Annotated in this window: 37 protein-coding genes and 5 pseudogenes (1 of these 42 running past the window's edge); 24 read left to right on the forward strand and 18 right to left on the reverse strand. The window is 69.1% G+C overall.

Annotated features, from left to right (window positions below; genetic code table 11):
* Together ABT063_RS30325 and ABT063_RS30330 are read right to left on the reverse strand one after the other, a co-directional pair.
* Positions 1-1198, reverse strand: a 1198-nt coding sequence (locus ABT063_RS30325) for a hypothetical protein (RefSeq protein ID WP_351062662.1), incomplete at its 3' end; no start/stop codon positions are given.
* Positions 1199-1244: 46 nt separating this feature from the next.
* Positions 1245-2066: a hypothetical protein gene (locus ABT063_RS30330; RefSeq protein WP_351062664.1), complete on the reverse strand. Its 822-nt coding sequence runs from the start codon at positions 2064-2066 to the stop codon at positions 1245-1247.
* 126 nt (positions 2067-2192) lie between these two features.
* Between ABT063_RS30330 and ABT063_RS30335 the strand changes: the two genes are divergently transcribed.
* From ABT063_RS30335 to ABT063_RS30355, 5 genes are all read left to right on the forward strand, one after another.
* A complete protein-coding gene (locus ABT063_RS30335; protein ID WP_351062665.1) occupies positions 2193-3431 on the forward strand; it encodes a metallophosphoesterase family protein in 1239 nt (412 codons plus the stop codon).
* Positions 3428-6637 carry an AAA family ATPase gene (locus ABT063_RS30340; protein WP_351062666.1) on the forward strand — a complete coding sequence of 1070 codons (3210 nt, stop codon included), beginning with the start codon at positions 3428-3430 and terminating at the stop codon, positions 6635-6637. The genes ABT063_RS30335 and ABT063_RS30340 overlap by 4 nt, the downstream gene beginning before the upstream one ends.
* Positions 6638-7206: 569 nt before the next feature.
* On the forward strand, positions 7207-8727 hold the full coding sequence (locus ABT063_RS30345) for a TnsB C-terminal domain-containing protein (protein ID WP_502990918.1): 1521 nt from the start codon (positions 7207-7209) through the stop codon (positions 8725-8727).
* Positions 8724-9497 (forward strand): AAA family ATPase, encoded by a 774-nt coding sequence (locus tag ABT063_RS30350; protein WP_351062668.1) that lies wholly within the window; start codon positions 8724-8726, stop codon positions 9495-9497. The genes ABT063_RS30345 and ABT063_RS30350 overlap by 4 nt, the downstream gene beginning before the upstream one ends.
* Positions 9498-9628: 131 nt before the next feature.
* On the forward strand, positions 9629-10657 hold the full coding sequence (locus ABT063_RS30355; RefSeq protein WP_351062670.1) for a hypothetical protein: 1029 nt from the start codon (positions 9629-9631) through the stop codon (positions 10655-10657).
* 140 nt (positions 10658-10797) lie between these two features.
* On the opposite strand, the gene ABT063_RS30360 is transcribed toward ABT063_RS30355, so the two are convergent.
* The gene (locus ABT063_RS30360; protein ID WP_351062672.1) at positions 10798-11355 is read right to left on the reverse strand and encodes a putative phosphothreonine lyase domain-containing protein; all 558 of its coding nucleotides are present in this window, start codon (positions 11353-11355) and stop codon (positions 10798-10800) included.
* 60 nt (positions 11356-11415) lie between these two features.
* Here ABT063_RS30360 and ABT063_RS30365 point away from each other — a divergent pair, with 60 nt between their 5' ends.
* Genes ABT063_RS30365 through ABT063_RS30375 form a run of 3 tightly spaced genes read left to right on the forward strand, consistent with a single transcriptional unit; the run spans position 11416 to position 18646 of the window.
* On the forward strand, positions 11416-12585 hold the full coding sequence (locus ABT063_RS30365) for a restriction endonuclease-related protein (RefSeq protein WP_351062673.1): 1170 nt from the start codon (positions 11416-11418) through the stop codon (positions 12583-12585).
* Positions 12582-15875, forward strand: a complete 3294-nt coding sequence (locus ABT063_RS30370) for a hypothetical protein (RefSeq protein ID WP_351062675.1) — start codon at positions 12582-12584, stop codon at positions 15873-15875. Before ABT063_RS30365 ends, ABT063_RS30370 begins: the two co-directional genes overlap by 4 nt.
* Entirely contained in the window at positions 15875-18646 is a 2772-nt protein-coding gene (locus ABT063_RS30375) for an RNaseH domain-containing protein (protein WP_351062676.1), read from the forward strand. Before ABT063_RS30370 ends, ABT063_RS30375 begins: the two co-directional genes overlap by 1 nt.
* 116 nt (positions 18647-18762) lie before the next feature.
* Here the strand turns inward: ABT063_RS30375 and ABT063_RS30380 are convergent, their stop codons facing one another.
* The gene (locus tag ABT063_RS30380; protein ID WP_351062677.1) at positions 18763-20154 is read right to left on the reverse strand and encodes a hypothetical protein; all 1392 of its coding nucleotides are present in this window, start codon (positions 20152-20154) and stop codon (positions 18763-18765) included.
* 522 nt (positions 20155-20676) lie between these two features.
* On the opposite strand from ABT063_RS30380, the gene ABT063_RS30385 reads away from it, so the two are divergent.
* Complete coding sequence (locus ABT063_RS30385; protein ID WP_076968813.1) at positions 20677-21159, forward strand: hypothetical protein; 483 nt, start codon at positions 20677-20679, stop codon at positions 21157-21159.
* 458 nt (positions 21160-21617) lie between these two features.
* On the opposite strand, the gene ABT063_RS30390 is transcribed toward ABT063_RS30385, so the two are convergent.
* From ABT063_RS30390 to ABT063_RS30410, 5 genes are all read right to left on the reverse strand, one after another.
* On the reverse strand, positions 21618-22319 hold the full coding sequence (locus ABT063_RS30390; protein ID WP_351062678.1) for a restriction endonuclease: 702 nt from the start codon (positions 22317-22319) through the stop codon (positions 21618-21620).
* Positions 22316-22666: a hypothetical protein gene (locus ABT063_RS30395; protein WP_351062680.1), complete on the reverse strand. Its 351-nt coding sequence runs from the start codon at positions 22664-22666 to the stop codon at positions 22316-22318. The genes ABT063_RS30390 and ABT063_RS30395 overlap by 4 nt, the downstream gene beginning before the upstream one ends.
* Before the next feature lie 693 nt (positions 22667-23359).
* The gene (locus tag ABT063_RS30400) at positions 23360-25264 is read right to left on the reverse strand and encodes a UvrD-helicase domain-containing protein (RefSeq protein WP_351062682.1); all 1905 of its coding nucleotides are present in this window, start codon (positions 25262-25264) and stop codon (positions 23360-23362) included.
* A complete protein-coding gene (locus tag ABT063_RS30405; protein WP_351062684.1) occupies positions 25242-27221 on the reverse strand; it encodes an ATP-dependent nuclease in 1980 nt (659 codons plus the stop codon). Before ABT063_RS30405 ends, ABT063_RS30400 begins: the two co-directional genes overlap by 23 nt.
* Before the next feature lie 299 nt (positions 27222-27520).
* Positions 27521-28186 (reverse strand): hypothetical protein, encoded by a 666-nt coding sequence (locus ABT063_RS30410; RefSeq protein ID WP_351062686.1) that lies wholly within the window; start codon positions 28184-28186, stop codon positions 27521-27523.
* Positions 28187-28803: 617 nt separating this feature from the next.
* On the opposite strand from ABT063_RS30410, the gene ABT063_RS30415 reads away from it, so the two are divergent.
* The 6 genes from ABT063_RS30415 (at position 28804) to ABT063_RS30440 (ending at position 38720) form a co-directional block, all read left to right on the forward strand.
* Positions 28804-29067: a helix-turn-helix transcriptional regulator gene (locus ABT063_RS30415; RefSeq protein WP_076968817.1), complete on the forward strand. Its 264-nt coding sequence runs from the start codon at positions 28804-28806 to the stop codon at positions 29065-29067.
* 159 nt (positions 29068-29226) lie between these two features.
* On the forward strand, positions 29227-30114 hold the full coding sequence (locus ABT063_RS30420; protein ID WP_351062688.1) for a DUF6083 domain-containing protein: 888 nt from the start codon (positions 29227-29229) through the stop codon (positions 30112-30114).
* A gap of 112 nt (positions 30115-30226) precedes the next feature.
* Positions 30227-30601: a hypothetical protein gene (locus ABT063_RS30425; RefSeq protein WP_351062690.1), complete on the forward strand. Its 375-nt coding sequence runs from the start codon at positions 30227-30229 to the stop codon at positions 30599-30601.
* A 76-nt stretch (positions 30602-30677) separates the two neighbouring features.
* Positions 30678-32147 (forward strand): UvrD-helicase domain-containing protein, encoded by a 1470-nt coding sequence (locus ABT063_RS30430; RefSeq protein WP_351062692.1) that lies wholly within the window; start codon positions 30678-30680, stop codon positions 32145-32147.
* 99 nt (positions 32148-32246) lie between these two features.
* The gene (locus tag ABT063_RS30435) at positions 32247-35549 is read left to right on the forward strand and encodes a hypothetical protein (protein WP_351062693.1); all 3303 of its coding nucleotides are present in this window, start codon (positions 32247-32249) and stop codon (positions 35547-35549) included.
* 387 nt (positions 35550-35936) lie between these two features.
* Entirely contained in the window at positions 35937-38720 is a 2784-nt protein-coding gene (locus ABT063_RS30440) for an NACHT domain-containing protein (protein WP_351062695.1), read from the forward strand.
* 345 nt (positions 38721-39065) lie between these two features.
* Here the strand turns inward: ABT063_RS30440 and ABT063_RS30445 are convergent.
* Positions 39066-39398, reverse strand: a pseudogene (locus ABT063_RS30445) (metallophosphoesterase family protein); the annotation flags it as partial.
* Between the two features lie 436 nt (positions 39399-39834).
* Between ABT063_RS30445 and ABT063_RS30450 the strand changes: the two are divergent.
* Positions 39835-40329 (forward strand): annotated as a pseudogene (locus tag ABT063_RS30450) (zinc-binding dehydrogenase); the annotation flags it as partial.
* A gap of 1369 nt (positions 40330-41698) precedes the next feature.
* On the opposite strand, the gene ABT063_RS30455 reads toward ABT063_RS30450, so the two are convergent.
* Positions 41699-42052 carry an ArsR/SmtB family transcription factor gene (locus tag ABT063_RS30455; RefSeq protein WP_351062696.1) on the reverse strand — a complete coding sequence of 118 codons (354 nt, stop codon included), beginning with the start codon at positions 42050-42052 and terminating at the stop codon, positions 41699-41701.
* 173 nt (positions 42053-42225) lie between these two features.
* On the opposite strand from ABT063_RS30455, the gene ABT063_RS30460 reads away from it, so the two are divergent.
* The gene (locus ABT063_RS30460; protein WP_351062698.1) at positions 42226-43572 is read left to right on the forward strand and encodes an aldehyde dehydrogenase family protein; all 1347 of its coding nucleotides are present in this window, start codon (positions 42226-42228) and stop codon (positions 43570-43572) included.
* A gap of 123 nt (positions 43573-43695) precedes the next feature.
* On the opposite strand, the gene ABT063_RS30465 is transcribed toward ABT063_RS30460, so the two are convergent.
* On the reverse strand, positions 43696-43995 hold the full coding sequence (locus tag ABT063_RS30465) for a group II intron maturase-specific domain-containing protein (protein WP_351062845.1): 300 nt from the start codon (positions 43993-43995) through the stop codon (positions 43696-43698).
* 323 nt (positions 43996-44318) lie between these two features.
* The gene (locus ABT063_RS30470) at positions 44319-44942 is read right to left on the reverse strand and encodes a TetR family transcriptional regulator (protein ID WP_351062700.1); all 624 of its coding nucleotides are present in this window, start codon (positions 44940-44942) and stop codon (positions 44319-44321) included.
* Between the two features lie 224 nt (positions 44943-45166).
* Here ABT063_RS30470 and ABT063_RS30475 point away from each other — a divergent pair.
* The 6 genes and pseudogenes from ABT063_RS30475 (at position 45167) to ABT063_RS30500 (ending at position 52472) form a co-directional block, all read left to right on the forward strand.
* Positions 45167-46255: pseudogene (locus ABT063_RS30475) on the forward strand (alkene reductase).
* A 150-nt stretch (positions 46256-46405) separates the two neighbouring features.
* A complete protein-coding gene (locus ABT063_RS30480) occupies positions 46406-46891 on the forward strand; it encodes a (2Fe-2S)-binding protein (RefSeq protein ID WP_351062702.1) in 486 nt (161 codons plus the stop codon).
* On the forward strand, positions 46888-47883 hold the full coding sequence (locus ABT063_RS30485; protein WP_351062704.1) for an FAD binding domain-containing protein: 996 nt from the start codon (positions 46888-46890) through the stop codon (positions 47881-47883). Before ABT063_RS30480 ends, ABT063_RS30485 begins: the two co-directional genes overlap by 4 nt.
* Before the next feature lie 175 nt (positions 47884-48058).
* Positions 48059-50242, forward strand: coding sequence for a xanthine dehydrogenase family protein molybdopterin-binding subunit (locus ABT063_RS30490; protein ID WP_351062706.1), 2184 nt, complete (start codon positions 48059-48061; stop codon positions 50240-50242).
* Positions 50243-50416: 174 nt separating this feature from the next.
* Positions 50417-51613: an XdhC family protein gene (locus tag ABT063_RS30495; RefSeq protein ID WP_351062708.1), complete on the forward strand. Its 1197-nt coding sequence runs from the start codon at positions 50417-50419 to the stop codon at positions 51611-51613.
* A gap of 142 nt (positions 51614-51755) precedes the next feature.
* Positions 51756-52472 (forward strand): SDR family NAD(P)-dependent oxidoreductase, encoded by a 717-nt coding sequence (locus tag ABT063_RS30500; protein ID WP_351062847.1) that lies wholly within the window; start codon positions 51756-51758, stop codon positions 52470-52472.
* Positions 52473-52932: 460 nt separating this feature from the next.
* Here the strand turns inward: ABT063_RS30500 and ABT063_RS30505 are convergent.
* The 3 genes and pseudogenes from ABT063_RS30505 to ABT063_RS30515 all read right to left on the reverse strand — a co-directional run.
* A pseudogene (locus tag ABT063_RS30505) lies at positions 52933-53172 on the reverse strand (alcohol dehydrogenase); the annotation flags it as partial.
* Positions 53173-53431: 259 nt separating this feature from the next.
* Entirely contained in the window at positions 53432-54268 is an 837-nt protein-coding gene (locus ABT063_RS30510) for an alpha/beta hydrolase (protein WP_351062849.1), read from the reverse strand.
* A gap of 121 nt (positions 54269-54389) precedes the next feature.
* A complete protein-coding gene (locus tag ABT063_RS30515) occupies positions 54390-54794 on the reverse strand; it encodes a nitronate monooxygenase (RefSeq protein WP_351062710.1) in 405 nt (134 codons plus the stop codon).
* Between the two features lie 112 nt (positions 54795-54906).
* Here ABT063_RS30515 and ABT063_RS52355 point away from each other — a divergent pair.
* Positions 54907-55766 (forward strand): annotated as a pseudogene (locus tag ABT063_RS52355) (IS630 family transposase).
* A gap of 298 nt (positions 55767-56064) precedes the next feature.
* Here the strand turns inward: ABT063_RS52355 and ABT063_RS30535 are convergent.
* Complete coding sequence (locus tag ABT063_RS30535; RefSeq protein WP_351062717.1) at positions 56065-56637, reverse strand: transcriptional regulator; 573 nt, start codon at positions 56635-56637, stop codon at positions 56065-56067.
* A 20-nt stretch (positions 56638-56657) separates the two neighbouring features.
* Positions 56658-57671, reverse strand: the 3' portion of a protein-coding gene (locus ABT063_RS30540; protein ID WP_351062719.1) for a helix-turn-helix domain-containing protein. The gene runs 558 nt beyond the window's last position; only the last 1014 of its 1572 coding nucleotides appear in the window; its start codon lies off the right edge, out of view; the stop codon is at positions 56658-56660.

Consider the following 57671-nt stretch of genomic DNA (forward strand, 5'->3'; position numbering starts at 1 on the left):
CCGAACCGCCGGCCATCAACGCCCGGACGGCGTAGGCATCCGCATCCCCAGTCATCAAGTCACGCGACGACATCCACAGGAATTGACAATTACTCTGGCGCAATGCGTGGGTGATGTCTTTCTGGTCCCGTGCCGGGTGCAGTTGGCCGTCGGTGAGGGCCAGAGCTGTAGTGATGGTGTCGATTCCTGCCAGGTCGTCGCGGACTGCGGTGCCGAGGGCTGCGATCCGGCCCTGGTTGCGGGCTTCGTTGCGGCAGTGGAAGGCCAGGTCGCAGTGGTGGCGGCATCCGGGGTTATAGCTGGCCTGCGTGGTGGCGAGTGCGGCGACGAGTTCATTGCGGGGTCGGGTGGGTTGGTTGTCCGGGCCGGGGGCTAGGTCGAGGGTGGTTAAGGGGGGAATCTTGTCCAGCAGCTCGGGCACGCGCCGGAGTCTGTGCAGGTGACGGCTCAGGGTCTTGATCGGCTGGCAGGCGTTGTAGGGCGTGGCGGTGGGGTGCTGGGTGAAGTTGCGGGGGTTGACCAGGATCACGGTGTCGGAGACGCGCTCTGGCGGGAGACCGTTGTCGGCGAGGAGTTCACGCATGGCCAGGACGTAGGCTGCGGCCTGGTTCAGCGCTGCTGCGGCCTTGGTGGGGTCGGGCTGTCCGTGGATGGCGGGAAAGGACTTGATCTCGACGATGTAGAAGTCGCCGTCGTGCTGAAAGGCGATGATGTCGGGCTCGAGGTCGACCTGGTGACCGGCGACGGTCAGGCGCAGTACGGGGTGGTCGAGGAGTGTGCGGGGCTGGCCGGGCTTGTGGCGTGCTGCGCTGAGGATGTGGGTCCGGGTGCGGGAATGGCGTCGCCCCAGGGGAGATTTGTCCTCGGCGCTGCCGACGCTGTTGATGTCGTCGTAGGACACCTCGGACAGGGTGAGGCCAAGGGCTTGGCGTAGCAGAGGCACCAGTGGTGCTCCGCCCTGGGCGGTGACTTTGCGTTCGAAGGCGAGGCCGTAGTCGAGGGCGAGCCGGGATCTTGTCAGCTGCTGGGGCAGGCCCAAGTGGGCGGCTAGGGCGGCTTTGTCGATGCCGGCCGCATCTATGAGGGTGCGGCGGTCGCAGCTTGGGTTGGCGTTCAGCGCTGCCAGGGTTCGTGCATTGTGCGGAGTGGGCGGTGCGTTTCCGCGTAATACGCCCAGTCGTGCGTCGAGCGAGCTCACTGTTTTCCTTGATGGACAGGCACAGCCGTGCGGATTGTGGGCCTGGTTACGCGGTCCGGCGTCGGCTGGCGACGTTGCGCAGGGTGTTGCCGAAGAGCTGCTCCGCGTCGCCGAGTTTCTGCCGTGCTCGGCGGGCGGCTTCGGCCCGGGCGTCGGCGTCGTCATCGGCATGGATTTCCAGCTCGGCTGCGGCTGCCCGGCGCAGCGCGGTGAGATCGAGCGGGCCGCGCGTGCTGTAGCCGTGGATGTTGCGGCTGTAGTGCTGGAGGAGTTGCCGGACGTGCTGCGGCAGTTCGGTCTCGCCGGTGAGGTTCTCGGCGGCATCGGCAAGGCGCAGGGCCGCGGTGAGGAAGTGGACGCGCTGGGTGAGCGGTCCCACCAAACGCTGTTCCAGCGGCCAGGTACTCAGGGCGAGCAGGGCTCGGGCTGGCGAGAGCAGGTCGGAAGTCACAGCGGCGCAGATGTAGTAGGGACGCGCGTAGGGAGCGGAGCGGAAGGAGCGTTCCTCATCGCGGCGCAGGGTGCTCAGGCGTGCCGTGTTCAGGGGGCCGGAGAAGAACGCCTGGTGGACCTGGCTGAGCAGTCGGGGTGGGGCGGGGACGGTGAGGAGAGTCAGCGCTTGGTGGATCTGGTCACGCACCGGCAGGACGTCGCCATCGTCTTCTGACGGTGTTGGCGCCGCAGGTTCGGACTGGGTCTTGTTCGGGCCGTCGTCCAGTCCGCACAGCACGTCCCAGGCTCGCTGCGTGCGCGTCAACTCCTCCTTCAGGGTGCCTGCTTGGGCCTTGTCGTGCTCCGCGAGCGCCTGCCGGATCGCCTCCTGCAGCTGCTGCATGCGTTTCTCGAGAGCGACCAGATGCTCGTCCATGCTCGCATGCTAGCAGTGACCCATGGCGACCAGATTTCTTCCTGTGTTTTTGGTGTAGTGTCCCGGGCTCGTAAGGCACCACCGGTGCCCTCCTACGCCTCGCTTCCCAGAAGGGCGCATGAAGGCATGAGACTGCTCCACACCTCCGACTGGCATTTAGGCCACGTCTTTCACGGGCACCCACGCGAAGATGACTTCGACGCCGTCCTGTCCGAGATCGTGGCCATCGCCCAGGAAAGCCAACCGGATCTGATCGTCCACAGTGGCGATCTGTTCCACCACTCACGTCCCACCGTCCGGGCTATGACGCGTGCCATGCGCACCCTCAGCGAACTCGCCGCCATCGCCCCCACGGTGGTGCTGGCGGGCAACCACGACTCCCCCGCCTACTTCGAGTTCTTCGGCTCCCTGACTGGCCCTTCGTGGGGCCGGGGCCTGTTCTTCGCCGACCGGTTCCGCCCAGCGCACGAGGGCGGCGTCCTCACCTTCGACGCCTGCGGCGGTGAGCAGCGAATCCGCCTGGCGGTCCTGCCGTTCGTGCATCCGAACCGGTTCTGGCAGCGCTCGGCGACCGGCACGTCGTACGCCGACTACGCCGAGGGAATGCGCGGGCTGCAGGCGGAGCTGATGAGGGCCATGCACGAGGGGTACGACCCCGACCGGGACATTCTACTGTTCGCGGCTCATGTGTATGTCACGGGCGCCAAACGCTCCCCGAGCGAACGGGCCGTGGACGACGACTTCGAAATCGGCCCCGCGAACCTTCCGGAGGTCTCGTACACCGCTCTCGGGCACATCCATCGTCCGCAAACGGTGCGGGGCCCGAAGTTCACTGCCCGGTACGCCGGCAGTCCGCTCGCTATCGACTTCGGCGAAGCCGACCAGTCCAAGAGTGTCGTGATCGTCGACGCCGAGCCCGGACGACAGGCCCGGGCCTTGCCTCGCCGGCTCTCGAGCGGACGACGCCTGACGCACTTCACAGGAACCCTTGACGAGCTCAGGGCCTCAGCTGCCCAGTACGACGGGACCTTCCTCAAACCGGTGATCACCGGCGAGGAACCCGACGCACTCCTCAGCCACAAGATCGCCGAGATCGTCCCTCACGCAACCCTCATCAACCCCGCGCTGGCATGCGAAGCGGCCGCCGACGCAGTCATGGACGGTGACCCCGGTGAGGAGCCTGAGCTCCCCGACGCCTTCCGCGCCTACCTGGCACGCGAGGGACTGAGCGGGGCCGCCGCGGAATCCACCGTCACCGCATTCACCCACCTGCTCAACGAGCTCGACGACGAGACGCTACCCCCGGTCCCCGCCGAGGAAATGCTCCGTGCTGCGCTGGAAAACCCCTGGACGGAGGCATCGTGAAGCCCGATCGGCTCATTGTCAGCGGAATGCGCAGCTACCCCGGCGCCTGCACCATCGATTTCACAGGGAAGCGCCTGCTCGCCATCCTGGGGCCTACCGGCGTAGGCAAGTCCAGTCTCCTCGAGGCGATCGTCTTCGCCCTGTACGGGGCGAGCTCGTGGTCGAACGACCCCAAGGAAGCCTACGAGCTGATCAGCAACGGCTGCCCCAGTATGCACGTGACGTTCGAGTTCTCGGCGAACGGCCGTCAATGGCGGGTGCGGCGAACCCTGTACGCAAACCGTAGGAAGCCACAGGCCTTTCTGGAGTGCATGGCCGAATCCAGCACCGACCTGCGAGTCGACAACACGCGTGCGGTGACAGAAGCCGTCACCCAGCTCATCGGGCTGGACTGGAAGGGCTTCACCAGTACGGTCCTGTTGCCTCAGGGGAAGTTCGACACCCTACTCAAGGCGAACAGGGGCGACCGTGGCGACATCCTGCGGCACATCTTCGGTATCAACGAACTGGAACGTGTCCGCAAGCACGCCAGCGTTCGACTGGATCGGCTGAGCGCGGGCATCCTCGACGCCCGGAGCGCCCGAGCGGAACTCCTACGAGATCCCCATGCTGTCGCCACACAGGCTGCCCTGGATGTGGAGCGTACGACGGCCCTCGCCGCCAGTCGGCGCGAGCGGCTGACCGCTCTGCGCGCGGCACAAGGGCGGGCCGTCGGGCACAAGCACCGCAAGGCCGGTCTGGACAAGGCGGCGCGGCTGCTGCGTGAGCGGAGCGTTCTCGATGCGGCTGTCACGCTGGCCACGCTGGCCAAGGTGAAGACGGAGCTCGATGCCGAAGCCGCAACCCAGGAAGCGAGCGCACGCGATCTGAGCCTGAGACTGGAGGCGGCACAGGCCGCTCTGGACACAGCCGCGCAGGCCGGTGACACGATCCGGTCCCTGTCCGGTGCGGTGACTGTGCTGTCCGGCCTGCCGGGCCGTGCAGCCGGGTTGAACGCCATGGTGCAGCGGCTTGAACAGGAGCAGCTACAGCACAGCGAACATGGGCAGAAGCACACGCAAGCACAGCGGGAGCTGGCCGAACACGAGCAGCGCCTGGCGGTCCTCGTCAAGGATGCCGAACTGGCGCAGCACGCCGTTACCCGCGCCCGCACGCACACCGACCAGGTTCAGGAGACCGTCCGGGCCGCGCTGCAGGATGCCACTGCCGCAGCGACACATCTGCAGTCGGCCCACACGGCACTCGAGACAATCGAAGAGCAGCGCGGGCGCGTCGACAGGCTGGAAGCCGAACTGCGCGAACTGCGCGAGGCCCGGCAAGCGGCCGAGAACGCTCTTGCTGCGGTACTGCGCGGCGAGGCCGCCCACATGGCGGGGTCCGCTCTGGCTCCGGGAGACGACTGCCCGGTCTGCATCCGTCCCCTCCCGAGCGACTTCACTCCCCCGTCTCCGGTGGACAGCAAGGCCGTCGGGAAAGCCAAAATCAAGGTCACCGAATCCTCGAAGTCCGTGAACCCGGCTGTGACCGCCGCAGCGGAGGCAACGGCTCAACTGAACACGGCCAAGCAAGCGGCTCAGAAGCATCAGCACGCACACCTGGCCGCCCTTGAGCGCATGGACACTTCACTGCTCCAGCTGCAGGAGCTGGTGGACACGATGCGGCCGAGCCTCGAGCCTGGCGTGGCCACCACGCTGGACACGCTGAGCCGGCAGACGGCCGCGCAGGCCCGTGCTCTCACAGGCAGCACCCCCAAGGGCCGGGCCCAGATCACGCGTGCGGTCAAGGCACTCGTCCAGCCGCTGCGCGACGCGGAAGCCGAAGCGCTAGCGGCCCACACAAGCGCTCAAGCAGAGCTGGCGACGGCGCAGGCCGAGAAGGAGGCGGCCCAGGCCGACCTCAAACGCCAGCGTGGCCGCTTGCAGCGTGAACGCAAACGGCTGGAGAAGACCCGACTGCAGTATGAGAGCGATCTGCAGACGCTGCTGACCGCGGTCACCGACCTTCCGGCCTCGATACGGCCCGCCCAGGACACACCGCAGGACCTCCCCTCCCCGAAGGACATCGCATCGTCGCTGGAGACAGCCAGCCAGCGCCTCGCACGGCTCGAGCAGACGGCACAGGCTCGTGACGAGGCACAGCAGGCCCTCACCGAGCACGCAGCGCACCAGACGGACCTGGGCGGACGCCGCCAGCGCAACGTGGAAACTCCCACCCGGAATCTCATCAAGAAGCTGGAGCGCTGGGCAGACGCCGCCACGGATGCCGAGAGCCTCCTCGGTGGCGAGACGCCCAAGGAACTGCCGCCTTCCCCGGACGGATCCGACCTGGCTGTTGTCGACTCCTACTATCTGGCCCTCGCCTCGCTGAGTCAGCAGCTGACAAGCGCACTGAAGCAAGCCAGGCAGCGGGCCGTCGACGGGATCCACGCGTTCGAGAAGGAGCTCCTCCTCCAAGCCGACGCCGCCGGTGACAAAACCGACCATGACCCGGGCTTCCCGGTGCCGGAAAAGAGCGACCTGCTCGCACCCGCCGTGCTCGACCCGCTCAGCCGCAAGACGAGCGACGCGGAATCGGCGCACGACACAGCCAAGTCCGACCTGCGTAAGGCTCAGTCCCAAATCCCGCACGCCGAGGCTTTGGACGCTGCCATCACCGCCGCGAACGAGCAGGCCGTGGTGTGGCGGAGAGTGAGCGACCACCTCACCGACACGAAGTTCCTCACCTATCTCACTGAGCAGCGCACCCATTCACTGCTCCGCCACGGGAGCAGAATCCTCCAGCAGATCTCCAAAGGGCTCTATGCGTTCACCAAGGACTTCAAGATCGTGGAGTCCGCCACGAATCTCACACGCGGCTACGAGACCCTTTCCGGCGGGGAGAAATTCCAGATCTCCCTCGCGCTGGCACTGGCACTCGTGGAACTCCACAACCGCAGCAAAAGCAAACTGGAGAGCCTGTTCCTGGACGAGGGGTTCGGCTCGCTGGACTCCGACCGCCTGGACGACACCCTGTCTGTCCTGCGCAGCAGTGTGACCCGGGACAAGACCGTCGTAGTCATCAGCCACCTGTATCCGGTGGCCGAGGCCGTCGATGACGTGCTGTTCGTCGAAAAGACCGTCCAGGGTTCCACGGCCACCTGGCTCACGGAACAAGATCGCGCCGCAGTCATTCGCGATGGGATCCGGAACCTGCTGGAACACACCTGAGCATCACCGGGCTGGCCAACAGTGGCGCCGAGGAGCCCACCCGCCCCCGGGCAGCCTCTTTGGACACCGGTGACCCTCCTTCCTTCCTGTACCCGGCCAATCCCGCACTTCCCCCCGGCGCATCAGGGCACCCCTGGAAGCCTGCGACCGGCGCTGACAAGCATCCAGCTCAGCGCCGGCCAGCCATCCACCCGATGGCGCCGTAGCAGGACCGGCCGACGCCGGGCCGTCTTTGATGTCCCGGCGCAAGAGTGCTCCTTGGAGCCAGGCCATCGAGGAGAACGCCCTCTCCCGGCGAAGTTGCTGACACTCGCACCCAGCGCATGCTCATGGCTCCGCCGTGGTCCACCTCCCCTGGCATGACGCCGCGTCACAGCCCTGACGACTGCCGCGGTATGCCGCGCCTTCCACCCTGTGGCACCGCCAACGCCCGGGGTCGGCACGGCACTTCTGACCCCCTTCCACGATTCGTATCCATGTAAGGAGCAGACCGCATGAGCGACTCTTCTGCCGACGCGCTGGGCGCCGGTACAGCGGTTTTCACCGCCCGCTCGGGGCGGCTGGCCGCGCTGCCGCGGTTGCTGTCGCTGGACCAGAGCGGCGAGCTGACCAGCGCGCACGTGAAGATGGTCGCCACGGCCGTAGGCCGCTCGGAGCGGGCGGTGTGGCGGTGGGTCGCCACGGCGCGTGCCACCGGCCACGTCAATGCGGCGGACCGGACGCGGTTTCGCGTCACCCCGGAGATCCGGCGGCTGCTGGTGCTGTGGGGAGGCAACGCCTCGGCCGTGCACCGCGAGCTGAAGCAGCGGGCCATGGCTAATCCCCGGCTGCCTGCGGTCCCGTCGCTGTCGACGATCCACCGGGCGCTGCGGCGGGACCTGACGCCCGGGGAGCGGGCCGGGCTCGCCAAGGGGGAGGCCGCCCGGCGGGCCTTTGACGTGTACGGGCAGCGCCCGGCCACACACCGCAACGCCGCCTGGGAAGGCGACCACAAGTGCGTGCCCGTGCGGGTGTTGCTCGAGGACCAGCTCGTGCAGCCCTGGGTGACCTGGTTCATCGACTGCCACACCAAGGTCATCACAGGTGTGGCCGTAACCCCCCACGCACCCAGCGCAGATGCGGTGCTTGCGGCCCTGCGGATGGCCCTGGACCGTGCCGAGCCCTTCGGCCCGGCCGGCGGCCTGCCCGGCCTGATCCGGGTGGACCGCGGCAAGGAGTTCCTGTGTGCCACCGTGGCCTCGGCCCTGGGCGCCTTCGCCGTGCCCGTCGTCGATCTCCCGGCCTACAGTCCGCATCTGAAGGGCACTATCGAGGCGCTCAACGGTGCGGTCGAGGACATGCTGTTCGTCTCCATGCCGCGCTACGTGCACCGGCAGACGCTCACCGGCGGCCGGACCGCGGATCCGGACGAGCCCGCGCTCTCCTTCGAGGCGTTCGTGGAGCTGCTGCTGAAGTGGGTGCGCTGGTGGAACACCGAGCACCAGCCCAGGGTGCTGGGCGGCCGCACTCCGATGGAGGCGTGGCGCTGCGATCCCACTCCCCTGCACGACGTTGCCGCCGAGCAGCTGGCCCATTTCGGGCTCGAGGACGACGGGCGCACCCGCACCATCACCACGCAGGGCGTGCGGTGGCGCAACCGCCACTACATCGCCCCCTGGATGGTCGGCCAGGCCGGCGTCCGTGTCGCGGTGCGCCACCTGCCCCACCACGACATGACCATCGAGGTCTTCGGCCTGGACGGCGCGTACCTGGGCAGCGCCGTTCTGGCCGAGGCGGCCAGCGAGGAGCAGGTCAACAAGGTCCGCAAAGCCCGCACCGCCAAGGCGCGGCGGCTTCGCGCGGACGTGAAGGCCGCGGCACGGCTGCGCCGCGAGCGTTTCACGGCCGTCACCACCGCCACCCCGCCCGAGCGTCTGGGTGCGCTGACCGAGGCGGAGGCCGAGGCGGAACTTGCCGAATCGGCCGCCACGGACCTGCGGCGGGCCGATCCCGGCTACATCCCGCACCAGCCCGTCCCGGACGGCTGGGCACACCCGATCCCACCGGCCGCGGACGGGCCGGAAGACAACACCCCTGAGGAGAACGCGTGAGCGGCGACATGGACTACGGCAGGCTGCCCGCAGAGGACGAGGACCACTTCCACCGCCTCGATGCGCATCTGGTGGCCACCGACACGCTCATGACGACACTGGACGACGTCCAGGCGACGATCGACGCCAAGGCCATGATGGTCGCCTACGGAGCGGCCGGATACGGCAAGACGATGTCGGTGAACTCGGCGCTGCGCAAGATCGCCCCCGACAACACCTACCGCCTGGAGCTGCGATCGGGGCCAACCCCCCGCGACATCCGCCACGGACTGTTCCACGCCCTGGGGCTGCCCGGGGAACCGCCCACCCGGCCGATCGAATTCGACACCCTCCTGAAGGAGACGCTGTCGCAGACATTCCGCGTGCTGGTGTGCGACGAGGCCCAGTGGATGGGCCGCAGCTCGTTCGAGTACTGGCGCCACCTGTGGGACGACCGCAACACCGACATCGCGGTGATCTTCGCCGGCGGCGACAACTGCTACAAGGTCCTCAAGCGTGAACCGATGCTGGCGTCACGGATCTTCATCTGGCAGAAGTTCACGCGCATGCCCGAGGACGAGGTCGTCGGCACCCTGCCGGCGTTCCACTCCCTGTGGGCCAAGGTTGCCCCGCAGATGATCCGCAACATCGACCGGGCCGCGGCCCACGGCAACTTCCGCAACTGGACCACCATCACCAAGCACATGCTCAACGGCATGAAGACGAAAGGCCTGACCGAGGTCAGCCAGGACCTCGTCAACTGGGTGTACAGCAAGCTGGGCGGCATGTAGCAACGGCCGCGATGCGCGGCGGCTCGGCGAGCAGGGGCCGCCGCCAACAACCCTGCGCGCCGTACGGACCGGCCTGACGCCTGGCCGGTCCGGGCTGTGCGGCGGGGCGCGGCCAAGAGGGGGTGGTGGCAGTGGCGTACAGCGACGTGACGATCGTGGTGGACGAGCGGGACGACCTGTTCTACACCCGGGCGGCGCTGCAGGCGCACCGGCCTGGGGAAGGCCGTATCACCGTGCAGCCGACGCCGGCCAGCGGCAGCCCGGCCGCGCTGGCGCACGACATGCTGTATGCGCTGGGCAAGCGGCTGGCCCCCGGGCCCAACTCCCCCGATGTGTGGCTGGACTCGGTGAACGCGGCCTGGCTCGCCGCGGCTGCCTGGGGTGTCGCGACCGGGGTGCGGCACGTTGTGGTCCCCCGGGCCCATCTGCTGACCATCCGGCGCATCGACCAACTGCTCGCCTGGCGCGAGTTGACGGGGGCTCAGCTGACCCTGCTGTGGCAGAAGGCCCCGCGCGCACTGCCGCCGGCGCTGGCCCGCATGGAGCGCCGTATCAGCGGCCGGGACCAGTTCGAGGCCCTGCTCGCCGAGCCGGGACCGATACCCGCACGCCCGTCCTTCCCTCCCGCTGCACCGATGGCAGGGCCAGCCGCGGTGGCAGCGGGGCAGTCACCCGCCCGGCAGCCGCAGGAGACGTGGGCGACGTCGCTGAGGCCCGGGCGGCCGGCTCACCCTTGCACCGGCGCGATGGCAACGGCGCAGCTGGTCCAGGCCGCCCCTGCCCTCGAGATCGCGTCCGCGGAGACCGCCGCTCTGGCCGCTCTCGCACACCCGCTCATCGCCGGAGCCCTGAGCGTGCTGGCCCTCACCCGGGCCGGCCTGGGCAGCCTGCGCTTCACCCGCGACCTCGACATCACCAGTGACATCTCCGCCATCAAGCTCCACGGGGTCGGCCACCGGTACTGCCCTCTGCACGCCATCCCTGCCTGGGCACGCCCACTGCTGGCCGCCGCCCGCGCCCACCACCGTCTGACACCCCACCCGCCCGAGGACAGCATGTTCGCCCCCGTCATGGTCGCCGAAGCCCGGCATCTGCGCGCGCATGCCGGACGCCTGCCCCGGCTCAACCTGTCCCTGCCCGCCGGCGTCCTCGTCCCTTGAGGTGCGCGTACCGAAGCACCCGCCCTGCGCACCAGGCAAACGGCAGCGCTGATGCAGGTGATGTCGGAGACTTCGCCCGCTGTGTGGCCGACCCCTGGCGCGACGCCTGTTCTCTCAACACGGAAGCACAGGCCGCCTGCTCAGGTGCGCTTCGGCACTGGAACCTTTCTGCGCGCCGCGGCAGTCCTGCGGGCCTGGGCTCGCGCAGCGTGCTGGTGCTCGAGCGCTTCACGGGTGCGCTTGGGGATGACCAGTTTCATCTTGGTGGCGGGCGCTACGAAGGTGCTGGCGCCGGTGCCGTAGCGGCCGTTGCGGGTGTCGCTGTTGGTCTTGTAGAGCAGGACGTCGACGATGCCGAGGGCTCGCAGGTTGGTCAGGACGCGTTGGACGTCGTCGATGTTGCGCCAGTCTCGGGTGTAGACGCAGATGGGGCGGCGGGTGTCGTCGCTCTTTGTGCGGGTGTTGAGGAGCGTGGCCGCCTTGCTGCGGTAGCCGAGAAGGCCGTCTTCGGTTGCGGTGCGGATCGTGGCCCAGGAGCGGTCAAGGAGGCTGAGCGGGGTGAACCAGAGCCACTTGCCGCTCCAGGGGTGGTCGTCCTCGGTCAGGGAGGTGTCCGGGGCGGCGGCCCATAGCCAGTGCTCGGTCGTCTCGCGTGAGGGGGCGTCCTGCTGGGCCGATGGGGCGGTCTTGGCGATCACGATCGGCACTGTATGCGAGGTTTGTTAGCTTTTTTCGCTTATTTAACCGTTATGGGTCTCGTGGAACGGAACACCCTCCGATGGCGCCGTGACCTGGCGCTGACCGCGTGCTGCGCTGCCGCCGTCGCGGAAGCGGACCGCACAGGCGATCCGGGCCAGCGAGCAGCTCGCCTCATCGACTGTCTGGGAGTTCTGCGCTCGGCACACGGCGCCGGCGCAGCCGCCGCCGTGGATATGCGCGCGCTGCGGCGCGGCTTGCGCCACGGGCTCGCGCCTCTCCTGCCCGCCTGTTGCGAGGACGGTGACCCGCTCGGCGAGGTGAAGCTGCTGGACCAGGATGGTCTGCTGTGTGACGCAGTGGAGGACCTGGGCCGCGAACACCTGGTGCCTCAGCAGGCGTTGATGGAGTACTGGCCCTGGGCGCGCTTGCGTGCCGAGCAGGAGGAGCAGCAGTTGTACGCGGAGATCCGGCGCCTTCCGCCGGACGATTACGCGAAGGTGCGCGAGCTGCTGGCGAGTGATCCGGTGGCGGAGCAGGGCGTGCTCTGGGAGAAGTGGGGCGGGCTGTGGGGGCGGTTCGGGTTCTTCGAGCCGGTCTCGTCCTGGCCGTGGTGCAACGCGGCGGGCTGGTGCTTCCCGTGTCCTGCCTGTGCCTGGCCGATGCGCGCGCAGCCCGCCGGGCAGGGGGTCTTCGCCGTGGCGTGCGACGCCCATCTGCTGGAGGGAGTGCAGTACACCTACCGCCAGGTGCGGGGCGGCAGTGGCCCTCCGGTCCTGGAGGGCGGCGGTGGCTCAGCCCGTTGCGTGGAGGGCTTCCCCGCCGCCGGCGACTACTTGGCCGTCTCCCGGACGGTGTGGCGGTATATGACCCTGCCGGGGCGCATGGAATTCGCGATCCGGGATGCGCTGACGGGGATCGCCGGTCTCGACGTCCTCATGTACCCCGGCGGTGACCGCTACGACCTGCGCATCACGGCCGCCGAGCCGCTGGTGGCCAGGCAGTGGCGGGTGGATGCGAAGGCGTGGCGGTCCTTCGGGGCCCTGGCCGACGCCCTGCTGAAGCGTCCCGTGCTGGGCGCGCCGGTGCCGCTGACGATCGTGGTCCCCCACCGGCAGCGGTCCGACCTTCCGCTGCTGCAGGCGCGCCTTGCCGGGCGGCCGGACCTTGAAGTGATGACCGACAAGGACTTCGTCGCCAAGGTTCTTCGCTGGTGCCGGGGTGAGTCGTGAAGAGCGGCGATGTCCGTGAGGCGTTGCAGCGTTGCGCCATTGCGGCGTATCTCGCCCTGTCCGAGCAGTACTTCGCATTCGAGACCGTCGATGGCCGTCGCGGTGTGCCGCTGGACTTCGCACAGATGTTCGCCGCCCGGCGCACCGATGCATGGGGACGGTGGCGGTCGCTGCCGCGCGCCGAGTACGAGCTGGTGGGCCGGCTGTGGCAGGCGCTCAAGCAGGAGGGAGACCTGGCGCAGCCGGACACGTTCCGCGAGGCGGTCCTGGAGTACGCGGTGGCTTCCACTGCGCTGTTCCGGATTCCGGGGGAGTCGAACGCAGACGAGACCCACTGGTTGGTGGCCTGCCACGCGCAAGAGCCCCTCGTCCTGGCCGAGCATCTCGTCCAGGAGGCCGAGGAGTACCGGGCCATGCTCCAGAGGGCGCTGCCGACGGCCGGCGAGGGCCTGTGGGCCTTCGGGCGGGACCGTCTGTACACGGTGGAGATTCCTGCCAGCGAGAAGGACGCCTTCGTGGCCCCGGTCCGGTTGCGCACCGAGCCGTTCCTTGAGGAGGTGAGGCTGCCGCGACAAGCGGTGATGGACCGCGTGGTGGGCCAGGCAACTGCCCTGCCGGAGAAGTTCGGGTGGAAACCCGGTCTGCTTCAGGGGTTCTTCGACCGGCTCACGGACGCGTACGGGCGCACGGCGGCAGAGTTGCGGCTGCCCGCGGGGCCGATGACGCTGCTGAATGCGCCCACCGGAGTGGGCAAGAGCGTGCTGATGCGGGATGCGGCGCACCTGCTGGCCGCCAGCGGCCAGGGCCCGGTCCTCATCGTGGTGGGCCGCATCCGTGAAGGCCTGGGGACCGCCGAGCAGTTGGTCGCAGACCATGGGCTGGTCGAGGAGACGGCCGCCGCTGTACGGGACGCTGCCGAGCGGGCCGGCAAGCCGCTGCGGGTGGTGTCGTGGGTGGCGTCCTCACGCCACGACGACCAGGCAGCGCTCGCCTTCGCCCAGGGCCGCGAGGACCGCTTCGAGCAGTTCGCCGGCGGCTGCGAGATGACCGGCTGGCAGGTGGACGGCCCACGGCTGGACCGCACCAGGCTTCCCTGCGCCCAGTTGGAGTGGGTCGATGGTCCCGTCGAGCCGGAGCACGCCGGCAAGCACCTGTGCCCGCGCATGGGCGTCTGTCAGCGCTTCGAGCACATCCGGCAGGCCGCCGAGGCCGACATCATCGTCACCAACCACCACAACCTGATCCGTGGACGCTGCAAGGTGCCCGTCGAGGTGGACGGCGAGCGGACCGTCCATGACATGAGCGTGCTGGAGTTCGTGCTGCGGCGCTGCCGCGTCGTCATCATCGACGAGGTCGACGCCTTCCAGTCGACCTGGTGCACGCAGGGCGCGCAGGAGTTCACCCTCATCAGCCGCGGCCGGGGCCACGCAGGGCGGCTGGAAGAGGTCGACCGGCACCGAGGCGGCCTGTCGGCGCTGGAGAACCTGCTGGTGACCGGCCCGTTGATGGAGGCGCGCCGGCTCAGCGAAACCTTCCTGGACAACGTCCTTACCGGGAACCTCTACCTGGACTCCGAGCAAGAGCGCCACAATCGCCCGGGCTCCGGCTGGTACATGGTGGGCAAGAAGGATGCCGAGCTGTGCCGCGTCCTGACCGGCGCCTCTGCGGACGCTGAGATCACCGAAGCGGTGCACCAGGCCTACCTGGCCCTCCTCCCGGGCGAGCGGTCCGGTGCCGAGCTACTGGCGGGCTGGCAGCCGCTCGCCGATCAGATCCGCCAGGCCCTGGCCGGCAAGGTCAAAGGCACCCGCCGCAGCAGAAAGCTTGCGGTCTTCAAGGACTCCATCGCCCGCATCCTGGCCGACGCGCCGTTCAACGTGCCCGCCTCCAAACGCGCCGCTGTGGTCAACGATCTCCTCGTGCGGGCCTGGCTCGGTGCGCTCCACAACGAGCTCCACACACTGAAGTGGTCGATCCTGCCGCTGCTCGGGCAGCTGAACGCGGCCACCGACCTGGTCTCCACCATGGGGCTGCTCCCCCGCGACGAGCCGATCCCCTACGGGCCGCTCGGACAGAACCTGTACGGATTCAAGCTCGACAAGAACGCCAGCGGCACCGGCCGCCTCTCGCTGCAGTCCCTGGGCGGCGACCCGCACACCTCCACCGTCCGCCTCGGCGACACCGTCGCGCTGGCCACCGCCGGAGTACGGCGCAGCGTCCTGGGCCTGTCCGCCACCGCGTTCTTCCCCAAGGCCGCCCTGCAGCACGTGCACACCCTGCCCGCCTATGTGATGACCGACGCCGCTCCCGGCGCGGTCACCGCCCACGCCGGGAGCGTGTCGTCCACCGATTTGGGCTGGCAGCCCATCTCGATCGGCGGCGTGGAGGAAAAACGCAAACCCTCCGAGCTGCGCAAGCTCGCCGAACGGCTGTGGCACACCCAGATGTCGTCACACCTGGAGAAGATCGCCCGCAACGACCCGCGGCGGGAGCTGGCACTGCTGGCCGGGAACTCCTACTTCCACGCGGCGGTGATGGCCGCCGGGATCGCGGCCGCGTGCGGCCGCCCCGAATGGGTCGCGGTCCTCGTCAGCAACAACCAGACCCCCTCCGGGAAGGCCGTGAATCTGCCCGAGGGCGTGGTGCGGGTGACCATCGACGAACTCGAGGACCTGCCCGCCACCCACCCACGGGTGAAGGTGGTCTGCGCGCCGCTGTCGGTGGTCTCCCGCGGCTTGAACATCCTCATCCCCCACACCGACCGCTCAGCGCTCGCCTCCGTGTGGGTGGGCGTGCGCCCCCTCACGCACCTGCACGAGCCGGCCGTCATGTACGCGAGCATCAACGCCTGCGGCATCGCCTCCGGCACCGTCAGCGCCGATCCTGCCGGCATGCTCGCCTCCCAGCGCACCGCCGCCGTCCGCCAGCGGGAGTTGCTGCTGCGCACCGACCCGCGGTTCTCCCGCATGCCGAAGTTCCTCAAGACCGAGATCCTGGCGGGCATCCTCGTCGAACTCATCCAGCTGGCCGGGCGCGCACGCCGCGGTGGCACCCCCGTCGAGCTCTACCTGGTCGACCACGCCTTCTTCAACCAGCAGTTGGGCTGCGACTTCCCCCGGCTGCTGCGCTCCTACTACGGCCAGCTGGATGCGGACGAGCAGGAGATCCTGCGCCGCGTCTACGGCTCCACCCTCACCGCCTGGCTCGACCTCGCCCACAGCGAGGACCTGCTGCCCAACCCCGTCACTCTCATCCCCGCCCCGACCCCGGATGCTCAAGGACCCCAGTAATGCCGTCGAATGACACCCGCATGTCCATGCTGGCCGCGCCGTTGACCAGCGCGCTGATGGGCACCGTGTGGCTGTACCGCTTCCCGGACAAGATCGAGCATGAGTGGAAAAAGCTGCGTGCCGTCTACCGCGGCAAGACCGGGTCGGAGGCCAACCTGCCCTATGCCGGACTGCTGATGGTGCTGCGCGCCAGCGGTGCCACCAGCGCAACACTCAACCCGACCAGCAAGAGCAAGCCGCCCCAGTTCCTCGCCCTGTCCCAGAGGCTGTCACCAGCGCATCTGCGGGCCGCGGTGGCCTTGTGGGAGCAAGCCCTGCTGCAGACACCGGCAGACGAGATCTCTCTGGCCTACAACAGTGACCTCGCCGATCTGTTCGCCTCGGTGGAGCCCGAAGAGGTGGCGGTGTGGGACCACGTACGCCTCGGCCCGCACGCCGTGGACGCGGACGGCTGGGTGTGGGACGCGGCCGGCTGGAACCTTGCCTCGCTGGTGGCCGGGACCGGCCTGGCGGTCGACGGCCGCACCATCGCGCTGCGCCCGGACACCGAGAACAACGTCATGGTCTGGGACGCCGAGCACCTGTGGTCGAACAACTGGCTCGACGCCCGCCCCGCCAAGGACAAGAAGAACGACAGCCTCGAGAGGGATGCCGAGGAGGCCCAGGAGCCTGAGGAGTGGAAGATCCGGCGGCACTACGCCGCGCTGCGGGCGGAGGTGGCGATGAAGTCGCTGCACTCGCTTCCTGTACCGCTGGTGGTCATGACGCCTCGGGTTTCCCGGCTGAGCAATCAGATCAACAGCGCTCGCACCGCGTGGTGGGCGCCTCGTTCCCCCAGCCGCCCGCTGCTCTGCCTGAACCTGGGCGGCAAAGGCAAGTACACCCACCTCGAGCACACCAGCCGTCTGGCTCTCGACGCGTGGGTGCGGCTGATGGACGAGCCGGTATTCCCCCGCGGCCCCAAGGACACCGAGTTCCTGCCCGTCAGCGCCATGGATCTGTCCGGCGAACCCGGCGACTTCCGTGCGCTCATCCCCTTCTCGAAATCGTTCCCTCTCGGTAAGGGCGTCGGCCTGCACACCGTCACCGCCCTCGCCGAGCACTTGTCCGCCGTCACCGGCCAGGACCTCGTCAGCGGCACCCAGGTCGCCAAGGTCCTCTCGGTGGCCGCCCGCAAGACCGAGTACGGCCGTGACGCCACGCTGCTCGACGACACCGATCTCAAGGACATCATGGCCGCCGCGGGCTGCTCAAAGCTGCGCGTCCTAGCCCTGTACCAGCACCAGGAGATGCGCACCCGCATGCAGCGTCTGCTGGCCTACCACTTCGGTCGGCCCGACCTCGCAGACGGCATGCCCGACGACGAGATCGTTCAACTCGGCTGCCACACCGAGGTGCTGCTGCACCGGGCCCCTCAGCTGCTGTCCCACGGCGAGCACCATGACCGTCGCGGTGAGCTCACCGACGCCCTGCCCGGTCTCGCAGCCGAGGACACCGGGGCCGTGGCCCTGGTCGAGACCGAGTACGACGCCAAGGAGTGGGGCCGCCGGCGACGCGCCGCGCGCCGCGAGGAGGAAGGCGCCGTCGACCCCTACGCACTGGATGCCAAGCCGGAGGTCTCCCGGCATCTGGCCCGTCACGGCGTACTCGCCCAGTTCCTTACCCCCGAAACCAGAAAGCGGCGTTCGAAGAAGAAGGAGCGCGAGGCCGCATCCCTGCTGGAGGCCCTCGGCATGGAGCTGGCCGCGGACTTCCCCGGCCACCACGCCATCGGCGACATGCTGCGCTCCGCCGGCCTGGTCCACCCCCGCCTGACCCGCGCGATCTCCACCGGAGGCGGTCTCAAGGACCGCGTCGCCCACCTCGGCCTGCACATGCGCGCCCAGCTCGGCGACAGGCACGTCAACCGCACCGAGGAACCCAAGCTCATGTGGATCCTCACCGCGTTCGTGCCGGTCGGCGGGCACTGGAAGGCGCTGGCCTACCTGCCCGCCCATCGAGGCGGCAGCGGCGGCTGGTTCAACTACGCCCGCGCCCAGGCGCTGTCGCGCAGCCACCCCATCCCCGAGGGCAGCCGCGGCGACGACACCCTGCCCCGCCGCATCGACCACGCCCTGTACGAGCTGAGCCGGCACCTCGAGTGCGGCTACGTCCTCTACGTCTCAGGAGACTCCACCCGGCCCGTCTGGCCGCTGCTGGCGAACAAGAACGCCGACCTGCTCCCCGACAACGACGGTCTGGCCAACGGCAGGCCGGCACTGCCCGGCGCCACCCTCGCTCCCGAGCACCGGCCGCAAGCGGTCATCCGCACCACCTCCAGCGCCGACCCGAACATCCCGCTGCCCGCGCTCTTCCACGAGATCGACGAGGACGGCAACGTCAGCGACGGCGACAAGACCAGCAACGCACTGTTCCAACTCGACGGCACCGCCACCACGTTCCTCATGAGCCGCCGCCCGCACCAGATGGACGGCAAGACCCCCTCGGCCAAGTCAGGCCGCACGCAGGGGCGCTGGGCGTGCGATGACAAGGAGCAGCAGGCCGAGACCTGGTTCAACCTCACCGCGACCGAGATCGCTGTCATCCACCACCCCGACAACGCGAAAGCCCTCCCCTACGCCCTGACCGCCGCGAGGCTGTGCAACCACGCCCTGGCCTGGGAACACCGCACCCGCCACCCCCTGCCCATCCACGCCGCCATCCAGATGGACAAAAACCACCCCGAATACCGGCGCACCATCGACTGGGAGAGCGACGACGCCACCGGATGACCCACCGGACGCGATGCATGCGCGCGGCCACCGGTGGCGGCACCACGGCGGGATCGGATCGGCCTGCCGCGCGGGGCTGCGGACGGGCTGGAGGCGGAGAAAACGGTGCGGGTCTGCTATCGGCGGAAGCCTCGTCGGGGATCGCGGGCCGCACCGTTGCCGAAGGGCTCAAACCAGGAGTCCACACGGAGGTCTCCCGCTCCCAGGCGCTGGTTCGCCGGGTTGTCGGGATCCTCGATCCCGGCAAGGGAGGCGTCGAAGAGCATCAGAACGTCGTGGTCCTGGAAGAGGAGGTCGGAGCAGACATCCCAGCTGTAGTCGTCCTCGTGCCGGGGCAGGGTGTGGTGTTCATCGTCCGCGGACCGGTCCTCAAGGTAGGTGGGGGCGTCCTCGATGGCCAGGTGGAGGGCCATTTCCTCGGCGGTGCAGGTGGGTTCGGGCCAGCGGCCCTTGTTCAGGTCATCAGCGAGGTCGTCGAAGGCCCTGGCCATCCGCCGACGCCAGCGGTGATCAGCGGACCGGGTCAGCGGGGGGAGACGGTCGAAGACGGCCCAGCCGGTGGAGTGAGCGTCCGGCAGGTACTGATCGCCCAGCCGCGCGGCGTCGTCGAAGGCCTGGTCTGCGAGGACGGACAGGGCCGTGCTCAGCAGGTCAGCAGTGCGAGGGGTCAGTTGCCATCCGCAGGTCTCGCAGTCTTCCGACTTGCCGGCGCAGTCGCACTCGCGGATTGGGAACAGCGCCGCGAAGTTCGGTGTCGGCGTCTTGGCAGCGGGGCGGCTGCGCTCGTGGCGCAGCCGCCATCCGTGGTGGAACCGGATCGCCACCGGGGACGGGTTCCAGTCGGCGAGTTCGTCCCCGTCCTCGGGGCTGAGGACTTCGGCGACGCTCTGGTCCTCCAGGGTCTGTGTGCCGGGGACATTCAGATCGTCGGTGAGCGTCATGACGGCGCCGACGAGGTCACGCGGGTCGTCGTCTCCCAGGTCGGTTGCCTGCAAAGGCTCCCATCCGCGATCGGTGGCGGCCCGGATCAGGGCGTCCTCGTCGGTGACATGGAACTCATACAGGCGGGCGATCCGCACGACCTTCCCCGGCAGGTCTTTGAGCCGCGGGTGGCTGGACGGCTCGAACGGCACGGGCGCGGCATCCTGCGCACCGTCGGATTCGGGGTCTTCGGGTTCGACGACTTCGTAGAGCACTCCAGGGCCGGTCGGCCAGGTGCCGGTCGCGGCGTGGGTGACGGCCTGGCGCAGCGAGCCGGCCGGCGCGTCGGGCATGACGGCGGTCAATGCCCGCAGTTCGTCGTCGGCGCACGTGGCCTCGCGCCTGGCCAGGACACGGCGCAGGATGTCGACGGCCTCGTGCGCGTGGTCGGGTTCCTTGCAGGTCAGGACCGCAGCCAGGGAACGGGGGCCGTGGTCGTGGTCGAGCAGGGCCATCACGCGGCTCTTGCTGGGGGTGTGCTCGCACAGGAAGTCGACGGCCTGGGCTGTACGGGGCAATGCGGTCATAGCGAAGTCTCCACATGGCATGTTTGTGCACGGCCCGAACGGCGGGCGTGCCGGGCACGGAAATGGGATACCCGCTGGTTGACGCGGTACAAGCGCATCCCCGGGCGGTGGAAAGGAAGTTGATGGGGTCGGCTGGTGCCATCGCTGCGAACGACGGCCCGGGCCTGACTGGACAACACCGTACCCCGGCTGGCGCTGGCTCATCCGTCGGTTCGGCAAGGTTGAACAGTGCCAGCCGATCACGAAGAGCACGCCGTCAGGGCCTGAGCCGTTAAGGGCACCGCGCTTCTCAGCGCCACAACGACCGACCCAGCGAACTTCTGCGGTCACAGTGCCAGGCGCCTAAACATGTGACGCTGTGGCAGTTCCGCCCAGGCCGGCCGCAGCGCCGACGCACGGGTGTGCGGATGTCCGAGTCATCGGCTTCACCACGGCACGCGCTGCGGTCGGGTTGCCGCCACGCCAACCGATGCGCGACGATCGCGGTCCATACTCGCCGCGGGAGCAAGGCAGGAAGTCGCGATGCCGTGGGAAGATGGCAAGATCCGCTACGTGGGCACAGGAATGGTCACGCTCGCAGACGGGCGCGACGTTCCGGTCGTCGCCGCCCTGGTACTCAAGCTCGATCCCGAGACGGTGCCAGGCTTCACCTACGATCGTCACACCACCTGGGTGGGAAGCCTCCACACAGACACCGATGACGATCTGTGGGATGCCGCCCCCGGCCTGCTGACCCTCTCCGATGGCCGGTCCGGCACCTTCATGGCCACGAGCGGGCCGCCCGACCTCGTCGGCGTCTCCGGCATCGGCCCGGCCCCGTTCGGTCCGCTCCAGGACGCCCACACTGACTGGGAGCCACCCGAACTCGCCGTCGACGTTGCGCTGTCCCGCAACGAACCTGACGACGCGCAGCGGGCCGCCGACGAACGGGAGCGGGCACAACGACGCGGCATGTCGGCCCAAGAGCTTCAGGCCCGCTACCGCGTCCGGTGGATCCCCGACTGACGGCTGCCCCGGCACCGACTGCGGTACGCAGGCCGCGCTCCACTGCGACCCGTAACACCTCTTCAACCGGCACACGCCGGCTTCCCCCGGATCAACGCACACAACGGACTGCCGGGGCGCTGCCCGCATACGCGCCTACGTGGATGCACCACCACGCTGCGTTCACGTGCCCGCGGAATCCCTCCACCACCCGCACAGAGGCGGCTGCGCCTGGCTGTCATAAGCACCTCCGCCCAGTCGCCGAGAGCGTCACGACATCCTGTAGATGGAATCGGGTTCCACCGCCCGCTGGCCCACCGGAAGAGCATCACACCCTCGCACGCCGCGACTTTCACAACCCGGCACGCCTCACCTGAACCCGTCCGGTGAGTCCGAGAAACGGACGGTCGGCTTCCCGAAGTGCTTCGGGCGGAAGCCGGCCGCACATCTTCTTGCGATCTTTGCAGGAGCGGGGGGACTCAGGAGAGCTGGGAGGGTTTGCGGGGCGGAGGAAGCGCGGGCAGCAGTTCCCACAGCGGCCGCGATCCCGCGGCCCAGGAACCGAGCAGTTGGCGGTCGACGAGGTGCAACCGCTGCTGCCGGGCAAAGACGCGACCGGGCCGGGAGATCCTGCCGTTGGTCACCATCACCACGACATCCGCCTTGTGGACCGGGCGGCCCGTCCCATTGAGGACCTGCAGATCCGGGGTGCCCACCGCGGCGCCCCGCTCACCGTGCCGGCGGTGCTTGCACTGGATCACCCAGCGCCGGCCCTGCGGGTCGGTCGCCTTCACGTCGGCCCCCAGATCGCCCTGCCCGCCGACCTGGACAGCGTCGGCGCAGCCATCCCGGTTCATCAGGTCGCGGACGGCGTATTCGAACTGCCGGTGGGAGAGCGCATCCAGCTGGGCCAGCCCATAGCGCAGGGCACGCGCCCGCGCCTGCTCCCACTGCACACGCTGGGTCCGCTGCTGCCACCACCCGATGCCGGCCAGGACAGCGAAGACGGCCCCAACGAGCAGCAGCCACCAGTGCGCGAGCAGCCAGTTGACCACCATCACCACCAGGCCGACCGCTGCCACAACGACCACGGCCAGGACGGTGATCGGTGCGTCCTGCCGGCTGCGCCGGCGGCTGGGGCGCCGGGTGGTCCGTCGCCTGGCGGGCGGGCGCCGGGTCATCGCCCACCTCCCAGGGCAGAGAGGTCGATCGGGTACGACACGCTCGGTGCGGGCGCGGCCGTTCGTGGCGTGGGCGTGTCGAACCTGATCGGGTACGACACTGTCGGGTGCGGGACAGCCACCCGTGGAGCGTCGTTGGTGGTGTGGTCGAAGCGGATCGGGTAAGTCACCGAGGGCGTGGGCGGCTGGCTGTCCGTTCCGTCCACGGTCGAGGTGTCGCCGAAGCCGAGTACTGCCAGGCAGAAGACGGCGAAGACGGTCATCTCCCGCCGCGCACCCGGCGCCCACCGGGTGTGCCCGCGTACTGGCGTTCCGTCGGAGCGCACGTACGGCCGGACAATTGGCATGTGGTCCTCCCCCAAGGGCTCGTAAGTTCCTCGCGATCTCTGCCATGCTGGCGGCCGCCACTGACAGTCGATCAACCTGAGTGGCTCAACTCTGCTGGTTCCACGGCCAGTTCAAGACAGGCCGAACGGGATGCCCTGCTGTCGGGTCCCTACTGTCCGAGCCCCGCGTCGGGATGCCGAGTGCACTGGGGTACACGCTGCAGGGTCGCGGAAGGCTGATTCACCCAGGGCAGTCGGACCATGCCGAATGTCATGGCAGGGCAGAATCCCGGCTGCAGGCCCGGTCAGTGACCGAGCAAGCGGAGGGCGATCCGGCCATTTCGGTGTACAGCGCCCAAGTGGCGAAAAGTGAGAGTCAGCTGCTCGGGGTCTGGGGATCGGCCCTGCTGAGCGGGCCGCACTCAGCAGGCTTCTCCGTGCGCGCCCGGCGCGTCCCGCTGAGGTCGCCCTCGCGCCCTGAACAAAAGGGTGGCCCGCCGCTACGGGGGAAAGCGGCGGGCCAGCACCATCTCCGCGGTGCCACCGCCACGCACGCAGCGCACGCCGTGGCAGTGAAGTGACTGCCGTTCGGGTCCCGTTCGACGGCGGGCAAGCGGAGGGGCGCGAGGTCTGGCGCGCCGTTGCCGTTCATGCCCTGGCAATAGGTCCGGCCATGAACGGGGAACTGCTCTGCCCGCTCGGGCGATTGGAACCTCACCGCCCAGGGGCCACGCTCCGCACCAGCCACCCCCGGGCCTGTAGTGCCTCGATATGGGGTGCGATGCGGGTCCGGTGCGCAGCGAAGGCCAGCAGATGCGTGGGGCGAGTCGCTCCCACGAAGAGCAACTGAGCCGCTTTGCGCACGGTGATCGGGGCGTCGGCCACATCTTTCGACTGGGCCACCAGTGCGAGTGTCTCGTGGACGTCGTACTTACGGCCGCGGCTGTCGAGGCACTCCAGGATGAGGGTGGCCGCGTGCGTCTCGCCCTTGGCCCGCTGTATGGAAGTGGCCACCGACATCATCGGAGCCGCCTCCTCCACAACCGCTTCGGTTCGGGGAACGAGCGGCGGAATGTGGCGCAGGAGGTCGTCGATGCGGGGCGCGGTGAGCGGCGAAAGGTCGGCAAGCTGCGGCAGCACCCCTCGCAGGCGCCCCATCAGAGCGTTCCACTGCGCCGGGTCGTCGGTGTCCGCACTGAGCAGGTCGTGTAGCAGTACGCGCATCTGCAGGCCTGCCGAGTCGGCACGGCGTTCGATGCGCTGGATCGCGGGCAGGGCGTTGCCGGAGCCCTGCCGGAACGCTCTGCGCACAGCGTCCCAGGTCTGGACCGTTGCGGTGCGCCGGTCACCGGTGGCCAGCAGGGCGCGCGCTGCGCGGACGGTGGTGATCAGCTCGAGGGCGGGTTGTGCAGCAGTGTGCGAGGTGAAGGTGGGCAGGTAGCAGGTCATCGACTGGGGGAAGGCTTCGGCCTTTCCGGGGACCAGCCGTGAGGCCAGGATGCGTGGTGGTGCTGTGGCCAGCAGGTGGTCGGGGACAGTCTCGCGGGTCAGGCGCTCAAAGGCGGGGATGACGCCGGGTACGCAGTCATCGTCGAAGAGCAGCAGAGCGATGGTGCCCTGGGGCCCGGCACCGTCGATGGTCTGTCGGCGCTGGACGGTCAGCCGGCTGGCCAGGTCGGCGATCTGGGTGCCGAAGCGGCGGCTGACAGGGAGCTGGGCCGCGGAGGAGTGAGGAAAGGCCGAGGGCAGCAACGGCGCCTGGGTGCGGTCGGTGAAGATGCCCTGGTTGACGTCACCGGCTCGCTGTACGACGGTGCCGACTTTGCCGAAGACCTGGTCCAGGAGGTGCTGCTGCAGGTCGCTGGTGTCCTGCATCTCGTCGAGCAGGACGAACGGGAAGCGGTGCGCGGTGGCCTGGGCGATGTCGGGGTGGTGCAGGAGATGGTGCTCGGCGATGGCGAACATGTCGCTGTAGCGGAACAGGCCTTGGTCGGCGAGGTCGTTTTTGAGGCGGATCAGTTGCTGTCCGCTGGGGCTGGTGCTCTTGAAGGGCAGGGTCCCGGTTGGTCCTGTGGCGGTGAGTTCGCCGGCGTCACATATGTAGTGGGCGCCAGCGACAAGGTCCCGTCCGTCACGGCGGCGTTCGGTGTATGCCTTCAGCTTGAAGTAGCCACGGTGGTTGTCCAGCAGACGCAGGGCGGCATGTTCGTAGGCGGCGTCGTCGACGGTCTGGATGTCGATGCCGCGGGAACGCAGGGCGGGCAGGGCGAGGAAGGTGTTGGTGAAGGACTGGATGGTTCCGATGAAGTGAGGGAATCCCAGCAAGCGGCGTCCGGCTGGGGAGTCGGAGAGGCGGTGGGTGATCTCGCCCTTGGCCGTGTTGGTGTGGGACAGGACGCAGATTCCGCGGGTCGCTGAGGACCATCCTTGGGCGAGAAGGGTGAGTTTGAGGCCGATGAGGCTGGTCTTGCCCGACCCGGGAGCAGCTTGCAGATCGAGTGACTCGGCGCTCTGCAGGAAGTCCCATTGCTGCGGGTGGGTGAGTTCAAGTCCGCGCTGTGCAGCCAGGGCCTCGGCCTTGTCCTTGGCGAAGGTGTCAGGGGCGAAGGGAAGAGTCATAGGTCAGGCCGCCGGGGTGCACAGGTAATCGAACGCGGCCACCAGGTAAGGGGGCAGTTTCCTCGTCCGTGACCGGGGTGGACTGCAGCAGTCGGGCGGCGTGTTGGGCGGCAATGGTCTTGCTGGCCTCGTACAGGCGCAGGGGTTTGTAAATGTCCACCGCGGCGTCGGCCAGGGATGTGCCGCTGTCCTTCCACTGCTGCACCTCGAGCTGGGCCTCATTGTCGAGTTCAGCGAGCCTTTCCGCGGTGGGCCACTTGTTCTTGGAGGCGACGGCGGAGCGGACGGCCTGGTGCATGAGGGTGGCCATGGTCCAGGAGGCTGCGGCCAGGTCGTACTCGAGGGTCCAGTGGTCGGAGACGAAGGTGCGGACATTGCCGCTGTCCTCGGCCGTCAGCCTTGTCACATGCTTCTCGATCTGCTCGGCGCTCATCTCGGCCGAGCACTTCAGCTTTCCACGCATGTCCTGGGGGGTGCCTGCGGGTACCAGGTCGCGGTCACGGATGCAGGCCACGGTGACGGGTATCTGCGCGCCGTCACGCTGGAAGATGCGGCTGTAGCGGAACAGACCCACGCTGCCGACGTTGACGATGCTCACGCCGCATTCGTTGAACGAGCGGTCCACCGCCTTGGCGAGGGCCGGCAAGAAGATGGCCTCAGCGTCACCCTCCACAATGGCGACGCCGCGGGCGAAGAACAGGTTGGCCTTGGTGACGTCGAGGAAGCGGGAAAGGAATGCGTAGTCATCGGAGTGCAACCGGGTCTGCCCTGGGGCCAGGCTGAAGGTCGCACCACGCGAGACAAGCGTGAGGTGTTCCACCGGTGTGGCGGAGGCGAGGTTGGGACTGTGGGTGGTGCAGATGACCTGTACCGGCAGGGCCGGCTTGTCGCTGGCTTCTCCGGCGCGTTCGCGCAGCAGGTCCATGATGCGGGTCTGCAGTTGCGGGTGGAGATGGGCCTCGGGCTCCTCGATGAGCAGCAGCGGAGCGAGTTCGCTGTTATTCAGCAGGAGCAGTTCGGCGGCCATGAACAGCGCGTTGCTGTAGCCGAGTCCGTGCCGGGTCCACTCCTTGGAGCCTGCGAACAGACGCAGTTCCAGACGCTCCAGGGCACGGGCCAGGGTGGCGTCACCGGAGACGCCGATCTCACCGCGCAGGACGTCGGAGCCGATGGCGAACTTCTGCAGGTAGCTGGCGTTGATGTCGTCGCGGGCCGCGATGATGGCCTTGTTCTCGCTGAGGTGGTGCTCGGTGCGCTGCAGGATGCCGACCAGGGTCGTGGCGGTGTCTTCGACCGGGTCGAAGTCGCTTGTCCCCTGGTCCTTGATGGTGGGATAGCCGGCGAGGATCTGCGCCAGACGCGAGCCACGGCCAGAACGCAGCTCCGCTTCAGCGTCCCGCAACGGGCGCAGGTAGGTGGCTTTGAGCAGTTCTCGGGCAGTGCCGTCGAGGGTGGGACCCTGGCCGTCGGGGCCGGTGCGGGTGACGAGAGAGACCCTGCTTGAGTGCAGGGGGTCGATCAGCTGGGCCCGCACGGTGACGTACAGGGAACTTCTGCCGTCCTCTTCGGTGGTCAGCAGTTCAAGGAAAACGGCCTGCTCTTGCGGCGTGAGGTCTTTGAACCCACAGGTGAGGGTGAAGCTGTCGGCACGGTGGCCGTTGCGGATGTGGAAGTCGTCGGCAGTGATCCGGTAGTAATCCCCCGCCGTGGTCTGCAGACACAGGCGGATGGCATCGATGACCGCAGTCTTCCCGCTGCCGTTCTCGCCGACCAGGACGTTGGTGGCGGGGCCGAAGCCCATCCGAAGGCAGGTGTCTGTATCACCACCCTGCTGGGGAGCGGGACCGAAGATCCGGAAGTTTTCGGCAGACAGGCATGCCAGATACACGAAGCGGCCCCCCGATGGTTCCTGCGTTCCCACGTCCGGCATGACGCAGGCGCTCCAAGCCGCCTTCATCTCCCAACCGCTGGTCAGACGGACGGCTTTGACGCATCATAAGCACCTTTCCTTCACTCTATGTCCACAGTTTCAGAACTGTGTCACTTGCCGCACACGCCTCAGCCAGACAGAAACCCGCGCGCGATGTGCGCGGCCGCCAATCACCCACCCACCCGAACCACGTCCCTGTTCGATCAAAGCGACCACGTGGCCGGACTACTTCTGAGCGACGCCTCCTGTCCATTCCTGGCGGGTCTACTGCCGCACTTGCCGACAGGGCGAGGGTCGCACTGCCAGCCGTCAACCCATCGGCGGTCTCAGCAGGTTGACGGCGCTCGTCGTTGTAGGGCGCAGGGCCGGGTGATCGTTCGATTCTGTGCCCGATCCGCAGGGTGTTCGGGATCTTTCGAGGGGGCCGGCTGCCGATCTCCCCCTGGGTACGCCAGAGTCCAGTGCAGGTCTCCCCAGTTCGGGCAGGTGTACCAGGAGCTGAGCAGACCCGTCACGGTCAGTTGATCAAGGGTGTTGGGCAGGCGCGCGGGATGGGTTCCGCAGGCGCGTGCCATCTGGCCGGGTTCGGCCAGGCCAGTGCCGGTATCCGGGTCGGCGTTCGCTGTGAGGTAGAGGCTTGCCAGTTGCAGCTGTGGGCCGACCGTTGCCCCGGCTGTCGAGGCCGTGGTGGCGCGTAGTGCCCAGTCTGCGGCCTGCGTTCGGTCGGGGCCGGCAGGGGCCTGGCTGAGCAGTGCTGCGTCGAGCAGTTCGGCGACGACCTCGTTGGCGGCTCTTCCTGCGCCGATCCGTAGCCATCGTGCGTGTTCCAGGTCGCGCCACGGGTCTGGGTTGTCGAGGCGGAGGCTGCGCAGCATGCCTTTGGGCAGCCGCACACGCATGGTGGTGTTCATGCGTAGCGCGCACTGCAGTGCGAGCAGGCGCGCTGCGGCCGGGGTGCTTTCGGGGAGGGCGGCGGCGAGGTAGCTGAGCATTTCGCGGACTCGGATCCGGGCGCCTGGGCCCTTGGGCTGTCGTCTGCGGCGCCGGGTGGTTGCGGGATGTGGTGCGCGGGCGAGGGCTGCGTCGGGGACGACGGCGGCGTGTGCTGTGGCTGCGGCGCAGGTACTGCAGGCGTCGGCGAGTCGCCAGACTCGTCCGCCACGTTCGCGAGCGAGGAGGAGGCGGATCGGGCCGGCGCAGCCGCGGTGGCGGGGGTGCCAGCGGCAGCCGCGTTCGTGGCATTGGCAGGTGCGCAGGTGGGGCGGGAGGAGGTCGCCGCGTGCGTGTCGTGCGAGGTGGGCGAGGGCGGCTGAGCGGGCGGAGGCTGCGGTGACCGGTCCACTGCCGTGGGGGCATTGCTGGCATACGAGGACGAGCCCGCTGGGGTGCGAGCGCAGTTCCACGGTCCAGGCGCGTGGCGTCGCCGGGCATGTTGTGCGCAGCCTCATGGGCGCGTGTTCCTCCTGTTGCGTGCGCGCCGGTCCCGTCGGGGCTGGGGCGGCGGCCCACCGTAGTGCAGAGGTCTGCCCTTTCGCTGGCGTCACCACCTGCGAAATTAGGGCAGAGGTCTGCACTGACAGGGCAAGGGTCTGCACCGTCGGATGGACGGGTGACGATCTTGCCGCCCGATCCGGACCTCGACGCGCTGCGGTTGGAACTCGCGCGTCTGCGGGCCGTGCGCGGGTGGACCTATGACGAGCTCGCCGCCCGCAGCGGCCTGGCCAGACGCACCGTCATCGAGATCGAGCAGGGCCGCACCATCGGCACGCTGAAGACCTGGCACGCTCTCGCCCACGCTCTGGGCACCCCGTTCGACGAGCTCTTCGCGACGCTGTGCCGCGGGCACGACCTGCCGGGGCCGAGCGGGGACTGACCCCCGTCCTGGCGGCCATCCCGGATCACCCGAACCGGCGAGACCACCTCGAACGCGTGCCCGTGCGTTCGCACTCCAGTTGCACCATGTGCGGCTGAGCGGGCGATCCGGCCCCACCGCTGCCGCGGATGAGGCGTGTTGGCTGGCAGGTTCACGCGCATGCGCTCCACACCTCCCGCCTCCCGCTACTGGGACCGCAGCCCCGTCCTCGCCCACCGCGCGCGCCGTTCCCTGCAGATCACCCCCGACGGCGCCAGCCGGCTGCTGCGCTGCGGACAGAGCGACCGGTGCCGCGACTGCGGCAACCGGATCGAGTGGTACCACCGCAGCGACCGGCGGCCGGTCCGTCTCCATCCGCAGGAACTGCCGGCCACCCGGGTGCCTGCCGCCTGCCGCTGGCACGTCAGCTCCGGAATCGCCCACCCTGCCGGGGACGGCAGCAGCTGGTGCCGTCTGCCGCACGCCGTCCTCTGTCCCGCCCGCGACACGGCACCGGCTCCCCCTGAACTGGCCGGGCTGCGCCGGTCGCTGGCCGTGCACACCCGCCGCATGATCGACGCCGGGGTCTTCACTCCTCCCCCGGCCTTGACGGACAGCTCTGCGCCCCGGCCGCCCGTCTGCCGCCCGGCCCGGCCCATCGTGCAGCTGTTGTATGTCCGCTACCTCGCCTCCCGGCCGGTGGATGAAATCCAGTGTGTCGCCCAGACCCGGCGCCGCCACCGCTGCACCAGCCCGCTGCTTGCCTCCGGCGCCCCGGCCGGCACCTGGCGACTGGTCCCCGCCACCGCGACGGGCGGCCAACTGGCCCTGCCCGCCGAGGTCATGGCCCTCTACGACCTCACCGGCGTCCCCTACGCCGAGCAACTGCGCTGGCGCGCCCAGCGCTGCCCGCAGCATGCCGCCACGCCCACGGCCGCCGACCTGGCGGTGGCCGGCTGGGAGCCCTTCGACCCGCTGCTCCACCACGAACACATCCACACCCGCCTGCCCACCCCCGTCCGACGCCCCAGGACTGCAGGCAGTGCACGGCAGGCGGCCCGGCCGTGATGCCGCACCACGCCATCGAGATCGCCCTGACCAGGCCTGTCACTCCCGGCGAACTCCGGCATGCACACTGCGGCGTGTCCCTGGCCGCGCGAGTGCGGACCGCACCAGGCTGATGGCGGTCCATGGCGCGCGCAGTCCCGCCAGTGCCCTGCATGCGCTGCGGCGCTGGCTGGGCACGCGCCTGCCGATCGACGTCCTGACCGCGCACTACCCCGACCGGCACGGCCAGGTCCTGCTCAATGTCGCCCTGGACCACACCGCGGACAGGGCTCTGCGCCAGGCTGCGGCAGTCCTGGGGCAACGCCCCCAGGACCTGCTGCGGCGGCGGGTGACCGCGGCCCTTGCCCGGGAGAAGCAGGAACGCGCCCGGCGCCTGGAGGTTCGGCTCGAGAGTCTGCTCGCCGAGCAGACCCCCGAAGACGTCCTGGCCTGTGTGGCCTGCCTCCTGCACCGCCACCAGCACCATCCCACTCGCACAGCGCCATGACTCCTTCTCCTGCGCCGCTGCCGACGCGGCGGCTGCAGGCCCCCCTGGTCCTCTTCAATCTTTCGCGGAGCCCTTGTTGCACACGCCCACCGACGAACAGGCCCACGCCGTCGACGCCTTCCGGGCCGGTCACCATCTCGTCCTGCAGGCCGGCGCCGGGACGGGCAAGACCAGCACGCTCAGCCTGCTGGCCGCCAGCACCCTCAGCCGTGGCCGCTACCTCGCCTTCAACAAGGACATCGCGCGCGATGCCACCACCCGCTTCCCCCGCACGGTGGTGTGCAAGACCGCCCACGCCACGGCCTACGCCGCCGTCGGCCACCGCTATGCGAGCCGGCTCAACAGCCCCCGCCAGCCGGCCTGGAAGACCGGCCGGGCACTCGGCATCACCCGCCCGGTCCGCATCGGCGATCACGAAATCAGCCCCCGGACGCTCTCCCACACCGTGCTGCGCACCGTGACCCGCTACTGCTACTCCGCCGACCGCACCCTGACCCGCCACCACGTACCGCACCTGCGCGGCCTGTCCACCTCCGGCGAGCACGCCCAACTCGCCCACGAGGTCCTGCCGTTCGCCCTCAAGGCCTGGGCCGACCTGCACAGCCCTGACCGCGGTGCGGTCCGCTTCGAACACGACCACTACCTGAAAATGTGGGCCCTGACCAAGCCGAGACTCGAAGCCGACTTCCTCTTCCTCGACGAAGCCCAGGACACCAACCCCGTCCTTGAGGAGGTCTTCAACGCCCAGCGCAGCCACGCCCAGCTCGTCATGGTCGGCGACTCCGCCCAGGCCATCTACGGCTGGCGCGGCGCCCAGGACGTGATGACCGGCTTCGACGCCACGGCTCTCACCCTGACCCGCTCCTTCCGCTTCGGCCCGCTGATCGCCGAAGAGGCCAACCGGTGGCTCACTCTGGCCGACGCCCCCATCCGCCTGACCGGCACGGAGACCATCCCCACCGAAGTCGGCGATCTCGACTGCCCCGATGCGGTGCTGTGCCGCACCAACATCGGCGCCATGGCCGAAGTCATGCGACTGCTGTCGGCCGGCCACCATGTCGCCCTCACCCGGGGAAAGCAGCAGTTGGCCGCACTGGCTCTCGCCGCCCGCGACCTCAAAGGCGGCCGCCGCACCTCACACCCCGAACTCGTCCTCTTCAACTCCTGGGGCGAACTACAGGACTACGCCGCACACGACCCCGCCGGCCGCGACGTCCAACCCTTCGCCGACCTCATCGACACCCACGGCCCCGACGCCATCCTCGCCGCCGTCGACCAGCTCACCGACGAACAGCAGGCCGACGTGACCGTCTCCACGGCCCACACCGCCAAAGGCCGCGAATGGCCCACCGTCAAAATCGGCGACGACTTCCCCCCGCCCAAGGACACCGACCAACACGACGCCCAAGGCCGCCCCGTTCCGGAACCCGTCAACGACACCGACGCCCGCCTCGCCTACGTCGCCGTCACCCGTGCCCGCCACCAACTCGACCTCGGCGGCCTTTCGTGGATCAACACCCACCCCACCGCGCTCAGCGTGGCGTGACCGGCGACGACATCACTCGGCGGGGTCCGAGGGCTGCTCCATTCCGCCCGCCCGGATGCGAGGCCGTTGCCGTGGTCGCAGGGCCGCTACGGTGACAGGGTGACTGTCGCGAACGACTCCCCGGGCGGCGACGCCGGCCAGACCGGCTTCGCTGTCTCTGCTGAACTGTCCACGGCGTTGACTGCTCAAGGGCCCCACGGTGAGCGGGCGTTGAACCTCCTGCGGGATGCGGCGGCGGTCCTGTCCGATCCCGGCCGGTGGCACGCACCGTACGAGGTCTCGCAGTCCTGCTGCCGGGGAGCGATCGACAGCATCCTCAACCTGGCGCCGAGGGACATCGAGGGCATCGAGGCAGCGAGGGGCGCGGTCACGGATACCGCCAAGTCCACCGTCGAGGCATGGCGCGCCCACGACCAGGTCTCGGAAGGGCTGTTGGACGAGCTCGCTGCCGCGGTAGATGCGCTGCGGGCAGAGGAGGCCAATCCGGGTGGGCGGCGCATCCGCCAGATCGGGCACCTGGTGCAGGAACTGACGCGCCAGGAGATGGGCCTGGCCGAGGTGGAGGCCGTGCGCAACTCCTGGACCCGTTTCTATCGGGACACTTCTGGTGTCCTGCACGGTTCGGGTGCCACACCGGAGGAGTCCCGCGAGCGGTTCGAGGGGGTGGTGGCCTCCTTCGAGCAGCTCTTCCTGGGGCTGCCCGAGCGTGCCGAACGGTTGCGGCAGCTGGCGCTCAGTGAGCAGCCCTCGCCGGAGGATGCCGCTGAGATCGCGTCGATGTCGGATCCGCGCGCCGGCGGCTACTTCTTCCGCGCGGCGGTGAGCCGGCGCTGGCTTGGCCTGCTGCCGCTGGACCGGCTGCTGCCGGAGGCTTCTCGCTGGCCGGCCCTGCCCTATCTGCGGCGGCTGCTGGATGCCGAGGCACCACAGGTGTGCGCGTGGGTGCAGCAGCATCTCGCCGCGATCGAGGCGCGTGGTGGCGGCGCGACCGGTATGGCGGTGAGCCTGGTAGCCCAGGCGGGCATGACGGCGTGTGCGCTGCTGCAGCAGATCGCAAGGACGCACGAGGACCGCCATGTGCTGCTGCGCATCAGTTACTGGGCCCGGGACGTCCCGATGTCCGACCGTAGCGGGCAGTGGGTCCGCGTCGTCGAAGAGGTGCTGCGCACATCGTCCTTCGGCACCGACGAGTCCTGGGAGGCGGCGCAGCTGGCGCATGCCCTGGTGCAGACGGCCCACCCGGAGGGACAACTGCGCCCGGCTGGGGACCGGTTGGGGGTGATCACCCGGTCTGTGCTGGCGTCTGTGCTCGCCGCGCCTCTGGCGGAGGTCGATGCGTGGCAGACCAGCCTGGTCAACGACCTGCGGGAGATTTCCCTCGCTGATCCGCCGCGCGACGTGCTGTTCACACTGATGCGTGCCGTGCTCGACCTGGCCCGGCAGGACGCACGGCTGGGCGTCCCGCTGTCCGAGCGGTGGCGGGTGCTGGACAACAAATTGCCGGCCGGCGCCGCGGCCGACCGGCTGCGCGCGGTCGTCCTTATGGAGAGCTACGACGACGACCGGGCCGATGCGGAGTCGTCCGCCACCTGGTGGGAACAGGCCCTGCCGCTGGCGGGTCGGCTGGCGGCTGCTGGATCCCCGCGCGCGGATGTCGCGGACTTCCTTGCCCTGCTCGAGGACGCCTGCCCGGACGAGCACCGTGGCGGTTTGCACGAGGTGCTGGTCCAGAGTCTGGGGGAGGCACCGTCCGCTCAGGAGGTCTCCGCCTGGAGGGAGGCTTACGAGACGGCGTCCGAGCCGCTGCCGAATGCCTGGGACACCGTCTGGGCACTGTCTTCGGTCCTGGCCCCGCAGGTACTTGAGCCGTGGCGGCCGCTGCTGGAGATGCTCACCGCTTTGACGGGGCGGGCCGCACCGGCGCGTCCCGTTCCGCGCTTTCAGGTCACGTCGTGGGTCGAGAGCCACGGCGGGCTGTCTGCGGACGTGTTCGCTGCCCGGGCGGCAGAGGATGGGCCCGCCGCCGCGGTCGGCCAGCTGGTCGCCGCGCCCGTCAAGCGCACCGACGTCGACGCCGAGGGTGCTCGCGCCGGTCTGATCAGTGACCTCGTGGCCCAGGATCCGCCACTGTGGGCCCGCGACCCGGACGGTGTGGCGGCGGCTGCGGCCAGCGCCCCGACCGTGCTGGCCGCCTACTTCAACTCCCTGCACCGGGTCGCCCGTGAAGGAAAACTCGCAGACGGCGAGCTCGCTCCGATCGCCCTGGCCGCCTTCGCCGCCCGCCCGGCAGCCGGGCAAGACGGCCCGGGCACGGAGCAGTTGCAGCGGGTGATCTGCAACCTGCTGCACCGGGCGTGGGAGAGCGCTCTGCTGCTGGACACCGCATCAGGGGAGGAAGCCAGCGCCGTCGCGTGGATGGAGGGCCTGGTCACCGACTGGACGCAGCCTCGCGCCGACACCCGGCAGCCGCTGCTGACGGCCATCGACCAGCCGGGCGGGGCAGGGCTGCTGTCGCTGATCGCCCGGGCGGTCAAGCAAGCTCACCGCACCGGCCAGACCCTGGCCGACCCGGTCCGCACGCTACTGACCCGGCTGCTGGAGGACGAGCCCGACGACCAGGCCCTGGCGGTGATCGGCTTCTGCCTCGGCCAACTGACGCATGTCGACGCGGCATGGGCCGAGGAGCACGCCGACCGGCTCTACTCCCTTGACGCCCCGTGGCGACCGGCCGCGACCTGGCTGCGGCACGGGCGCCCGCACACCGGCGTCCTGGCACGCCTGGACCGCACGGCCCTGTTGCAAACGGCGGCCGGCCCGGACGGCATCCCCGCCATCGACAAGATCATCCTGGCGTTCCTCAACGGCTCCGAGGCCCTGGGCCCGGCCACCGTACTGCTGACAGAACTCGCCGCGCAGGACGGCGGCCCCCAGGCCGTGTCCGAGGTGCTGTGCCGCATCGCCGGAGCCCTGATCCAATGCGAAGAAACAAGCCCGTGGCCCGAACGCGCCGCGGCGCTGTGGCGCAGTGCCCTTGATGCGCAGCTGGAGCCCGCTGCTCTCACCGGGGCGGGGCGGTTTGCCTATGCCGACCGTCTCGACGACCGCACCTGGCTGGAGTTGACCGCCCTTACCGTGGCCCTGCAGCCGGCGCTGGAGGCGCCCTACCAGGTCGCTGAACGCGCAGGCCGGCACCCCGACTCCGCTGATGCCCTGCGTATTGCCGCAGCGCTGCTCGGCACCCAAGTGGACCTGTTCCACCAGCGGGAGATTGAGGGGCATGCGGCCCGGCTCTTCGCCCAGAGCACGGCGGACGGCACATCCGAACATGAACAGCTGCGGATCGCACTGATCAATGCCGGCGCGATCGAAGCGGCCTACAAGGACCCCCCGACCGGTCCGTGACGGCCCTGGCACGGGCGGGTTGTGTATCCGACCCTGTTCCTGTGGCCGCTCCCGGCTACGGTGCGAGGCATGAAGTCACGAATCGTGCAGATCGTCCGGTGGAGCAGGCCGCAGCCGCAGCGCGCTGACCATGTATGCAGTGCCCATGGCACGAGGTCCTGCTCGCGGGACCTCGTCGCCGATGTCTTCCTCCGCGACGCGGGCAGTCCTCGTATCCACTGGACTGTGTGCCAGCAGTGGCTCGATCATGAGCCCGACGTCGCTGCCCACGAAGCCAGCCGGGAGGGCCACGGCCCAGATCCTGACCGGATCAGCCTGAGGTAAAGCCGGATGCAGCGCGGCGCGTTCTGTCTGCGCGGGTGGCGGCGGGCCCGTCACACTGTGCACATGGGTTCCGACGTCCCGTCTGCCGGCCGTGTTCCCCGCCGGCATGCCACTCCCACGGAGAGCACCTTCAAGGAGCTGTATGCCACCGCACTGACCTGTGGTTGCCCCGACTGCGGGGAGCCGCTGTACCGGGAGAACCCGGCCACCGGCCAGCGCGTCCTCAACAGCCAGGTCGCGCACATCCATGCCCGCAGCGAAGGCGGACCTCGGTGGGATCCCGAGATGAGCGAGGAAGACAACCGCAGCTTCAACAACCTCATCCCGCTGTGCGGACGGCATGCCTTCGAGATCGACGCCACGCCGGAGCACTATCCGGCGGATCGCCTGCGCACCTGGAAAAGGAAGCAGATCCAGACGCACTCCCAGGCTGTGGCTCGGACTCTGAGCGACACCGAAGCAGCCGAGGTCGCCGCCGCGTCCTTCGGCACGGACGACCTCCTGGAGCGGCTGACGGCTCTGCTGCCGTTCTCGGCACGCTCACGCTCACGCGCCGAGGCGCTGGCCCTGGCATCGAACAGCAGCCGTGCCCGCACCGTCGTCCGCCTGCGCGCTACCCCCGCCGACCGAGTAGAGGCAGCGCTGGAGTGGAGGACAGAGCAAGCCGATCCGGTGGTAGAGGTGCCTGCGGGCGCGCTGCGTGTCCTGGTAGCCCCCATGGGGGCCGGCAAGAGCGAGGAGGCGGAACGCTGGTGGAGCGAGGGACTGACCCAGGCCTGGACGGATCCGCAGGTCGAAATCCCTGTGTGGCTGGAGGCACGGGAGGTCGCAGCCACGCTGGCCGGGACCGTGCAGGAGGCACTGGGAGCCGATCCGGCGCGCGACTGCCGGATCGTCCTGGACAACCTCGACGCGGTGAGCCCGAAAAGGGCCGACCAACTCCTCACCGACGCGCGCCGACTCGTGGCAACCTGGCCCCAGGTACACATCCTGGCGACCACCCGCCCGGGCGCGGGCAACGTGGATGCGGCAGAACGCCTCGACGTGCCGGCATGGCCGGTACAGCGGGGCTGGGACCTGCTGCACACCGTGCTGAACGAGGACTACGTGCCCGGCTTGGACACGCACGAGATGCAGCAGCTGCTGACCAGTCCCCTGCAAGTCCACGCCCTCGCCAGCCGTCTGCGAGCCGGCGGCGACACGCAGGTCTCCACGCGTGAACTGCTGTCAGGACTGGCCCGCGCCATCCTCCAGCGCGAACACCCCGAAGCCTCACCGGAGGTATGGGCAAGCCTGCCCCGACTCGCCGCCAGCATCCTGGACCAGCAAAGCCCTGTGTCAGCGAGCGCTTTCGCCCGCCAGCACGTGATCTGGGAACTGGAAGCGACCGGGCTCGTCGTCCACGACGACGGACTGCTGCGCTTTGCTCTCCCCCTGTTCGAGCAGCACTTCGCCGCGCAGGCCCTGCAAGACGAGGAGGCACAGCTCGAAACCGCTGCGGGAGCCGAACACTTCCCGCGCTGGCGATACGCGATCGCGTTCGCCGTGGAGACCGCGACAAGTGGCCGCGCGGAGGAGTTCCTGCGCCGCCTGGCCTGCACCAACCCGGCAGCCGCATCCTGGGTCCTTGACGAGACCACATCTGATCACGACACCGGCCCGCTGCCGCCGGCTTCCACGAACGGACCGGCGGGCGGATCGGCCGGAGCCTGCGACGAAGACCCCGAGCCGGCTCTCGCGATAGGGGGCCGGCTGCGTGAGGCGACGCTCTCGTGGCTTGAAGGGCTGGGCGAGCTGGGGAAGTTGTTGGCGCCGCATGATCAGGGCGCGCTCGCGCCGTGGGGTGTACTCATGGATCAGGAGGACAGGTGGATGACCGTCGCGCAGGCCCGTGAGGGAGTCCTGGACACCGATCTCGTCGTCCGGCCAGACATCCACCCCTGGCAGTCCTTCCCCATGGCGCAATTCCATGACCGCCAAAGCTTCCCCGTCTCCGACGCACCCCTGACTCGCTGGGTATGGTCCCGCAACCGGCTGCGTGAGCCGTTGGCACGCCGGGTGAAGAACCGCACCCTCCCGGTCGACGCCGCCTCTCCCCTGGCGGCCGAACGGGCATGGTTCCTCGCTCAGCAGATCATGGGGAAGGGGCGGCCCGGCAGACTCGGCCGGGAGATCTCCTTGGAGGACCTCCGGCCGGAGGTGGATGCGCTGATGGCGCATGTCGAGACAACGCGATGGTCGCGGTGGCAGTGGGGCAGATACACCGTGGACTCCGCCGACGTCCGCTGGCTCCACGCCCAGTTGCAGCACCTGCCTGAGGACAAGCTCACCGATCCGCGCCCGCCCGCCGACCGCCCAGGGGAAGGCCGCTACCTCTGGCAGACCTACTCCCCCGAACTGACCCGATCCATCACCCAGGACGTCGTACGCGACGCCCTCGCCGGCTACCGCGACCTGGTGCAGCACAACTTTCCCGGGTTCGGGGCCGCGCTCGGCCTGTACAGCATCTTCCCGGTCCGCGCCGACGGCCTAGTGATCATGCCGGAGCCAGGTAACACCAAGGCCTACAGCGCCAACGTTGCCTACACCCTGCGCACCAATGCCGGATCTCGTATGCAGGATGCGCCAGCAGTGGAGTTCGACCTCGCCGAGGAGCCGAACATCCCCAGCTCCCTGTGGAGCAGTCTGCAAGAGGACCACGCCTCGGTGTTCCATCGCCCAGCAGTGCATCACGAGGAGTTGTCGACGGGGCTGGAACGTCAGGCCACCAACCTCGCCTACAGCTGGCTAGCCCGGGACCTGAAGGCGGTTGGCTGGCTGGAACACGCAGTGACCTTCCCGGAGTGACCGCACAGGCGGCCTGCCCAGCCGACGAAGACATCGAAGCCCGTCGCGAACCGGCCTGGCCGTGCGACCTCCTCGGCATACCCCTGGGCCGCCGACCACCACACCATCCGCGCGCACAAGTGACAGGCCCGCGGGGACAGATGGCCTCTCCCGATCTGACGCCTCTGACCAGCGCAAACTCGCCACCCGCTATAGCAGTCTGCACAAGAATGACATGGCCGTTCGTCACTCATGTCAGCACCAGATGAGCACCATCCGTCAGCGCCAACCGCCAGGTCACCGGGCCCATACCACTGACGCTCAAATGACGATTCTCAACTGACACTCCCCTACAGACTTGCAGGCGGCGTCGGCGGGATCGGTGCGCAGGTGGACGCCGGCTTTGGCGTAGAGGCCGGAGCCGGTGCCGAGGCGGTGGGCCGAGTCGTGGTTCCCGCTGATCATGACGGTGGGGATGCCGAGGTCGGCGAGCTGGTGCAGAGCCCGGTCGAACAGGCGTACCGCGTCCAGGCTTGGGATGGCACGGTCGTAGATGTCGCCCGCGATCAGCAGGGCGTCCACCTTCTGGGTGCGGGCGGTGGCGCAGATGTGGTCTAGGACCGTGCGCTGGTGGTCGATCAGATCTTCCCCGTGGAACCGGCGGCCGAGATGCCAGTCCGAGGTGTGCAGGAACCTCATGGGCACAGACCGTAACCAGTGTGGTGGGAGCTACTGGCGGTTTTACCGATAAACGGTCTTGTTTCAGAGGCTTGGGGGCACATGAGGGAAAGGTTTCTTCGTCTGCGCTGCCGGGTGGCGGAGCCGGACGCGGCTGGCGGGGTGATTGTCAGTGGCAGGAGGCAAGATAAGCAGTGGGGGAAGGAGGATGTGATGTCGTTATCGCGTTCTGCCAGGACCGAGCACACTGTGGCGCCCGGGGGCTGCCGGTGGTGCGGAATCGAAGCCCGCGCTCACGCGCGGCAATGGACTGCGGAGGCCGGATGGCACGCCTGGGCGGCGCCGACCGACGAGCAGCGCAAGGAGCGCATGCTGCAGCGGCGAACGCAGCAGCGGGTCAGCAGGCGAGGGCCTGCACCTCGGTGAAGATGTCCCGTAGCTGCTGGGGGACCTCTTCGGGGGTGGTGAGCATGGACACCAGTGCGTAGAGCATGTCGGCCTTGCCGTTGGGGCTGCTCTCCTCGGCCTGCTGTTTGATCATGTAGACGACGGCCTGAAGCTGGGCGCCGACCACTGCTACGCGACCAGCGACCCGAAAACGTTCGAAGAACTCGCTGGCTCCTTCGACCTCATCGTCTCCACCGTGTCGGCGCCGCTGGACTTGGGCGCCTACCTCAGCCTGCTGAAGACGGGCGGCGCCCTGGTGAACGTGGGCGTCCCGGAGGAGCCCGTCTCCTTCCACCCGTTCTCCCTCATCGGCGGCAACAAGATCCTCGCCGGATCGATGATCGGCGGCATCCCCGAGACCCAGGAGATGCTGGACTTCTGTGCCGAGCACGGGATCGGCGCGGAGATCGAGGGGATCGCCGCCTCCGAGATCAACGAGGCGTACGAGCGGGTGCTGGCGAGCGATGGGCGGTACCGGTTCGTGATCGACAACGTGACCATCTGAGACCCGTCGCACGCACGAGGGCCGCGGCGGATCATCCGCCGGGGCCCTCGACTGTCGGGCCGGCTCGCACGCGGACGAGCGCTCTTGAACCAGGGCTGGCAGATGGGACGCGGGTGCGTCAGAGCTGACGCAAGCGGGGTCGGGATCCCTCCGTGTGGGAGGAATCCCGACCTTGATTGAGCTGTGGGTGCTGTCGGGGTCAGACGGTGCGGTCGGCCGCCCGTACCCGCTCGGTTGCTTGGAGCGCGATGCACAGTTCGGCGGCCGGAACGGGGCGGCCAGGCGCTGTGAATATCCGCTTGTCGGGCGTGGACGCATCGGCGAGGTAGAGGCGGGTGTAGGCGGTGGCGTCCGGCTCGAAGCGCCAGCTCTGTGTGAGCGGGCCGGCGTCGAGGGTGTCGAAGCCCAGTCGGTCGATCAGCGTCGCCGCGTCGGCTTTCGCGCCGGCGTCGTCACCGGCGATCGGCAGCGCGGTGCGGTCGGCGGCCCCCGGGTGCAGTGCGAGCCGTGCCCACAGTCGAGGGCCCCGGCGGAAGATGTCCGCCGGGGCCCTCGCTCACCGAGCGCCGTCCAGGTGAGTGTCTGGGACACCGAGCAGAAGATGCCCGTGATCCATGCGGCGGATCCGTGGCGTGTCGGGCAACACGGCTTGGAGGTCGTCATGGCCATCAGCCCGCGCTTCGAGGTCCACCGCGAGCCGGTGGGGCAAACGCGTTGTCGCCGCGGCAGTGATGGTCGACGACGCGTGAGAACACGGCCCTGTTCTCCCGAAGCTGCCGGTGACAAGTAGCTGTCTGTAGCGGATCCAGGTGGGCTTGTCAGCTGACCCCAATAATCACACGCTGAGTGCTGGCTCGCCGTCGGGGACGGCCAGGGCTCAGCCGGCCACGGCAGCGAGGACGTCGCACAGCCCTTCGCTGAGAGGAGTGAGCCGGTATCCGACCCGCGAGTGAGCTCCGGGCAGGCAGTGGGGCTGGCGATTGTCGCCGCCCCGCTCAGCTCGCCATCCTCGAAAGCACCGCGCCACCTGCTGCGGGAACTGCCGCTGCGCACGGCGAAGGCCATCGAGATCCAGGCTTTCGGGCCGATGGAGTCAATCCGGTCCGATCCGCATTTGCGTATAGGCGGTCAGTGACCAGTCTGTGCAAGTGGTACGGCGGGGTGGGTGGCTTATCGCCTTGCTGGGGCACGGGCTACTGCCACTCGGCGGGTGCACGTCGGGCGGGAGGCCGGCCTCGCCCGGCTCGGCCGTGACCTGGTCGACGTTGTGCCCGGGGTGTCGTTCGACGTGATCGAAGCCGGCCGCAAGCCGGACACCTGGCTGCGGCGGGTCCGGTTCGTCGCGGCCGCGGAGGGGTGCCCCGGAGCGTCAGGCGCTCTCGGCGTTCACGTAGGGCTCCACGCGGCCGGCGCTCTCCTTGAGGACGAGGTCGAGCAGTCCGGGGAACCGCTGTTCCAGATCTTCCTTGCGCAGAGTGTTGATGCGGCGGGTGCCCACGTCGTGCTGCCGGATGAGGCCGGCCTCGCGCAGGACGCGGAAGTGGCGGGTGAGTACGGACGCGGTGACGTCCTGCGTGAAGCCGCTGCAGGCCAGACCGGGGGAGGCGGCGAGGGTGACGACGATGGTGAGCCGGGTCTCGTCGGTCAGTGCGCTCATGATCTTGAAGAGGTCGAGGTCGTCCGTGTCGGGGTGGACGAGGGGTGACGAGGTGCGGCTGGCCATGAGGGAAGGATACCGCCCGGACCTATGTTCGCGTCAGCGCGTACATAGGTTACAGTGAAGGCACGGATTGACCCTTCATCATCCGTCATCCACCGGGTTGCCCATCACCGGTACCACGGCATGCCACCAACGCCTTTGACGGCGCGGCCTGCATCAAGAACGGAGCACACCCCATGACCGCAACACAGGGGACCGAGTCGAGGACGCACCAGAGCGAAACGGCCGCGGAGGTGGTCGGCCGCCTTCGTGCGACCTTCAACACCGGCGTCACCCGCGGACTGGACTGGCGCGTCAACCAGTTGCAGCGGCTGCGGGCACTGCTGGTCGAGAACGAGCAGGAGCTGATCGAAGCGCTCTGGGCGGATCTGAGGAAGAACGCCACCGAGGCGAAGGTGCAGGAGATCGACTTCACCGTCGCCGACATCGACGAGACGCTGGCGAATCTCGAGAACTGGCTTCAGCCTCGCCCCGTGGAGGTTCCTGCCCACTTCGGTCCCACGACAATGGCCTACACCACGTACGACCCGCTCGGGGTCGTTCTGGTGATTGCTCCGTGGAATTTCCCGCTGCACCTTCTCATCGACCCCATCATCGGCGCCCTGGCCGCCGGGAACACCGTGGTGGCCAAGCCGAGCGAGATCTCGGTGCACACATCGGCGGTCGCTTCACGCCTCCTGCGACAGTACTTCGACGCCGACGTGCTCACCGTCGTCGAGGGGGGAGCCGAGGAGACCACGGCCCTCCTGGAACAACGCTTCGACCACATCTTCTACACCGGCAACGGCACGGTCGGCCGGATCGTCATGGCCGCGGCAGCCAAGAACCTCACCCCGGTCACGCTCGAACTCGGAGGCAAGTCACCGGTCTTCGTGGCCCCCGACGCCGACGTGGACGAGACCGCGAAGCGGCTGGTCGGCGCCAAGTTCGGCAACGCGGGGCAGCAGTGCATAGCCCCCGACTACGTCCTGGCCGATCCGGCCACCGCCGCCGCACTGGTTCCCGCCCTCCGCGCGGCGGTCGAAGCCCAGTTCGGCACCACCCCGCAGACCGCAGCCGACTTCGGCCGGATCATCAACGAGCGGCATTTCGACCGGCTCACCCGTCTGCTGGATTCCGGCCGGGCGGCGGTGGGAGGCCAGCACGACCGCGACGACCTGTTCATCGCACCGACCGTGCTCACCGATGTCGACCCCGCATCGCCGGTCATGCAGGAGGAGATCTTCGGTCCGATCCTCGCCGTCGTCGAAGTCGCCGACCTCGATGCCGCCATCGCCTTCATCAACGAACGCGACAAGCCCCTCGCGCTCTACGCCTTCACCACGTCCGAGGCCACCAAGTCGCGCCTCCTGAACGAGACTTCCTCCGGCGGCGTCGCCTGGGGCCAGCCGGTGATGCAACTGCTCATGCCGGGACTGCCTTTCGGCGGCGTCGGCGAAAGCGGCATGGGCCGGTACCACGGCCGGTACTCCCTGGAGGCGTTCAGCCACCTCAAGGCTGTCGCGGACGTGCCGCTCAGCTAGCTCGCGCTTTCCTGAAGCAGGCTGGCCCACCTGGTGATCGACCAAGCAGAAAGTGCCTCCGCCGAGAAGCCGGGAGGGATCTCACCTCCCGGCTCTCACAGAACCGTGCGTAAGAGCCGCCCTTTACACGGCTCTTGTCGTTCTGATCATCAAGTCGATACGGCCCCCGGGGGTCAGGCGCCAGTGGGCGAACATGCGGGGGTATCGCTGGGCGATCTCCTGCATCTTCGCGATGGCCTTCCGCTTGGCCGCGAGCCGTTTGTACGTCTGGCGGATCCAGCGCACCAGATAGGCGCTGATGCGCATCGAGAAGGGGATCAGCTCCCACGGCCTGAAGCGGCTGTAATAGTTGAGCCAGCCCGCCACCACAGGGCTGATCCTGCGGGCGAGCTCGTGGAAGGACAGCCCCGAGCGGGTGCGCAGGTGCCAGGACCGGTTCCCGCCCCATCTTCTTCAGGGCGCCCTTGCTGACCGCCGGGCCGAACGCGAGAAAAAGGTTCCCGTGCCGACTCAGGTTCTTCCGGGCGCGGAACGTGTACCCGAGGAAGGTGAACGTCGTCTACTCATGAGAGCCGCGGCGCCTGCCGTCCTTGCAGTAGATGATCGGGGTCTTGTCCGGGTGCAGTTGCCCGGCGCCCCTCCCCCACGGCCCCGCCCCCAGGCGCCGTGCCACTCGGCGCGGAACAGGGCGTGGCTCGCCGTCCCGGTCGGCGACCGGGCGCCGGGCGCCGGCCTCGGGCGGGCGGTTACTCCGTCAGCGCGCCCATTGCCCGATCGAGCAGGACAGCGAGGGGAACAGCACCCTCGCAGGCCACCCACCCTCTCGCGGCCGCGTCCAGGCAGGCGAGGGCGGCTGCGACCAGCGCGGTCGGCCTGGGATCCTCCGGCCGGCCAGGACTGGCTTCCAGTCGCCTGGCGATCTCCGGCATCATCTGTTCCCGCCACTTCAACTGCTTCTCGAAGTGCCGGGCGCGCAGGGACGGCGTCTCCTGCAGCATGCGCAGAAAGCTGAGCGTCTGCTCGGGTACTTCCTCGTTCACCTGCACCAGCACGTCGAACGCCCGGCGCAGCGCCACCCAGGGCCGCTCCTCGTCGGGGCGGGCGGCGAGCGCTTCCGCGACGTGCTGGCCATTGCCCTCCAGACCGACCAGCACGATGTCTTCCTTTGTCCCGAAGTACCGGAACAGGCTGGCGCGCGACAGTCCCGCTTCGGCGGCGATCTGGTCGACCGTCGTCCGGTCGAAGCCCTGAACGGTGAAGAGCCGGAGCGCTACTTCGGTCACTTCCGCGCGAACCGTTGCCCGCATGCGTTCACGCAAACCGGGCGGCTTCGGCGGGGTGTGGTTGGCGGTGCTTGCGGAGTCGGTCATACGAGAAATATACAGCCACGACTCAACTTGAGACTCAGTCTCAAAAACTGCGACCCGCCGCCTGGGCGGCCGTAACCGGACAGAGACTCATCTTGATACTTAGTATCAGACGGATATAGAGTCTCCCAATGGAGGTTTCATTTCGAACGGAGTGTTGCGAACCGACACCCCGCCGGGCTGCCGCCTGCCTCTTTCACCCGACCCACTCTTTGAAGAAAGCTGCTATGACCACCGCATTCGACCCGATCGACCTGAGCGGCAAGACGCTCGCCAACCGCATCGCGATGGCGCCGATGACCCGCAGCCGCGCCGACGCTCCCGCCGCCACGGCGACGGAGCTGACGGCCGCCTATTACGCCCAGCGTGCGAGCGCCGGCCTGATCATCACCGAGGGCATCCAGCCGTCGGTGGGCGGTCAGGGCTACACCAACACCCCCGGCCTGCACTCCGCCCAGCAGGTCGACGCCTGGCGGAAGGTGACCGACGCCGTCCACGCCCAGGGCGGCACGATCTTCGCGCAGCTCATGCACACCGGCCGGATCAGCCACCCCAGCCTGCTGGACGACCAACTCACCCCCGTCGCCCCCTCGCCCGTCGCGGCGGCGGGCCAGGTGTTCACCCACCAGGGCCCCCAGGACTACGTCACGCCGAAGGAACTGGACCAGGACGACATCACCCAGACGATCGCCGACTACGCCGACGCCGCGCGCAACGCGATCGCCGCCGGTTTCGACGGCGTGGAGATCCACGGGGCGAACGGCTACCTGATCCACCAGTTCCTCGCCCCCAACACCAATCTGCGCACCGACAGCTAGGGAGGCGGCGCCGCGGACCGGGCCCGCTTCGGTATCGAGGTCGCCACGGCCGTCGCGGAGGCGATCGGCGGCCACCGGACCGGCTTCCGCATCTCCCCCGGCAACCCCTACAACGACATCGCCGAGACCGACCCGGCGGACGTGCTGGAGACCTACACCACCCTGATCGCCGCTCTCGGCCGGCTGGACCTCGCCTACCTGCACCTGGTCGAGAACCCGGACCGCGACCTGACCGCCCGGCTGCGCAAGGACTGGCCGACGGCGTTCATCCTCAACCCCTTCACCCACCCCGAGCCCACCGGCCCCGGCGCTCTCGCCCACATCGAGGACGGCACCGCGGACATCATCGCCTTCGGCGCGCTGTTCCTGGCCAACCCCGACCTGCCCGCCCGCCTCGCAGCCGGCGGCCCCTACAACACCCCCGATCCGGCCACCTTCTACGGCGGCGACCACACCGGCTACACCGACTACCCGACGCTGCCCGCCGGCAGCACGTGACCTGACAAGACGTCACCACCCGCGAGCGGGGCAAGGCAAGACGCGGCGTTTCAGGCCGCAGGCCACCGGAGTGCCTCTGGTCCTGACCTATGTGCCTGATGGCGCCCCCTCAAGAGAACGAGCCCACGGGCGAACCGGAGGAATGACACGGTGGAGATCGAGCTGCGGATCAACGGATCCACCCAACGGCTGGACGTCTCACCACAGGTGAGCCTGCTCGACGCGCTGCGCGAGCACCTGGGCCTGACCGGCACCAAGAAGGGCTGCGACCAGGGCGCGTGCGGCGCCTGCACGGTGCTCGCCGACGGCCGGCGGATCAACGCCTGCCTCGCGCTGGCGGTGCAGTACCAGGGCCGCGAGATAACGACCATCGAAGGGGTCGACCACCCGTTGCAGGCGGCATTCGTGCGTGCGGACGGATTCCAGTGCGGCTACTGCACGCCGGGCCAGATCTGTTCGGCGATCGGCATGCTCGCCGAGCACAAGGACGGCGCGCCCAGCGCGGCGACCGAGCACCTCGCCGCCACCGGCGGCGAGCTGGACGACGAGGAGATCCGGGAGCGGATGAGCGGCAACCTGTGCCGCTGCGGCGCCTACAACGGCATCGTCTCGGCGATCAAGGAGGTCGCGAAGTGAAGTCGTTCTCCTACGTCAGCGCACCGGACATCGGCACGGCGCTGCGCACGATCGCGGACAGCGAAGACGTGAAGTTCCTCGCGGGCGGAACGAACCTCGTCGACCTCATGCGTGAGGGTATCGAACAGCCTTCGACGGTCGTGGACATCACCCGCCTGCCGCTGACCGGGATCGAGGAGCTGGCAGGCGGCGGGATCCGCGCCGGCGCGCTGGTGAGCAACAGCCGGCTCGCCGCGGACCCCCTCATCCGGACCCGCTACCCGGTGCTGGCGCAGGCGATCCTGCACGGGGCGTCCGCCCAGCTGCGGAACATGGCGACCGCGGGCGGCAACCTGCTGCAGCGCACCCGCTGCATGTACTTCTACGACGAGAGCGCCGCGTGCAACAAACGTGCACCCGGCACTGGTTGCGACGCGATGGGCGGGTTCTGTCGCGGCGGCGCGGTCCTGGGGGCGAGCGAGCACTGCATCGCGACCCACCCCTCGGACATGGCGGTGGCGCTGGCGATGCTCGACGCGGTCATCGAGGTGGAGAGCGTGCGCGGCATCCGGCACATCCCGGTCGCCGAGTTCCACCGCCTGCCCGGCGACACACCGCACATCGAGACGGTGCTGGCCGCCGACGAGATGATCACGGCCATCGAACTGCCACCGGTCGCGGTCGCGGCGAACTCGCGCTACCGCAAGGTGCGCGACCGTGCCTCCTACGCGTTCGCCCTCGTCTCCGTCGCCGCCGCGCTGGCCCTCGAGGACGGGGTGGTCAGCGAGGTCCGGCTCGCGCTGGGCGGGGTCGGCACCAAACCATGGCGCGCCAGCGAAGCCGAACGGGTGCTGCTCGGCCGGCCGGCGACCGAGGAGGCCTTCCGGCGGGCGGCGGAAGCCGAACTCGCCGCCGCGGAAGGCGGACCGCAGAACACGTTCAAGATCGAACTCGCGCAGCACACGATCGTGGCGACCCTGCGGCAGCTGCTGTCCGAGGGGAGCGCCGCCTGATGCCACGTTCAAGCGGGGTCAGTGCGACAGCCATTCCCGCCCGGCTCACGCGACTTGCGCGTCACGAGCGGCTGAGACGTACACAAGAGCCAGTCAGTGTAAGAACCATCCCTACCCGGTGCGCGCGACTCCTGCGCAGCGAGCGACTGGGCCGTACGGAAGAAGGCGGGGCGGCATGACCACGATCGGACAACCGCTCGACCGCGTCGACGGCGGCCTCAAGACGACCGGTGCGGCCAAGTTCGCCGCCGAGCACTCCTATCCCGGCCTCACGCACGCCGTGCTCGTGCACGCCACCATCAGCCGCGGCCGGATCACCGCCCTGCACACCGACGAGGCGAGTGCGGTGCCGGGCGTGGTCGCCGTCCTCACCCACCTCAACGCGCCCCCCATGAAACCGGCGCCCAAGCCCGGAACGTTCAACTTCAGCGGGACGTTTTCCGGTACCTCGGTGAACTATCTGCAGAGCGACGAGGTGCACTGGGAGGGGCAGCCCATCGCGGTGGTCGTCGCGGAGACCTCCGCCGCCGCCCGCCAGGCCGCCGCGCTGGTGCGCGCCGAGTACACGGTGACGAAGTCCGTGGTGGACTTCGCGGGGTCCGAGGACGACGCACGGCCGCAACCGAACAACTCGTTCCTGCCCCGGGGGGCCAAGAGGGGCGACGCGGAGGCCGCGCTCGCCACCGCACCGGTGTCGCTGGACCTGCGCTACACCACCCCGCCGCAGAACCACAACGCGCTGGAACTGCACGCCACCACGGCCGTCTGGGACGGCGACCGGCTCACCGTCCACGACGCGACGCAGACCATCGACTGGTTCCGCACCCACCTCGCGCTGCGGTTCTCCGTGCCCATGACGAACGTGCGGGTGCTGGCACCGTTCGTCGGCGGCGCCTTCGGCGGCAAGTCCGCGATCTGGCCCGGTACCATCCTCGCCGCGCTGGCCGCACGGGCGACCAGCAGGCCCGTGCGGCTGGTGCTCTCCCGGGAGGCGGTCTACCGCACAGTGGGCGGGCGCACCCCCTCCATCCAGCGGGTCGCGCTGGGAGCCGACCGCGACGGCAGGCTGACCTCGCTGATACATACCAGCGTCACCCGCACCGGCCGGATCGGCGGTCCTTTCGAGCAGGTCACCTCCGCGTCGCAGCATCTCTACGCCGCCGAGAACATCCTCGCGCGGCACGACCTCGTGCGGCTCGACCTGCTGTCGAACACCTTCATGCGGGCGCCGGGCGAGGCGATCGGCACCTTCGCGCTGGAGTCCGCGATCGACGAACTGGCCTGTGAGCTCGGTATGGACCCGATCGAGCTGCGTATGCGCAACGAGACCGCGGTCGACCCGATCGACGGCAAGAAGAAGTTCTCGCACCGCAAGCTGCGCGAGCTGTACACGCTGGGCGCGCAGCGGTTCGGCTGGCACGAGCGCAACCCGGAGCCGCGGTCGACGCGCGAGGGCCGGTGGCTGGTCGGGACGGGCGTGGCAACGGCCTATCACCCGGCGTTGTCGATGCCGGTCAACGTCACGGTCCGCCTGTCGGCCGACGGCAGCGTGCTGGTGCGCTGCGCCTTCCACGAGATGGGCATGGGCGCGGCCACGGCCCAGGCCCAGATCACGGCCGACGCGCTCGGCGTGCCGTTCGACGCCGTCCGCGTGGAGTACGGCGATTCCACGCTGCCGATGGGCCCTGCCGCCGCTGGATCCGTCCAGACCGCGAGCATCGCGGCCAGCGTGATGCAGGCGTGCGAGGAACTGAAGCAGAAACTGAAGGCCATGGCCCGCAAGACGGGCGGGGGCAGCAACGAGGAGATTCTCCGGCGCGCGAAGGTGCCGCACATCGAGGCCGTCGTCGGATCGGAGACCCGGCTCGGCCGCATCGCCGGGCGCGCGCGGTTCCTCCCCGGCTTCCTGATCGGGGCCCAGCGGTGGATCAAGGCCGCCTCCGGTGCGCAGTTCTGCGAGGTGAAGGTCGATGCCGAGACCGGCGAGACACGGGTGTCGAGGTGGGTCGGCGTGTTCGACATCGGCAGGGTGATCAACGCGAAGACAGCGGCCAGCCAGCTGCGCGGCGGCATCGTGATGGGCCTGGGCCTGGCGCTGGCGGAGGAGACACTCGTCGACCCGCGCACCGGACGGATCATGAACCCCAGCCTGTCCGAGTACCACGTCCCCGTGCACGCCGACATCCCCCCGATCGACGTGTCCTTCCTGGACGACCCGGACCCGATCACGCCACTGGGCATCCTCGGCGCCGGCGAGGTGGGCATCACGGGTGTCGGTGCCGCCGTGGCGAACGCCGTCTACCACGCGACCGGCAAACGGGTGCGGGACCTGCCGATCACGCTGGACAAGCTGCTCTGAGACGACGGCAGTTACGGGCCGTCGTCACGTCTGCCCTTCGAGGGCCGCATGCGTGACGACGGCCCGAGCCGCCTCATGGCAGATCGGCGAGTTGGAGCGGGGTGAGGACGGCGCCTGGGTGTCTGCCCTCGTCCATCACCCCGCGCCGTCCGACCACGACAAGAGAGAAACCCCATGCTGGACATCGCGGAAGAGCTCAGCCGGTGGCTCGATGAGGGGCGGGACTTCGCCGTCGCCACGGTCGTGGCCGTCAGCGGCAGCGCGCCGCGCGGGCCGGGCGCCGCGCTCGCCGTCGACGCCGACGGCACCGCCATCGGATCGGTGTCCGGCGGCTGTGTCGAAGGCGCGGTCTACGACCTGTGCGCCCAGGCGCTCCAGGACGGCCAGGCGGTGCGCGAGCGGTTCGGATACAGCGACGAGGACGCCTTCGCCGTCGGGCTGACCTGCGGCGGCGTCCTCGACATCCTGGTCACGCCGGTGCCCGCCGGCGGGCCCGACACGAAGGCGATCCAGACGGCGCTCTCGGCCGCCGCCCGGCGCGAGGCAGCGGCCCTCGCCCGCGTGGTGAGAGGCCCGGCACAACTCCTCGGGCGTGCGCTGGCGGTCCACCCGAGCGAAGCGAGAGGGGGGCCTCCCCGGACGGAGTCTGGGGGAGGATCGTACGAAGGCGAACTCGGCGGACATCCCGACCTGGACCGCGCTGTCGCCGACGAAACCCGCGCCCTGCTCGACGCCGGCCACACGGGGACCTTCGACATCGCGCGGGACGGATCCCACTGCGAGCCGGACCTGACCCTGTTCGTCGAGTCGAGCGTGCCGCCGCCCCGCATGCTCGTCTTCGGCGCCATCGACTTCGCCGCGGCCCTGGTACGCGTCGGCAAGTTCCTCGGCTACCACGTCACGGTGTGCGACGCCCGACCCGTCTTCGCCACCCGGACCCGCTTTCCCGAGGCCGACGACATCGTGGCCGACTGGCCGCACCGCTACCTGCGCCGCACCCGGACCGACAGCCGCACGGTGGTGTGCGTGCTCACCCACGACGCCAAGTTCGACATACCCCTGCTGGAAGCGGCCCTGCGGCTGCCGGTCGCCTACGTCGGCGCGATGGGCTCGCGCCGCACCCACGCCGACCGCGACCGCAGACTCCGCGAGAGGGGCCTCACCGAAGCCGAACTGACCCGGCTCCACTCACCCATCGGCCTCGACCTCGGCGCCCGCACGCCCGAGGAGACCGCCCTGTCCATCGCCGCCGAGATCGTCGCCGCCCGGCGGGGCGGAACAGGCCTGCCGCTGAGCGGTTCGCACACACCGATCCACCATGACACCGAGGGGTGCCGGTCCGGGGCCGCATCGCGGGTCGGGAGCTTCTGAACGCCGGCTGAAGAGACCGAGTCATTGAGCTCTGCCATCTCTTGTCAGTAGCGGTGATCGAACGCAGCTCGATCTCATAGAAAGGCTGGATCATGAAAAAGTTGATGACGGAAGCCATTCGGCGGGGGGCGTCCGCGTGACGATGGAGAACGACGTCGTCCTGGTCACCGGCGCGGGCTCGGGTATCGGGCGGGGGGAGGCCCAAGCCTTTTACGAGGCGGGAGCTCGAGTGGTCCTCGCCGACATCGACCTGGCGGCGGTGACCGCCGTCGCCGAGGAACTCGGAGAGAACGCGCTGGCCATTCGCCTGGACGTCACCGACAAGGCCGAATGGGCGTCGGCCCTGGCAGTGGTCGAGGACCGTTGGGGGGTGGTCACGGTCCTCGTGAACAACGCCGGCATCTTCCGCGGTGCGCCATTGACCGAGCAGGACGTCGAGGGCTGGCGGCGCATCATGGACATCAACCTCGTAGGCCACCTCCTCGGCATCCAGGCCGTGCACCGCGGAATGAAGCGGAACGGTGGAGGGGTGATCATCAACACCTCCTCAACCGCAGGCATGGGACCGGCGCCGGGCCTGTCGGCATACGGCGCCAGCAAATGGGCCATTCGCGGACTCACCCGCACGGCGGCTGTTGAGCTGGCGGACGACAACATCCGGGTGAACGTCATTGTGCCGGGCATTATCGCGACCCCGGCTGCGAAGGCGGCCGGGTTCCCGGACGTTGTCCCGAACCAGCCAATCGCCGCCCTTGGCCAGCCGCGCGACATCGCGGCGATGGCGGTGTTCCTCGCCTCTCCCGAGGCCCGGTACATCACCGGTGCCGAGTTCTTGGTGGACGGCGGAGCCAATGCATAGTTGAAGCGCGCATGAAAAAAGCCGCCCAATAAGGCTGCTCCTAATAGTCCAGTTGCAGTTCGCTATCGCCGCTGGCCAGGAGCTTTTTTCGAGTGTAGCGAGCTGATGGGCCGTCATGTGGCGGGAGTTCGTGACCGGCGGCCCTCAATCGCTGTTGTTCTGATCGCGCAAGATGATGTGGCGGGCCCATCGAGTTCGTCGCGCATACCGCACCCCAGGCTGCCCGCCGGAGCCCTCGTATCCCGCGGATGCCGCTGCTGTGCTCGGCGCGTCGACCGGAGCATTCGTCCTGACCGCCGCCGATCCTCGCCGCCAGCACGTCGCTGCCCCCGCTGGACATTCCGGTCGGGACGCTCACGTCGTCCGTTCCGGGGTCGTATCCGCTGTGGCTGCCGGGGCGACGTACGGCGACACGCCGCAGGCCCTGGCGGATCACCCGCCGGGGCCTGTCGGTCGAGGCTCAGATGGTCGCCGTGTCGATCACGAACCGGTACCGCCCATCGCTCGCCAGCACCCGCTCGTACGCCTCGTTGATCTCGGAGGCGGTGATCCGCTCGATCTCCGCGCCGATGCCGTGCTCGGCGCAGAAGTCGAGCATCTGCCGGGTCTCGGGGATGCCGCCGATCATCGATCTGGCGAGGATCTTGTTGCCGCCGATGAGGGAGAACGGGTGGAAGGCGACGGGCTCCTCCGGGACGCCCGACGCGCTTCACCTCGTCCGTTGAGCAGCGCCGGATCCAACTCGGCCCTGCCCCGTAGCATCAGTCCGCTCCACATGGGCCACCTCGGACGATACTTTCGAGTGCGATCAACGCTTCCTGTCCTGCAGTTCGCCGCCTTCCGGCCACCCCTTACTCAGGTTGAACTCGTGGAGTCCGGTGGTCCGGTGGTGAGCCGAAGCACGATAGGTGTCACCAAGGCAGCGTGTTGACACCAGGACTGTCGGCCCCTGTCAGCGGTCAGGCGGTGAGTGCCGTGCGCAGGGTGGTGGCCATCAGATCGATGGCTTCCTTCCCGGCCGGTACCGGGCCGGTGTGGGTGAAGTAGTGGTCGACACCCTCGAAGCAACGGTGGGTGACCGGAACGCCGGCAGCTTCCAGGGCCTTGGCGTACGCATCGCCCTCGTCGCGCAGGCGATCGTTCTCCGCGGTGATGACCAGGGCGGGCGGCAGCCCGGCGAGGTCGTCGGCCAGTCCGGGCGACACCAGCGGATGGGCCAGGTCGGCGGGATCAGAGACGTAGGCGGCGGTGAAGACCCGCATGAGCTGAGGGGTAAGCAGGGGCTTGACGATGGGTGACTGCTTGGTGGCCGGGTCGGCGAGCTGGTCGAGCAGTGCCGAGTCGATGATCTGGAGGCGGGGCGTGAAGGTGCCGCGGTCCCGAGCGGTGCGGCAGACCGCGGCGGTCAGGTTGGCCCCGGCGCTGTGTCCGCCCACGGCGAGTCGCGAACCGTCCCAGTTGTTGGCGGTGCCGTTCTCGGCCACCCAGGCGGTGACGTCGTACGCCTGGGTGACGGGTACGGGGTACGGCCGCTGCGGGGCGACGGCGTAGTCCACGTTGATCACCACGCAGCCGGCCGTGGCGGCTATGTAGCGGCAGATGTGGTCGTCCTGCTGGGGGCGGGCGATCACGAACCCGCCGCCGTGGAAGTTGACGTACACGGGGGCAGGGGCTGCGGCGGCGGCCGACGGGCGGTAGACGGTGCACGTCACCGGTCCGGCGCCGGTCTCCACCCGGATGGATTCCGTGCGCTTCGGGATGTCGGTGAAGCGCAGATCCTGGTGCACGCGGCTCATCATTCGGCCGAGCAACAGCTGAACCCCTCTGGCCTGGATTCTGGGCCTGAATGACATAACTGGAACCCATCGCTACAAAGTTAAAGTATCAGGATTCCTGATAATGGAGGCTCGTCGCTGATCACGCAAGGGGCAGCCACGAGCCGACTGCCGAAGGGGGGATGGACGCTCCAGCCGTAGCGCCCCGCCTGTTCGTCCAGGCCCCGTGTGGCTCCAAGCCCACCTGGCTGCGTCCGTCGGAGGCAGCCAAGGCCGCAGCAGCGGCCTGAGCCCCGGTCGGGTCCGCTCTCCTGGTGCGCAGCAGAACGGTGCCGACCATGGCGGCCACCGCGCCAGCGCGCAGCGCGGCCGTCACGTCGGCGGCGGTGGCGATTCCGCCCGCGGCGATGACGGGCAGGGCGACGGCGTGGCGGACGGCGGCGACCAGGTCGGGAAGCTGGACGGACTCTCGATCTTCGGTACTGGTGACAGAAAGGCTGCCGAATGAGCATCTGTGACAAGCCGAATGCCTCGTTGGTGCCAACAAGGCTGCCTCGCCCCGTCCTGTCGGCCAGCTCGTCCGGCTTCACCGGTGACAAGTACTGGGCTTCGGCTCAGGTGGCCGTGACGGTTCTTGATCGTTGCGGTACGACGTCGTCATGCGGTACGCGCATGGTGGCGGGCTGACGCCCAAGGAGCAGGAAAAGCGGGAGCGGGTGCGCCTTGAGGCGGCCGAGCGGTTCGCCCGCGGTGAGAAGACCGAGGTCGTCGCGGGAGAGCTTCGGTGGAAGCTGTTGCGGCGGCACGGCTGGTCCGCGCAGGTGCCCCTGCGGCGGGCGATCGAACGCGACGACGAGGCGATCGAGGTGTGGAAGGCTAAGGTGTGGCCGCAGGTAAAAGGACCGCGGCGGACCTGGGCGCCCACATCTGCTTCGAGGACGAGGCAGGCCAGGGGCTGAGGCCGCCGAAGGGACACACCTGAGCACCGCGCGGAGCACGGCCGGTGGTGCGGGTACGCGGCCGCAACCGAGGACGGGTCAACATCGCCGGCGTGGTCTGCTACCGCGCCGGACACCGCTCCCGGTTCTTCTTCAAGCTGCACATCTGGCACGGGCGCCGGGGAGAGCCGAAGGCGTTCTCCTGGCGCCAGTACCGCGATCTGATCGTCATGACCCACATCCAGCTCGACACCCCGGTGGTGTGGTGCTGGGACAACCTGAACGTGCACCTGGTGAAGGAGCTGGCGGACTTCGCCGAGGAGCACCAGGACTAGTTACAGATCTTCCAGATGCCCTCTTACGCACCGGAGCTGAACCCGGCCGAGGGGATCTGGTCGCTCCTCAAGCGGCACTTGGCCGACTTCGCCGCCGCCGACCTCACGCACCTCACCCGCGTGACCAAGCGGAAACTGAAGAAGATCCGGTACCGGCCTCATCTGGTCGACGGCTGTCTGCCACCCACCGGCCTGACCATGGACGAGGACGCGATCAGACCGCCGGACTCCACGAGTTCAACCTGAGTACCTGCAGGGTGCCCGATGTGACCCGCCTATCCCTCGGCGAGTTGGACGCGACGGACAATCCGCGAGGGCGTATTCGACCCGGATTCGCCCCGGAGGGGTTTTTAACTGCGAAACATGGCTCTGTCGCGTAAATAAAGAGCGGCAGACGAGTCGGGCTGTGCGCCGGGTCTGCACGATGAGGTGGCGGCGTTTGCGGCGCTGGACAGCACCCGCTCGCCTTGGCGGAGAAGTCCAGTCGACCGGGCGATGCCACTCGCTGCCGGGGTGGGCACGCGACATGCGAACTTACGGGGGGTCAGGCGGCGAAGCCGATGCTGGTGACGTACTCGTACTGGCCCCATTGCGATCCGAGGTCGACGATCTGCTCGATCCACGCGTCGTCCAGGGCCCGGTCGTCGCCGGTGGACCAGGCTGCGACGAGGGCCTCCCAGTGGCGGATGTTGAGGGTGCGGAATTCCACGACCCGCTGGTGGGAGGGACGCACGCCGGACTGGTTGAGCGGGTGGATCTCGACGCGGGTGCCCCGGCCGGCGCGGTTGAGGCGGGCCAGGAGGTAGCGGGCGACGTTGCGGCGGCGGACGGTGCGGTAGGCGTCGTCGATCCGGGCGAGGTTCTGCTTCGTCGGGCTGCGGGTGCCGGCCAGCCATGCCTTCAGGGTGCGGTCGGTGACGGTCAGGCCCGCGTCGTAGGCGGCGGCGCGGGCGTGGGTGGTGCGGGTGAGGTAGTGCAGGCGGGCCATGAGGCCGCGCCGGGTGGTGACGGGGGTGGCGATGAAGTCGGCGAGGGCGTCGAGCTGACGGGCGACCGCCTCGTGACCCTTGATTCCGCTGGCGCCGTACTTGCCGAACTCGGCTGTGCGCTCGGGCACTTGAAGGTCCTTCTTCCCTGTCAGTTCTCGTCGTCGGCTTCTTGGGCGGCGGCCGGGTCTGCGGGCGCGGCGCCAACGGTGTAGACGTCCTTGACCTTCACCTCGAAAACCCCGCGGCCCTCGGGGAAGACACGGCGCCAGGTGCCGATGACGTGGAGTTCGTCGGTGCCCATCGCGCGGACGACCGTCAGGCCCTCGTCGTGCGCCTTGTGCGCCTTCATCCAGAGGTTGGCGAAGGCCTGGGAGCGGATGAGGTGCATCCAGTCCGGGCGGTACAGCTCCCGGTTGTAGTTCGACTCCCCCATCGTGGAGACGAACTTGGAGTACATCGCCTTCACATACTCCAGCGTCACCTCGTCGCCCTCGGCGAGCGCCCGTTCCCGGGCGTCCTTCAGTGCGATACGGAACTTCTCCAGCAGGCTCTCGGTCGCGCCCGAGGTGAACGACTCGTGGATCTGCGGCGGTTCACACAGACCGTACTTGGGGCCGGACAGGCGCAGCAGCAGGCGCAGGGTGGGTTCGGTGACCCAGAGCGGGCCGGGCTCGTCCCGGTTGCCGATCGGGTTGGGCAGGTACGCGCCGTGCTCCCATGCGGGCGGGGTGATCAGGTGGACGCCGGCGCGTCGGCGGTCGTGGTGGTTGCCGGTGGAGTGTTCCAGCTGGCCGATCGGCAGGTGCGTCTTGAGCGCGCTGAGGTAGGCGCCGTTGATGTCCAGGGCCGTCACCTGGTGCGTGCCGGACGGCAGTTCGGGGCGGGTCCACTTGGGGCGGGCCTCCCAGATCCGGTCGGCGCCGCGGGCGGAGGGCTTGCGCAGGATGTCCGGGATCCAGGGGTGGGCGACGATGGTGTAGCGGCCGCCCTTGCGGCAGTTGTCCAGCAGGGCCATCGCGTCCGGGATCGCCCGCTTGACCAGTGCTGCCGTCGCCGCCTCCACATCGCCCTCGTGTCTGGCCAGCGCGGCCGCGACGACTTCTGCGATCGGATCCGGCAGGTCGGAGACGGCCCGCACACGGCGGGCGACAGACGTGGTTCT

Source organism: Streptomyces sp. NPDC002838 (assembly GCF_040295365.1).
Classification (GTDB): Bacteria; Actinomycetota; Actinomycetes; order Streptomycetales; family Streptomycetaceae; genus Streptomyces.

Excerpts from the sequence above, each read along its gene's own strand:
- ABT063_RS30330 (WP_351062664.1), bottom strand. The coding sequence starts at position 2,066 with ATGGACGAGCATCTGGTCGCTCTCGAGAAACGCATGCAGCAGCTGCAG.
- ABT063_RS30385 (WP_076968813.1), top strand. The coding sequence starts at position 20,677 with ATGCCGTGGGAAGATGGCAAGATCCGCTACGTGGGCACAGGAATGGTC.
- ABT063_RS30380 (WP_351062677.1), bottom strand. The coding sequence starts at position 20,154 with ATGACCGCATTGCCCCGTACAGCCCAGGCCGTCGACTTCCTGTGCGAG.
- ABT063_RS30510 (WP_351062849.1), bottom strand. The coding sequence starts at position 54,268 with ATGAGCCGCGTGCACCAGGATCTGCGCTTCACCGACATCCCGAAGCGC.
- ABT063_RS30495 (WP_351062708.1), top strand. The coding sequence starts at position 50,417 with ATGCTGGACATCGCGGAAGAGCTCAGCCGGTGGCTCGATGAGGGGCGG.
- ABT063_RS30455 (WP_351062696.1), bottom strand. The coding sequence starts at position 42,052 with ATGGCCAGCCGCACCTCGTCACCCCTCGTCCACCCCGACACGGACGAC.
- ABT063_RS30460 (WP_351062698.1), top strand. The coding sequence starts at position 42,226 with ATGACCGCAACACAGGGGACCGAGTCGAGGACGCACCAGAGCGAAACG.
- ABT063_RS30425 (WP_351062690.1), top strand. The coding sequence starts at position 30,227 with ATGGCGGTCCATGGCGCGCGCAGTCCCGCCAGTGCCCTGCATGCGCTG.
- ABT063_RS30395 (WP_351062680.1), bottom strand. The coding sequence starts at position 22,666 with ATGCCAATTGTCCGGCCGTACGTGCGCTCCGACGGAACGCCAGTACGC.
- ABT063_RS30490 (WP_351062706.1), top strand. The coding sequence starts at position 48,059 with ATGACCACGATCGGACAACCGCTCGACCGCGTCGACGGCGGCCTCAAG.
- ABT063_RS30500 (WP_351062847.1), top strand. The coding sequence starts at position 51,756 with ATGGAGAACGACGTCGTCCTGGTCACCGGCGCGGGCTCGGGTATCGGG.
- ABT063_RS30375 (WP_351062676.1), top strand. The coding sequence starts at position 15,875 with ATGCCGTCGAATGACACCCGCATGTCCATGCTGGCCGCGCCGTTGACC.
- ABT063_RS30390 (WP_351062678.1), bottom strand. The coding sequence starts at position 22,319 with ATGACCCGGCGCCCGCCCGCCAGGCGACGGACCACCCGGCGCCCCAGC.
- ABT063_RS30335 (WP_351062665.1), top strand. The coding sequence starts at position 2,193 with ATGAGACTGCTCCACACCTCCGACTGGCATTTAGGCCACGTCTTTCAC.
- ABT063_RS30410 (WP_351062686.1), bottom strand. The coding sequence starts at position 28,186 with ATGCTCAGCTACCTCGCCGCCGCCCTCCCCGAAAGCACCCCGGCCGCA.
- ABT063_RS30405 (WP_351062684.1), bottom strand. The coding sequence starts at position 27,221 with ATGAAGGCGGCTTGGAGCGCCTGCGTCATGCCGGACGTGGGAACGCAG.
- ABT063_RS30440 (WP_351062695.1), top strand. The coding sequence starts at position 35,937 with ATGGGTTCCGACGTCCCGTCTGCCGGCCGTGTTCCCCGCCGGCATGCC.
- ABT063_RS30420 (WP_351062688.1), top strand. The coding sequence starts at position 29,227 with ATGCGCTCCACACCTCCCGCCTCCCGCTACTGGGACCGCAGCCCCGTC.
- ABT063_RS30400 (WP_351062682.1), bottom strand. The coding sequence starts at position 25,264 with ATGACTCTTCCCTTCGCCCCTGACACCTTCGCCAAGGACAAGGCCGAG.
- ABT063_RS30470 (WP_351062700.1), bottom strand. The coding sequence starts at position 44,942 with ATGACCGACTCCGCAAGCACCGCCAACCACACCCCGCCGAAGCCGCCC.